This window comes from Candidatus Abyssobacteria bacterium SURF_5 (assembly GCA_003598085.1).
Classification (GTDB): domain Bacteria; phylum Abyssobacteria; class SURF-5; order SURF-5; family SURF-5; genus SURF-5.
Window position 1 is genome coordinate 1 of record QZKU01000068.1, and the last position, 57,671, is coordinate 57,671.

Here is a 57,671-nt window from a genome sequence, read left to right on the forward strand (position 1 = left end):
TTTATTTTACGAATCACGGATGTCATTCTTCGGCAAGCTCCAAATATCTCAAAAATTAAATGATCAATGTAAAATCGTATGCATCAACAAAATCTCTGCCTTCGCAGGAATGACGGGTTACTCTGAGTTGTCGATGCCGCTCTGTCATCGGCGCCAACCTCATAATAGGATAGTCTTTTTTAATAAGATTCAACGGTTATTTTTTTTATGCAGAAGACTGAGCCCACCTGCTGACTGGGGCGAACGGCCAGTCTCACCATGCGGGGGTGCGTCAAAGTGAGCCCGTTCTTGTAGAGCGGAATCTTATACGTGTGGAATTTGCCGTCCGCCTCCGCGAAGAATCCAATTGATTTGCCTCCGGAAATCTCTCGATCATCTTCCGAAATCCAGAAAAGTCTGCAGATGTCCATTCCCCCTCTCTTCCCGCTGAGCATCATTTCAAGGGTCACGTATTGGACCGGGCGAACGGGATTGACCGGAGACAGCCACAGAAGCGTCCACGGACCGTCGACCATGAAGAGCGGAAGCGAACCGGATTTTGTTTGAACCGGAATCAAGCCGTTTACCGGCCCAAGGAATTGGCGGTGAATGCCGCTGAAGTCCCATTCGTCGACGAACTTTTTATGAGCATGGGGGGTGATTTCGCGCGGATCAGTGGCCTGTTTTGTATCCCCTTCCCAAGCCATGTGGAAATAGCGCCACGGCTGCTGGTCGTCGTATTCTTCCCGCTCGAGAGCGAGTACCTTGTTCGCCGGAAGGAAAAATAACGCTCCCTGCAGGTATTCCCGATCGAAATATAAGCCGGCCGCCCCGGGAAAGGAATAGTCGATCCGGGGGATTTCTTTCTGGGACCAGGGAAGACCTTCCACATAGACCCGCGAGAATTGCGGAAGCGTACCGAGCTTGACCGCCACCCGTTCCACCACCCCTTTATTTTCCTGTTGGGCTTCTATCCACTGATGGTCATAGTACTTAGTGAGGATAATCACCGGCGCCAGTGCCGCCGCAATCATCGTGAAGCGTACGACCGGCCGTCTTGTCGTTTCGTCGATCCCGTGCAAAATCAGACTAAGTATGTAGCAGCCGCCTACGGAAGGCAAGTACAGGAATCTGATCCAGTGCGTGAGCGCGAGCACCCGAAAGGTGCCCAGAATCGGCAACGTCGTGATGGATATGAAGAGGAACGAAAAGAGCAGCGATGAAAATTGGATTTTTCGCTTCCAAAGAAGGACGCCGAGCGAAACGAGAGCGAGCAGCCAGACCAGCGAAATGAGATAACTTGAGAACGGGATTTCAGGCGAGACAGGGGCAACAAGATATTTCCAGGCTCGGGCCTCCATACGAATGAGATCCGATATGAGGGCGAAGACGTTAGAAAGATATAGAGATACCAAGTCCTCCCCCTCGACTGTCAGGTACCCGGCGCCGAGCTTCATTCGGACCCGCGTAAGAAGGATAACAATCAGCAATAATGCGCCGTAGACGGCATATATACCCGCCTGCCGGGGGAGCGGATACTCCAGCTTTCGCACTCGCGAAAAATAAAGATCGAAAATCACCATTATCGCCGGCAGTGTGAAGGCATCCTCTTTGGATAACATGCCGCCGAGGAAGAAAACCAGCGATAGGATCAAGAGGTAATATTTCCCGGACAATCTGAAATAGGCGAACAGATTCAGGCTCAGCAGGCAGCATAAGGCGGCCCAGGAAGTGAAAGTGATGGCGGGCCAGTTCACCACTTCTGCATGATTCGGAAACGCGACAAACAAAATTCCAAAGAGGGCGGCCACCCGCGTGTTTCGATGAAGAAGGTAAACCAGATTTGCGCCCGCTATCGCCGTTGCCGCATGCAAAAAAATAGAGAGGATGTGATACGGAGGCGGAGTATTGCCGAAAAGCTTGTACAGAACCCAGGTGAAGAACATGGGAAGCGGGCGGAAAAACTTGTGCTCGAGGACTGTATCGTGTCCCAGAAGGACGCCTGCCAGCTTGTTATATTTTGCCGAAAACAGGACTTCGAAATCGTCGAGCAGAAAGTACTGGTTGATTGTATTCGCGAAGAGGGCGAACGAAAAGACGAGCAGAACTACTATCAGTTTTATCGAGATGATATCCGGACGCGAGCTACTCAAGAGATCGGCCTCAGCGCCAGGTTGAGGGGAGACATCTTTTTTACATTTGAGACCGGCGGGGGTTGAAGAATTTTTCATGTAGCTCAGGGGTTGACGGGAATTGAATTTCCTTTTGTTTTTGCCCGAACAAAACATACCTGCGTTACTGTCGTTTTGTTATGAGTATCACATACGGGCCGGTTTTCTGTCAACCCGCGGCAACGGAATCGATCGGCGGCGGGATTTGAGTTTTATCAGCAAAAACGGATACAATTCTATGAGAGCTCAATTCAGACCCCGCTTTTTGAGAAAAGGATTTTTTCAGGATTTAATCCAGTAAACTGATGATATCTCGCCTTCAGTCTTCTGTGCTTGCAGCAAATTTAAAAGAATTTTTAGAACGGCATTACCGGGCGCTTGTGGTTCTGTTGCTCGCAGTGAATCTGCTTATCAGTATTACGAGCATCCGCGAGAAATCGCTGACGTACGATGAAGCCACCTATATAGCGCTCGGGAAATACATAGCGGAGACGCGAGACGTTCGTGCAGTTGCAGCTCCATTTCCGCATTTTCCCTCCCTGGTGAATGGATTATTCTGGTACTTCCTGAAATTCGATCCGGTATTCTGGGAGAGCCTTCCCCGCCTGTACGCAAATGGATACCAGAGTCTCCCGGTCATTTTTGAGTCAGGGTACGATCCGGATGTGCTGATATTTCTGGCCCGATTGCCAATCATTCTGATTTTTCCTTTCTTGGGGTTGCTGGTTTTCAGTTGGAGTCGTGAGATTTTCGGGTTGAAAGCTGCGTTCGTTGCATTAATACTCGCGCTGTTTTGTCCGAACCTGATCGCTCACGCTCGTCTCGCCACTACCGACTTCATAACCAGTGTCACCATTTTCGCCTCATTGTATTTCTTCCGGAAGTACCTGCAGGCTCGCTCGCCGGGCGGGCTAATTATCTGCGGAATCTTCACCGGCCTTGCCCTTATGTCGAAATTCACTTCGATCATTCTCTTACCGGTCTATCTTGTTCTGGTTCTGATCCACGCTGAAAAAGATGTTACACCTCTGTCTTCAGTTGCGAAGAACAAGTTTTCTGCCGCGCTTCTGCAAAGGAAAGGAAGCGTGGCCGGAATTTTTCGGGTCTTCCTGATTCTGTTTTTTGCTCTGCTCACGATTTGGGCGGGCTACCTCTTTGAGTACAGAGCCTTGTACATTCCGCAATACGTGGCCTCGCCCGAGCGAGGCTACGGTGGCCTGATGAAGCTGCTTTACGACCACCACGTGAGAATACCGGCGGTGAGCTATCTGATAACACTCTATAATCAAATGGGACATCAGCAGCTCGGCCATGAGAGTTTTCTTTTCGGGATCACGTCATCCGGCGGCAGATGGTTTTACTTCCCGCTCGCGTTCCTTATCAAGGTGCCGATTCCCACCATCATTCTTCTCATTATCTCGATATTGAGCTTCAGGAATTCCGCCCAAAAAAGGGAGCTGATGTTCCTGTTAATCCCTGTTGTCGTTCTCGCCGGCGCCGCCGCCATGTCGAATGTCAATATCGGCATCCGCCTCATTCTGCCGGTGTTCCCATTCATCTTTGTCTGGATCAGCCGGATTTCGACCATCCGCCCGTTCCGCTCTTATAAATATTTTCTGGCGGCCCTGCTTGTCTGGTACGTCGGCTCCAACTTCCATATCTATCCTCACTATCTCGAATATTTCAACGAGCTGATCGGCGGCCCCAAGAACGGTTATAAATATCTGGTGGACTCGAATCTCGATTGGGGACAGGATTTGAAGCTGCTGAACAAGTACGTGGAGCAAAACGATATTCGGCCGCTGAAGATCGCGTATTTCGGTACGCCCGGATTAGCCGAGCAGTACGGTTACTATAATTCGGGCGGAGATTGCAGTGAGCCGTCTGAGGGATACATGGCCATCAGCGCAACTTTTCTTCACAGTCTGTATGTGCAGCCCGGCTGCTATGACTGGCTGAAGAAGTACGAGCCGATCGATCGGATCGCCTATTCCATTTTCATTTACAAGTTTCCGGCGCGGCAGCCATGAATAACCAGACTTCGTTGGAGCAAACAGGAGATGAATGATTTCGAACTGAAAAAAGCTTTCCTGAAGAAAATTTACCATGGCTATGAACAAATCGTGAGCACGCTGGGCGATTGGAAATGCAAGCCGGGATGTTCCGATTGCTGCACTTCGCTCGCTGTGGTGACGACGTTGGAGGCTGCCTATCTCTGGGAGCGGATGCCGGAATCGCTCCGCGCAAACGGCTCGTTTATGGACAATGCGCCGCCCCTTGCTTTCACCACAAACGAGCAGGCGTCCCTGTGCCTTTCGAGAACGGATTTCGAAGAGGAAGAGTTGAAAGAAAGCGTTGCCCGCTGTCCGTTGCTGGTAGACGACCGATGCAGTTGTTACGATGCGCGGCCATTCATGTGCAGGCTGATGCTTTCGTCAATCGACTGCCGAGTGAGCGGTCACGCGGAGATTCCGTCGGCGCTGCTTTCTTTCAACACCGCCGTCCTGCAGATTCTGGAGGATCTCGACCGCGACGGCTGGTCTGGGTATCTGGTGCATCAGCTCGGACACTTTCAGCAAGACGATCTTTTGGAAAGGTATATATCCGGAGAAGCGTCACTGGATGACAGCCGTGTTCGTCGCAATCATGCAAACCCGGGGTTGCTGATTCCTCCAGAGCATCAAGAGCAAGTTGCCGACTGGCTCAGAAAAAGTGACATATGGCAATGCGGATACGCACGATGAGATGATTTATCGGATGCCGTAACGCTTCCACACCTGCGGTATTTGCCGCGGGTGAAGAACCGAGCGCTTCAACTGGCTGAAAACATAGGCGGGCCTCTTATAAAACTCCTTCTGAGCGCGGAGGCAAAAAGAGAGTATGTCGTCCGGAGTCAGCTCGTGGGTTGGAGCAATATAATTCTGGCCTTCGGAGAAGCACTCGCCATCCAAGCCCGGCTTCAGCAGGTTTAAATCAAGAAACCATTTGTATGCCGCGGTTCCGGGGTGCGGAATCAGCGGAACGAAACGAACCGTTGCCGGATTCAAACGTTTTGAGAAAGCCAGCGTTTCCTCCAGAGTTGCGCGTGTTTCGCCGGGAAGACCGGCGATAAAGCTTCCGTGCAACCGGATGCCGGTCTTGTTCGTGTTCGAGACGAATTTTTCCATTTTCTCGCGGGTCGTGTGTCTCTGAATCCGGTTGAGAATTTCCTGGCTCCCGCTCTCGAAGCCGACAGAGAGGGCCTGACATCCAGCGCCTTTCATGATCTTCAGAGTTTCCAGGTCCACGTCGGGCCGGCACCTTGTCGTCCACACTATCTTCATCTTGCGATCGATCAATGCCTCGCATAATTCGCGGCATCGCTGGCGATTCATTGTGAGGGTGTCGTCTTCAAAAAAAATGCCCGCCACCTCGGGAAAATATTCTTTGATGTAATCCAGTTCTTCGAGCACATTCTCAATCGAGCGATACCGGATTTTTCGGCCGGAAAAAGTCTGGGGGTAGACGCAGAACGTGCATCCATACGTGCAGCCGCGGCTCGTGGTGAGCGCCATCATCGGGTATGGCGTGTCCCTGCGCGAGTATGCCCGGATATCCAGAAAGCGCCGGTAAATGGAGCTTAAAAAAGGAATTTTATCGAGGCGATGCAGAGGCGGGACGTCAGGGTTCGACAAGACGGTCCCGGCAGCGCGATACGTGATACCCGCAACAGTTTCAATGCTCTCGCCGCGCTCCAGCCGTTCAGCCAGTGCAGGCAGAGTCGCATCATACTCGCGCCGAACGACTGCGCCGGCCGTAGGAATCAGCTTCAATGCTTCTTCAGGACATGCCGAGACGTAGGTGCCTGCGAGAACGACGAAAAGATCGCCGACGATAGTTTTCAGGGCCTCCGCCACTACCGCATCACTCTGTAATGAACACATGGTGGTATTCAGAACCAGCAGGTGCGGTCTGAAGTTCCGGGCTTTCTCTTCAACATCGCCGCAGGAAAGATGCGATGCTGGAGCATCGAGCAGGAGGATATCATGACCGTTGCTCTCGACGGAAGCCGCCCCAGAGGCGAGCCACGTGGGATAAGAGAAAAAGCCGTTGGTATGATTATGTTTGCCCTCACCAACGGAGGGCGGATTAAGCAATAAAACTTTCATGCTGCATTTTCGGTTTCTTGCCGGCGGTGAGGCAGATACAGCCCCAACCAGCCTTTATGATATCACAGTTTTGGTTTGTCGGTCAAAGCGGGCGGCGACTGGCCAAACGTTCATTCAAGGACCCGGATCGCGAGGGCTCCTGCCCATAAAGATTGCCATAAAAAGGATCTCTCGAAGGCGGGCAACACGTTCACTGAGAAGTCATGACACCACACGCACCTGTCGGACGATTAGTACTATTTGCTGGAGGCTGGGGCCGCAACGGGACGGGAGACGAGTTTGCGGAGCGGAGCGAGTTTCAATGCAGGATCCAGCACTCAAACTGTGACATTGGGATTGCCACGAAATAACCCGGTCGGTTTCATGAAGAAGACCGATTCAGAAGAAGAGTAACCGGTACAATCGGCCATACCAGTAGAAGAAATGCACGCCCGTCCCCCAGAGCATGATGATATAAAAGGCGACCAGCCCCAGGCCGATGGAGATAAGCGGAATAGGCGAGAACAGAGCGATCTTTTGCTCTTGGTTGTGGTTTTGCCGCCAGCGCATGATGATTTCCAACAACCCCATTTGCGCGAGCGACGCGAACACGGCCAAAAGAAAAACCTGATTCAAGCCGTAGTACAAGGTCTCGCCAAAGGTGAAAAACTCGCTGACGCGGATCATCTCCTTCACATTCCAGACGGCAGGGACTGCCAGTGAGGCAAGGATTCTTTCGGCCGGCCCCGCACCCGATTTTCGCAAGAATGGGTAAACGAAAGAGGCGCCGAACCCGATGCTGATAAAGAGAATGACAGCCGAGATTGATGCGACCAATTGCTGTGCTGCATCGCTCCCGATCTTCCACGAGTTGTGATAGGCAAGTGAGCTGAGAAGCATCACGATGAGCGCGGCTCCAGCGGAAAGAAAAAGCCGCTGAAGAAAAGGTTTCTTGTTCGTTTGCAGGACGTCTTGCTCAATGGCGGCGGCGCCGATCATAACATCTTTCCCCGTTTCAGGTCTTCAAGCATTCTTTTCAATTCTGGGAGTAATAGTTGCCCATCAGCGGTTCCGATCAGATTTCGTTTCTGATGAGGGTCTTTCACGATATCATATAGCTCGGGCTCATGCCTGCCGGCGTATTCGACATAGATATGGGTTTGCGTTCTGACGGCGAAGTGCTCGGGGACATTGTAGGGGAATTCCTTGAAATATTCGTACAGCCACGCCTTGCGGCCGGGAGCGGAGCGCTCGAGGAGAACGGGCTTCAGGCTGGCGCCTTCCATTTGTGCGGGGACGGGCACTCCTGCAAGGTCGAGCAGAGTCGGGGCAAGATCGATATTCAGCGCCATCTGGGAGGCGCGCCGGCCGGGATCGTGAATCAGTGCCGGATATCTGACGATAAACGGGATCCGGATCGATTCCTCATATGGCCATCGTTTGTCGACGAACCTGTGTTCTCCCCAGAAGTAGCCGTTATCGCCGGCGTATACGATCAGGGTGTTGTCGGAGATGCCAAGTTCATCGATTTTCTCGAGTACCCGCCCGACTTGCCGGTCAAGCGCGACAAGTGTTTCGCAATAATTGCGCACGTGCCTCTCGATGTTGCCGAAGACGCCGGTAAACATGTTCCCCCGGGTCATTCCGATCCAGGAGTCGGCCTCCTTGGGCAAGCCCAGCTCGACTTCGTCATACAGGTGATCCAGCTCCGGAGGAGGCAGGAACTGGTGGTGCACCGCCTTGTGCGACAGGTACAGGCAGAAGGGATTTTCCCGTTTTCGGCTGATGAACTCCAGCGCGTAATCGGTGAGTTCTTCCGTAATGTATTCCTTGCGGGAAGGCCGCCGGACCCCGTCGACAATCAAGGGACAATTGAAATATCTGCCCTGTCCGCCCTGAACGGTGAAGGTAATAAATCGGTCCACTCCCCGCAGGTTGGGCAGCCTTCCGGGCATATGCCATTTCCCGACGAAAAAGGTGTCATAGCCGGCTTGCTTGAGGAGTTCGAGGAACGTGATGTTTTCGTCGCGCCAGGCGGTAAGATTATTTTTCACTCCGTGCGTGTGCGCGTACTGGCCGGTCAGAAAGCTTGCCCGGCTCGGACTGCATAACGAAGTCGTCACAAAGGCGTTTTCAAACAGGATTCCCTCATTTGCCAAACGGTCTATATTCGGCGTCTGGAGGAAGGAATGCCCGCTGCAACTCATGTAGTCCCAGCGATGATCGTCGGTCAGGATGAAGATGATGTTAGGCTTTCTCTGCGAATGGGGCAGCGCCCATGCGAGATCATGCAAAAAGTACTCTGTCAGACCTGACGCGGTCAGCAGTCCGAGCGTTTTGACTGCGGCTCTGCGCGTAAGAGTGCGGCCGAAAAGATTGTCGCCTCCCGTGTTCCTGAAAGACAACTCGTCAGGAGAAGGAAAAGGGGGGCCTTTTTTGCGGTCTGGCGCAGGAACGCGCTTCATGCATTGCCTTTCCCTTTGTAAAATTGGAAGAGTGAGCGCGATGCGGTGCGCGCACTATCATAATTGATGACGGGGGGAAATTTCAAGAAATGCATGAACGTCCTTTGACCACTGTTTTGTTCCGGGAACCTTGCTTTTTCAAACTACGGTTTGTAGATCGTGCGAGTTTCTATGCTGGTGACCGCAGTTTTCGGGTCCCGACCGAGGTCCATTCCGCGCACTCGCCAGGAGATGGTGCGCCCGCTCGGAATCATGGCCCAGATCGATTCGGGCATCGTCCAGCTTGTCTGGTCGAGAACGAGTTTCAGGTCCTTATACGTGGAGTGCCAAGGCGAATTCCCGATCTTTATTTCGACTGCAAATACGTTGTTGGTCTCCCCGTCGGCTGTCCAGCAAAAGAACGGCGCTTCTGAGAGCGTTTCGCCTGCAGCGGGTAAAAGAAGCAATATCTCAGTCAATGGCGAATAATGGTATCCCATATCGACCATGCCGCCGTCCTGCTGATGATCGGTCCGTGTCGTATAGGCATCAAGTCCCAGCGCCTCAGCCGTATCGCTCCCGGCATCCACGCAGGGGCTGTCGGCGCTTTGGCCGGCGGCAAGCTGACTCAAGTAATAATCTCCGAGCGGCCCGTCCGCAAAGAGAGGGTCGGCATCCAAGTTACCGTCGGCCCATTCCAAAGTTGAGCCGATTTCGATTTTCGCAGCCGCCGCGCCCCCCATGACATCGCTGTATTCAACACTGACCGACGATTGCTCCCACAGGTAAATTTCGTCGCCCTCCCATGCTGAATCCTGCCAGAGAATGCAGTTGGAAAGAACTGCATTCGAATCGTAAAAAGCGACTCCCCCGCCGGCTTCCCAGGCGCTGTTGCCGCGAATTGTGCTGCTGGTCAAGGTGAGCGTCGAATGGCTCGCGTCGATGCCGCCGCCATAGGAATCGGTAAGATTCTCACCAATGATGCAATTGATAATATCGGATGAAGAAAAAAAGAACGTCATACCGCCGCCGCCGACAAGCGATTCATTCGCAATAATAGCGGAATTCTCTACAGTCACAGCAGCGTCGGCCGCATAAATGGCCCCGCCGTGGAAGAAGGCGACGTTGTCGCTGAACGTGCATCCGCTTATGATTGGAGACGCCCCGTCAACGTATAATGCACCTCCGAGGTAAGCTGCGTTCCCGATAAACCTGCAATTCCGGATAATGGCGCTGGAACCGGTATCGATATATGTTGCGCCGCCTCCATCCGCAGATCCATTCAGAACCGTAAACCCGTCCACAAGCTGATTCCCGCCGCCGGTAAAAGAGAAGCCTCTCCCCTCGCCTTCGCAGTCGATAACACAGGAGACAGGACCATTCTGAGAGCGCAGCGTGATTGATTTACCGCGAAAATCAAGGTCTTTGTTATTCGGGCCGTTATACGTGCCGTCGGCTACCAGCACGATGTCGTTGTTCGCGGCCGCATCCAGAGCGCTCTGGAGCGTGATGAAATCGGCGGGGACATGGATTATTCCGGCCGGCGCAGATGCAGCAAAAAACAAGAACCATGAAATTATCGCAAGTGGAGTCGCAACAAGATGTTTCATTAGCTTTGCCTCCATTGTTTCGCCTCCCGCCGGCGGTGCCCGATAAAATCAGCAAGTGGCGGTACCTGATGGCCAGGAGCCAGACAAGCCGTACCGCGAACGTCCCGTTTTTTGTACTGAGATACTGTAAACATTCCATCCTTCTTTAGCTAGATGCTGCGGGCGGTTTTTTGAGGATAAGGTTACTTTTCTACGAAAGCACAACTGCTTCATGAACGACAGAGAAATCAGCAAGCCCTCTTGACAAGTATACAAATGTATACTATACTATGGGCGGGAAGAGAAAGATGCCGCTGTTCAATAGCGTCGGGTGAAGGGAAAGCCAATGAAAACACAATTGACCGATCGCCAGGAGATGGTGCTGAATTTCATCAAGGCTTTTACGGATCGAAACGGGTATCCTCCCACGATCCGCGAGATATGCGCGCATTTTCATTTTTTGCCGCGGGCGGCGGCGAACCATGTGAATGCGCTCGTGAGAAAAGGGTATCTCTCGAAGGCGCCTCGCAAATCGCGTTCTCTTGAAGTGATTGGACGGAGCCGGCGCGATTTGAGGGAGATACCCATCGTGGGCCGGGTCGCCGCCGGCGAGCCGATCCTGGCGGTTGAGAACATTGAAGGAGCGATCATGCTGCCGGCTGAATGGGTTCACGGAGGAGAAAGCTTTCTGTTGCGGGTTGAGGGCGACAGCATGGTGAACGCGCACATCTGTTCCGGCGACTACGTAGTGGTGAAGCGGCAAGCGACGGCCGAGAGCGGCGATATCGTGGTCGCACTGCTTGAAGAGGAGGCGACGGTAAAACGATTTGTCAAGGAAAAGGATCGGATCGTTCTGAAGCCCGAGAACGAGCGGATGCAGCCAATAGTCGTCGAGAACGGCGCTCGATCGCTCCGGATAATAGGAAAGGTTGTGGGAGTATGGAGAACCATTTAGTTTCATCCGACGAGATGCTGGAGGCAATCCGCGCCGATTTGAAGACGGCTTCGCCGGCCAACCTCATCACCGTCTATGGGCGGAGCGCATCGTCGATCACATATCTTGCCCTGTATATGGCGTTTGCCGGAGTCGCCCATCGCGTGCCGGTCGTTTTTCTGGATGGCGGCAATTCCTTTAATCCATATCTCATTTCGAAGCTGGCGCGCCGGATTGGGGCGCGTCCCGAGGAACTGCTAAGCCGCGTTTATATTTCCCGCGCGTTTACCTGCCATCAGATGCAGGCGCTGGTGGTTGATCGACTTGAAGACGCTCTTCGAAAATATTCGACCCGGGTCGCAATCGTCTCGGGGTTGCTGGACACGTTTTATGATCAGGACGTCCCTTTTGGCGAGGCATATGCGCTGCTGAATTCGGCGGCAACCGAATTTGTGCGCCTGGCGGAAGGCAGCGCTCGCATCTTGCTCGCCTGTCCCGATACGCATCTCCCCCTTGCAGACCGGCAGAAGGTTTTTTTAAGCCTTTTGAAGAAGGTCTCTCAGAAGGTGCTTCATTGTGAGGACACCGAAACCGAGAACAAGTTCATCATGGAAAAGCCGTACCGAAAACTGTATAACCGTCCGAGGAGTGCAACTCCTTCCCAGAAATTATTGGAATGGAGGTGATGGGCAGTGGGAAGAACAGTTTTACCCATTGCACAGGTTATCCAACAGGAACGAGATGAATGGGCGAAATTCCGCCGCGTTCTCAGGCATGAGGATCAGCAGGCATTTGACGAATTGTTCGGCATCGCGAAGTACCACTCCCCCGCCTTCGCATATGCATCGCGACCCGTCCCTACGGAAGCAGTTTTCATGTCCATCCTGCTCGAACATCAGAAAACGATCGTGCGGCTGCAAAAGCGGCTCGAGGAACTGGAGCGCCCGCAGAAAGAGTAGCCCGTTATTTTTACGGCCCGGCGCGCGCAAACATTCTGCCGATTCCTGGTCACGAAGGAATGACCTTTATGAAATGCCCGTCCCTGCTTCTCGTTCGGCGAGGAAAGAAAAGGACAATTTCTTCATTAAGAGAACAGGCCATCAACCCGGAGCGTTTCGCTTGCATACCGGCTGGTTATTCGACATTTATTTCGATGAGCGCGGAATGACGTTGTGGATGATCGATGGCGAAGGCGAACGCATCCGTCTGACCATTCCGTACAAACCTTCATTTTTTGTCGATGGGTCGCCGCCTGTCGTGCGTCGGGTAAACGAGACCCTGAAAAAGAAGAGGAAACCGATATCGGTTTCCCCGGCAAAGCAAACCGACTTCTGGACCGGCAAGAGCAGATCGGTTCTTCGCATATCGACGGAACCATCTCATTTTCACGCGCTGGTAAATCAGGTCTCGCGGATCGGCGGCGTGGAATTGTTCAATTGCGATATTCCGCCGGAACAATTATTTTTCTATGAGACCGATCTGTTTCCTCTCGCTTTCTGCGAATTTGAATATTCGCATGACGGCGCAATCCGACACATCCGCAGCCTCACCATGCCATGGGATATGACGTACACGCTGCCGCCGCTGGTTATCATGAAGCTTACCGCCTCTCCGAACGGCGCAAATCCCAATTACGGCGGGAGAAATTGCCCGCTGCGAGTGGAAATCGAGGGAAACGAATATGTTCTGGAAAATGAAGAACTGCTTGAAACTCTTGAGAAAATGCTGCTTCGTCACGACCCGGACGTGATCTCGACCGAGTGGGGAGACTCATTCATTATCCCGCGGCTGCTCCAGATGACGCGAAGTTGGAGAAAACCGCTTTCATTCAACCGGGACAGGCATCGCGATGTCACGACGCGGCGGGGCGCGTCCTATTTCTCATACGGTCGAATTGTGTATCGCGCGCCCGCGCAAAACTTTTTCGGGCGCTGGCATATCGACATTGAGAATTCGTTTATCGCATCGGAGACGGGCCTTGACGGCCTGTTTGAACTGGCACGCCTTGCGAAAATTCCGATACAGCGCCTGGCGCGGACATCGCCCGGAACGGGCATCTCCTCCATGCAGTTGAATATGGCCGTGCGCGAAAACATTCTCATTCCCTGGCGGAAGCGCATGCCCGAAGACTTCAAATCGGGACTCGAGCTTCTTGTTACCGATAAGGGGGGGCTGGTATATCTGCCGAAGCCGGGCGTATATGATGCGGTGATGGAAATCGATTTTGCATCGATGTATCCTGCGATCATGGTGAATCACAATATCTCTCCCGAGACAATCAACTGTTCGTGCTGCGAGGGAGCGGCGGTGCCGGAAATCGGCTACCACGCCTGCACCCGGCGCCGGGGGCTGATTCCCAAGGTGCTCGAACCGATCCTGGAGAAGCGGCGGGTGTATAAGCAAATGGCCAAAGAGACGCGCGACGCCAAGATGAGGGCGGTGTACAAGCGGCGGCAAACGGCGTTAAAGTGGATGCTGGTCACCTGCTTCGGATATCTCGGGTATAAGAACGCGCGTTTCGGCAGAATCGAGGCGCACGAGGCGGTGACGGCGCTGGGACGCGAGAAACTTCTCCAGGCAAAGGAGATCGCCGAACGGAGGGGCTTTCAACTGGTGCATGCGATTGTCGATTCGCTGTGGGTTCGGAAGGACGGCATGACAGAAGTCGAGCAAAGCGAACTCCTGAAGGAGATCTCGGAAACCGTCGGCATAACGATCTCACTCGAGGGAAATTACCGGTGGATTGCATTCGCTCCCTCGAGAACGGCGTCCGAAGTTGCCGTCGCCAATCGCTATTTCGGCCTCTTCGAGAACGGCGAGATGAAACTGAGAGGCTTGGAGGTGAGGCGGTCCGATATGCCTCCCATCGTAAAGAGCATGCAGGCCGAGATGCTTTTGGTTCTTTCTCATGCGGCAAATGCGGAAGAATACCGACTGAAAGAACCGGAACTCATGGGCATCCTCAACAAGTATCTTGCAGAAGTAAGGAGCGGGAAAGTTTCCGCCGAGAACCTGGTGATCTCGCGGAAAATGTCGAAAAATCCGGCTGACTATAAAACCAATACCGCCATGGCCGCCGCCAGTAAAGCGCTGGCCGCGGCAGGAGTGAATCCGCAGCCGGGCGAGCGAGTGGACCTGGTCATCGTGGATTCGCAAGCACGGGATCAGATAATAAAGGCGATCCCTTATACTCCCGGTGTCGAGAAGGTGGACTCCTATGATGTTGAGCAGTATTCGGAGCTATTGATTCGAGCTGCAGAGGCTATTCTTTTGCGGAAGATTACAAAAGAAGACATAAGAAAGGGGCGGGCCGCCAAATAAAAAACATGATACTGCAAGCCTCCTAGAATTTCACGTTGATATTGGCTCCCACCAGATAGTAATCGAATCCGGCGGCCGAATCCACCGAGAAATTGCCGCCTTCCCCGAAGAGTTCGACGGCGCAATTATTGGTGATTCTATATCCGATGGAGCCATACCCTCCTCCGACCAGTTCATCCGCATTGTCGCCGGATCTGCGGAACGACTCGTGGCCGAAGAAAGGCTCCACGTACAGATAGAGTTTCTGGCGCTCATAATAAGCCGACGCAAATATCTGGTTCGAGATGAAATCGTTCGGATCGAAATAGCCGCCGCCGCTCTGTCGATTGAAGTTGAGATACCTCACCCGGTAGCCGATGTTGATCGCGGGATTCTTGGGATAGATGAGATATCGAGTGACCAACAGCACCTCGTCCGAGTCGTTATCGTCGGAAAAGTCGCTGTACGTGTAGCCCACGTGCGCAAACAGACGGTCCGTCAGATTCTGAAAGAGATACACATTCGTCCGGGTAACTCGGATGTCGTTCTCGATCAAATCCGCGACTTCTGCGAAAAAATCTCTTGTAACGACAACGCCGGCCTTTCCCTTCAGCACATCGACATCGGCGCGAGCGCTCCAGGTAAAGAACGTGTCGCTGTCGCCAGCATCAGATTGCGCTACGCCGACCCCCGCTCCCACTCCGACGTGCGCGGTCGGATTGGCGTAAACTGTCAGCGCCGCCTCATCTGCACTGTTTTCGAGCGAATGATTGCGGGCTTCTGTGTGCCTGTATTGCAGGTCGGCATTGAGGCCGTACACCCAGAATGTGGCGCCGGCGGAGTAGGTATCGACGAGATTGCCGTCTGAATCGTCATAATGGCTGTACTGAGCCTTGGCGCTCGGCCGGAATTGCGCGGATAGCGCCTGATCCAAACGATGTAATTCTCTTTCCTGATATGGAAACGTCGGCTCCAGCATATCCTTATTTTGAATGGCCGTCTCGCGCTCCCCCAGCGCCAGATAGGCGTGGGCCATGCCGAGACGCGCATCGAAGTTCTCCTCTTCGGCCAGCAGGACCTCGTAAAGAGGAATCGCCTCAGCGGGCTTTCCCTTCCAGTTCAGGGCGTTCGCCTTCACGAGGAGAGCATCCCGGTTTCCCGGAGCCAGTTGCAAAACTCTATCGGCCTCATGTATCGCCTCATCATAGCTGCCGGCCCATGACAACGTTCGCGCGAGGTGAACGCGCGCTTCAATAAAACCAGGATTCCTTCGCAGCATCGGCTGGAGTACGGCGATGGCATCATCATATCGATCGGCCCACGAGATGTAAACAGCCATTTGCAATCGCTCTTCGTCAGAGAAATTCTTGTTGAGCTCGAGAGCTTTCAGGTATTCGGCGGCCGCCTGCTGCAACTCGTCGCGTTGGACGTACAGGTCACCAAGTTCCTTGCGAAGAACCCCTTTCTCTTTATCGGTCTCTACGCGCGCGATCGCCTCTTGAAGAGCCTTCACTGCATCGCCCTCGTCGGCGGCAAAGACGCGACATCCCAGCAATAGAATGATTACGATTCCGCACGCGAGCGCGAAAACTTTTCTCCTTATGCCCATACTCCTCCTACGTACTGTCGGAACGACGCGAGGTCCAACTTGTTATTGATGTTGAGCCGGGGAATGCGGTCAAGCCCATGGCTGGGCGACAACATTCCCTCATCTGATGTAAAGAAGTATTTAACCCCCTGTTTTTTCGCAACTTCGATGGTTTTCTGATTATATGAGCCGAACGGCCACGCCAGGATTTCGGGATATACACCCAATTCGCTCGAAAAGATATCCGAAAAGGTTGCAAGATCCTGCCGCAACTGTTCAGGGGAAATCCCGGCGGCTCCCTTTCCCTTATGCAGAGCATGTGTATGGCAGCCGAACTCGACGAGGCCACTATTCGCGAGGAATCTGTACTCGTCCCAGCTCAAGAGCGGCCGATTGCCGCCGAAATGAAGATAGCGCCCAACGTACTCTCCGATGATGTTAATGACAGCCGTGAACTTGTACTGCTGCAGAATTGGAAAAACATATTCGGTAAAGCTGGCGTACCCGTCATCAAATGTCACTACGATATCCTTCTCCCGCCCGAATCCGGCAATGGGCAATGCTTTTGGGGAAACGGCTCTATATCCTTCCGAATACAGCCACTCCATGTGTGCGGCAAACAGTGATGGAGAAGTCGTGTAATCGTCCAGATACTGGTCCGAGATATCGTGGTACAGCAGCACCGGAATGCGGTTGCTTTCGGCAAAGACGCGGCGCGAGAGCGAGGAGGAAAGCAACATCGCCACCCCCGTGTGCTTCAGGAATTTTCTTCTGGTGATCTTGTTCATTCTGTTTCCGGAATCCCGGCCAATATTTTTTGATATGTGTAGTAGCTTGACTTGAGGTAAGAATGATATATGGGTGTGTTCCACTTCGTCCACGAGAAAACCGGCATCCCCTTCCTCGTCAACTGCCGCGGCAGATGGTCGGTCACGTTTGTATCCCGGCCGGTATTCACCGCCCCAAGGGCGCCCTCATCAGGTTTGTAAGAGACCGCGACGAAGCGAATCCCATCTGAGGGAACAGTCATTCCTTCTGCGGTTTTCCAGAGAATGCTCCCGGAGCTTGGGTCGGTGAAGTTGATGAGGCCCCAGGGAATCCGCATCTCGATCATATTCCCGTTCACGAAAAAATCGGCCAGAGAATCAAATTCGGGATGCTTCCGATCAAGCGAGCCAAACCTGAGATTGCTCATTGGAAAAACTCGTGCGGGGTAAAAGCGCGACCCGTCTTTGGCGGCGCGCCTGCTGTTGGTCTTGTTGAACATCATTACCCACTCGCCCTGATCCGACACGGCCGGCCAGACCTCCTGCTTCTCGCTGTTGAAATACTTGTCGTAGCGGCGGCATACCAGAATTCTGCTCTTATCCCTGCCGGCAAGATGGATGAGAAATTTCAGGCCGACCGGTGATTTGTAATTCGTGCGGAACGACAGCAGGAATTCCCCGTAGTCGGGTTTCCCCGTGTCGATTCCGATCAGGTAATGCGCTCCTGCAAAATCTATGGCATTGCGCGTTTCCAGAAGCAGGTAAAGGAATGCTTCGTCATGCTGTACGGCCAGCCTGCAGAGCGAGCGAGCGCCGTCGAAGCCGTCGCCGAATTCAACCAGAGGCGAAGCTGCATCCGCGGAGGCATATATCACCGCGTCTTGCCATTCTTCAGCACGCCCGGCCAGACTCACCTTTTTGTCGGGGTAACCGGGATACATCGCCAGCAGGCCGTAGTTTTGCTCGGCGTCCTGCAGGTTGAACCACAGCGGATTGCGTTCGGCAGGAAGTTCATACGGCAAAAAGAGCCAGTTCCTCTTGAACCACTCGTCGAACCAGCCAAACAGCGCTCCTCCCGCCAGACCCGCTTCATGAATGGTTTTCATGAGCACCCCATTGATGTGTCCCTGGTCGTTTTCTGAGTGGCCTCCATGATGCCAGCCGTCCCTGTGCCAGTGGCAAACTTCCCGACTGCTCGGGACCCCGAATTCGGCTATAAGGATGGCCTGAGCGGCATGATGATTTTTGAGCGCGCGCAGATATGCAAGATACGTATTCTCCTCTGTGAGATAATCGTTGTTCATGAAATCTGGATAGTAGGGGTATGCATGGTATGTCACGAAGAAGCCTGCACCGTCCTTCACGCTTACTTTTGCGAAATCCAGAGATTCGGCATCCTCGTTTTCGTTACAGGCCGTCGATCTCACCTTCAAACCCTGCAGCGCCAGCTCGTCCTCGTATTTCGACTCCGAACCATGAACGAGCGGATCAAGTGTCGGCCAGCTCGTGGCGGAAACGGGATGGATGTGGCCGTATTTTTCGGCCTCGTATGCTTGAAGGTAGTCGCACATCTCGATTGTCCATACCTCGAATGGGGTGCCTTCGCGCAGAAAAAGATGGCGGCCTACATAATCGCGCATCCGCCTATCATTCAGTTCATTGAATCCCTTCACCGCACAACTTTCCCATTCCCTGCCAAAGATGAAACCAATCGTGTACGCCGACACGTCGGAAGAGTATCTTCCGTGCGCCAGCCCGGGCCTTTCGGGCAGGCGCGCATTTCCGAAAACCGCATCGACCGCATCTCGCACGCTTCCCTGGATGTGCGACGCGTATGCGGCATCGAGAAAATTGTAGCCTTCTGGCAGCTCCGCCCACGTTCCCTGGAGCAGATAGAGCTTCTTCGGCGACCCGGTGTTAAATGCGCCCAACGCCTCATAGAACGACGGGGGGTGCACCGTGTAGAGGCGAATTGCGTTGACGCCGAGATCAGCCATCTGCCGCAGCCATTTCATATATGTGCCTTTGCGGATGGCGTATTCGCCGGGAAAATATCCCGGCAGTCCAAGACCCAGATTCATCCCCTTCACAAAAAAGGGGACCCACTGCTCCCGGTGAACCTCGATGCGCCCATTCACACATCTGAACGACGATTGACGGCGGGGGGGTGTTTCAGGATTTTGCTGATTAGCCGTCTTGTCAATATAGGAAACGATGTCCTGATTATCCGGCTGGAGTTCCAACGCCTTATAGAACGCCCAGCGTGCCGTTGGCAGTTCATGCAGATGGTAGAAAGCTTTTCCTAATCCGAAGTAGCCTTCAGCAGTTGCCCCCGATTCCAGCTCCCTATTAAAGATGTTGACTGCTTCCTGATAATCCTGGTTTCGAAGTGCGAGGAAACCCATCTCGAGATAGGATAAGGATGGTGCTCTCTTAACTCCTGCTCCCTCCCCTGACATATTCCCATTCCCTTCTCCCGATGATATAGTTGAAAAATGCTTGCATCCTCCAGACAGAATTTACTTGTCGATATCCGAAGTTCTCGAGAATCCCGAACAGCAGGAGCGTGAACAGGTGCCTCCACAGCGGGTATCTGCGATATGTCAGCTCCTCGAGAAAGATTGAAGCGGTGGATAAGAACGTTCCATAGAAAATCGCCAGGGTCAGGAACAGCAGGAAGAATTCAAGACTGATGACGTGAAGGAAATAGCAGCCTATGACGATAATATAGCCGAACACCTCTACGATCGGGCTCAGCATCTCGACGAAAAAGTAATACGGCATAACAAACAGGCCGAGAGCGCCGTACTTCGGGTTGAGGAGCATTATCTTGTGCTTCAAGACGCTCTGGATAAGCCCCAGGTGCCAGCGCCTTCTCTGCCGCCCCAGCAGGCTCAATTTCTCGGGGACTTCAGTCCAGCAAACAGGATCGGATATAAATTTGATTTGATATGGCCTCTCCTTTTCCACCTGCTTCCGGTGGAGCCGCACGATCAATTCCATGTCCTCCGTCACCGTGTCGGTACTGAAACCGTTCACTTCGATGACCGCCTGTTTATCAAACAGAGAAAACGTGCCCGAAAGGATCAGTGTGGCATTGAGAGCGTCCAATCCGACTCTGCCGAAAAGGAATGCCCGCAGGTACTCGACGATCTGCAGCAGCGCCAGTATGGTCCTTGGTAAATTGACCTTCTCGACCGCTCCATTGATTACCTCGCTCCCGTTCAAGGCTCTGACCACGCCCCCGCAGGCAATGATACGTTTTCCGCTTTCAAGGATCGGCATGATCAAGCGCAACAGGGCATCCCGCTCGAGGACCGAATCGGCGTCGACCGAGCAGAAATAGGGGCTGTGACAAATGTTGATGCCGCAGTTCAGGGCGTCGGCTTTCCCGCCCTTCTCCTTGCTTATGATCAGCAGGTTTGGAAGCTGCGGGTTGTAATAGAAAGTCTTTACCGGAGCCGTCTTTATCACATCACGGTAGATAAGATCGATTTTCTTCAGGTCAAATGCATTGATGAGGTTCTGCAAAGTGGAGTCGGTGGAACCGTCGTCGATGACGATGACTTCAAAGAATGGATAGTTGATCCCGAGGGCGGAACTGACGGAAGCGGTAATATTCTTCTCCTCGTTATTTGCCGGAATCAAGATGGAGATCGGCGGTGTCTGCGGCGAGAGGCTGAACTCCCTGAAGGAGGAATACTTGATTCGCTTGATGTGGCGGAGAATGATGATCAGCGCTATCGTAAGAAGACTCGTATATATGAGATTGGTCAGCCCGTAATAGATTCCAACGAGATAATTAATGACTACCGTCGCGGCAACTATCAGCGCCATGGTTCAATTATCCTCTTCAAAGATTCCCGTGATTGCCTGCTTGATTTTCAAGTTCTCTCCCTTTTCCAAGTATTCTTCAAAAGGGGTCCGGAAACCGGTTTGATACATCGCCCTCGCCAATTCCCTCGACTGACGAAAGATGTAGCCGTCTCCGTCATCGAGATTCGTGAACAACTTTTCGATGTACGTCCCCTTCAGGATCTCCTCGCAAATGCTATTCCTGACGTAAGCGTCGCCTGAACGGAGGGCTTCCAGGAATATGGGAAGAGCCTTGTCGCCCCTTTCGACCAGGGCGGCCGACGCTGAGCTGCGGACGTGCCAGCTCTCATCGAGCATCAGTTTTGCCAGGAGCGGAATCATATCATCGCCGGGGGCGAGCTTCAACGCCCGCGCCGCATGCATCCGTACAAACCAGGCCGGATCATCAATCAACCCGGCCACTTTCTCCCAAGCGGCAAATCCGGTGTCTTTCGCACTCGACTCGATAACCCTCAATGATTTTGCTCTTACTTCGGCGCTTGCAGAGGTAAGGTTTTCGGCTGCAACGACGGCCGCTGTACTGTCACGCATCTGAGAAAGCACCTCGAGCAGCAGGGCTTTGGTCAGATCGTCAGCTGTGCGAACACGCTCGATAAGGAAAGGCGCCGCAGAAGGGCCAAAATTCAGCAGGAACGCCTCGAGAGTTTTTCGCGCTGCAAGCGATTTCTGGATGAGCGCCGGAAGACGCTCAAGAATGGCAGTCAACCCTTCCGCCGCGCCTATTTTGCTGAGGGACCGCACAGCGACTGAAACTATTTCGGCATTTTCCTCATCGAGACACTGTATCAGGTTCTGAACGGACCCCAGACTATGCATCGCGCCCAGTTTGTTGATTGCGGATGCGCACGCGATCACATTTCTCGCGTGCAGTTTCACCTCGTAATAGGATGGATACGATAATTCCACGAGTATTTTCCGGGCCTTCTCCGCATATGATTCACCATTGGCAAAATTCAGCAACACCTCTTCCACGGCGTGCCATTTTGCGCTTCCCGGCTTTGCGACCAACTCTGAAAGATCGTAGGAGCCCTCGGATCGAAAAATGTTCTTCAATAACCCGTGATACTTGAGCCGCAATTCATCCAGCACAGCATATCTTCTTCCTTGGACGATACGGCGAATGATTCCGGCCAGCAGGAGGAGAAGAGTGAGACAGGACGTTATCCCGATAATAACAAGTATTATGAGCTTCAGAGTGTCTTGCATAATGATCGCTCATTTCCACGAGAGAATATACTTTTTGGAGATGGTATGGGGGTCCGAACGCGATGGGAGACGGCAGTCCCGCTCATACCGTGGATAACTCGATCTGCTATCACACAGAAAGAAACAGCGTCTTCAAGTGCCAGTCTTTGGGGCGGAATTATACCGGCGTCAGCGAGGGAAGTCAACAGGTTATAAACTATTACACTATGGTGAAACGCGTTCATATGGTCCGGGCTTCCTCCGCCGATTGCCGATATTGGCGCCAGAAAGGGTGGTCGGCGCCCCCACGAAGAGGCGCCGACCTTTACAGTTTCCCCATGGTTTAGGCCAGCTCAAACTGGCCTTTCAGCACCCGTGGATATCAACCACCGACCGGAGGATACAGACTACCAACCGCACGGAGAATCGGAGCGCCTGCGCCGGCGTCGGATCCGCGAACAACGCCCGATTCATCGACGTAGAAGGTACGGACGCCGCTCTGCGCATATGAGATGGGGTACGCGCATGCTTCCCACAGGACCTCGTCGGTGTTGGCAGGACCAACTTTTGTTACGACAAAGCCGTAACCCGACTTCACGCCGCTGCCCAGCACCTCATCGATGAACGGCGGAGCATAGTCGCTGTACAGGTTCTGCAGGGTGCCGTATTCGCCGGTTCCGTCGAGATCCGCATCGACCAGACCGGACGACTGCATTGAGCTTTGCGCACTGGAGAGGGTTCTCAACGAACCGATAGCGGACGATTCGTTCGAGGCCAACCGCGCGCGCAGCAGGTTCGGGATAGCGATTGCGGCGATGATGGCAATAATCGCCACCACGATCATCAGTTCGATAAGTGTGAAACCTTTATTGTTCTTCATGTTCTTCTCCTTGAGAAAAAGTGGTTATTATTGCTTCAGTCTCTTCTCGCCTCGGTCGCTGTTGCCTCACCTCCCGGGGTATTAGCTTTTTTTGGTTCTGCGAAGAAAGGAGCAAAGACCATACCAATTCCTTCCCGGTTCGACAGGATACCTGAAAACGCGCGAATTTTGCCCATAAATCGGGGGAATTACAGTCTTTTTCCGGAAACCCTTGGGCATCTTTTTTTCTCATTCTCTGCAGAAGCGGCAGGCGCCTGGTGACAATAATTGGTGGGGGGCGTCAATTTACGGCACTCAACTCAAAGGAAAATGAATTTACAAAAAGAGTGCGGCGCGAAATCAGGGATTGTTCTTGTGCTGGAGGGAATTGAAGAGGGGAAGCATCTTCTTGTCTTTTTCGACGAGGCTCGCGGTTTTCGCCGGGCCTAATGCAAGCGCCTTTTCAAGAGCCGATGCCGCCGCGGAGGATTTCCCGTTCATCATATGAAGGCATGCCAGATTGTACCAGTTTTCACAGTTGTTCGGATCGCTTTCGACCGCCTGCGACAGGTACTTTTCCGACTGCTGGAGATCGTGAAGGCGGAGATATAAGACACCCAGTGAAGAGAGCGCTTCCGCAGAGTCAGGTTTTAGCAGAAGCGCTTTTTGAAAACTTTTGCTTGCGCGCTTATTGTTCGCAAGAGAAGCATAGCAGAGACCAAGGCTGTAGTGATCCTCAAAATTGGACGGCGCAAATTTTATGGCCCGGCGAAAGAAAGGAATCGCCCGGCTTACCTCGTTTCGCAGGAGCAGCGCCTGCCCCACATTATGATTGGACACCGGGTCGTTCGGATCAATTCGAAAAGCCGAATGAAAACTTGTGAATCCTTCTTGTGCATTATTCTGTTCATATAATAGGGCGCCAACATTGTTCAGAGCGCGTGTATCGCGTGGATTTAATAAAAGGGCTTCCTGGTAATATCGAAGAGAATTCAGGATGTCATTGTGCCACTGATAGAAGACAGCATAATTAAAGAAATGGTTTCCGTATACTTCCCCCGCGGCGGCGTCTCCTTTAGTAATCTGCTTGACATTGTTGTAGTCCAAGAAGATGAATTGATTTCCCTCGACCGTCGGCCCCGGCGGAAGAATCTGAAAGACGAACTTGTATGGTACGAATCGCTCGATCAGAAAATGATTAGACTCGCTGCCCTCCCAGAAGAAGGGGAAACGCGAAACGTTGGCTTGATGAAATTCTTTCAAAAATGCGGCAGCAAACCATGGCATTTCGCCCGCTCCTGAAGTTTTCGCAGAAATCTCTGCCGGCCCCTCCTCATATTGAAATTCCAATGGAACTTCAAGTTCGGGATATTGGCTGCGAACCTGGTCAAGATATCCCGGCCTTGTCATACCATTACGCGTTATTATCTTGACGTCGGTCCTGAACCCTTCGCATATCTGCAGGTACCATGAGATGAACAGCGGATTCGCGGAGCCGGTGATCAATACGGCATCCTTTGGGAGCGAGGAAAGCAGCTTGCGCCCGTAATCCGCCGCATAGGAATAGTTCCGCTTGTTGGCCTCGCGATAATGAGTTACAGCCGAAAGCAGGATAAGAAACGCCGACGCCGAATAGAGTATCGCACTCCTTTTCGCGGACAGATACTGCGAAAGCATCCCGATACCGAACCCTACCCAGACCATCGCCAACAATATTGCGGGCACGAGATAGGCTGAAATGAAAGCGCTGTTCAAAGTTGTGAAAAACAGGACGGCGATAATAAGGAGCGTATAGAGAAAGGCCGCCCTTCGTTTCTTCCATAGGAAGAGAGTCCCTGCAAGGGCGAGAAAAACTCCGATGATTGTCAGATTGGAAGTAACAACACTTGTAAGATTTCGAAGTCCGTAAATGAGCCCTACCAGCGTTGGTATCTGCACCAGTTTTGCGCTGTATTGTTTTGCCGTGACCACCCACAGGAAGTTACGCAGATTCTCAGGATTCCCCCAATCGATTGCGGGATCGGCTGCCGAACGAATAGGAAGATATGCATACAGGCAAAGTGCCAAAAGGAACAGGGCGCACATAGCCAGCAGGCGAGCAGGACGGACAAGAACCCAACGGAGACGAGCGAAAAGCACGAGTGCCAGTGAAGGCGCGAAGAACAGGCCCGCAACATGATTGGTGAAACTCAGTCCATAGACAAAAGAGAGAACAAGAAGCCGCCGGGTCAGTTGCGGGTCGTTCGATTCGCCGGCATCTATGCGGAATGCCATGAGCGTTACAAGCATCATGAAAAATGTGTGGAGAGTCGTTGTCTCGGCGACAACAGACTGCTCCCACATGAGCAGCGAGAACGCGGCGCCCAGAGCCGAGATTGCAGCGGAAAAATCGGTCTGTCCGGCCGAGAGCTTCTCTTTTCGACCCAGTTCCCGAACTATTTGAAAGAGAACCACACAGGTCAGGGCGCCGAAGAAAGCCGACATCAGGTTGACCCGGTAAGCGGGAGAGCCGATCGGCAGCAACGTGAATAGCCTCCCCAAGAGCGCATACAGAGGATGCCCCGGCGGATGCGGGATTCCGAGCGTGTAGCAGGCCGCTATTAGTTCGCCGGCGTCGTCCCAAAAGACGGTCGGGCAGAGAGTATAGATGTACACCCCGAAAACAATCAGAAAAACGATCACCGGCGCAAGGTGTTCTCTTTTCAGATATCGCTGCATTGCAGTTCAGCTTCGGTCAATTCCAAATCTTTTACCGCCTTGTCTTGGAGAACCATGGCCCTTACACGCATTCCACCGAGTTCTATCGCTCTGCTAAATGATTCCATCGCCTTCGCCCGTTCAGTTCGCATTGCGTAAATCTTTCCCAGAAAATAATAGTTCTGCCACAGCTGCGGCTGGACCGCCATCCCTTCCTCCAGCAACCGCTCCGCTTCTTCAAGCTGTCCTTTCCGGAGTAGAATTTGGGCCATATTGGGATACGCGCCCGGCGTCGAGGGATTAAGTTTGAGTTCTGTTCGAAATTCCTCCTCGGCCTCTTCAAAGCTGTCATCCGCAAGATAGATCGAGCCAAGGTAATTATGAACGCCCGGAAAATCGAAATCATCATGCAACACTGCCCTGAACTCCTCGGCCGCTAGAGTATTTTGTGATGCCTCGTAATAAATTACGCCTCGCTGGAAATGCGCGCGCGGTCGGATTCGGCTGTCAAAACGACCTGCCTGATTCAAATATGCAAGAGCTTCTTCCTCCCTTCCCTGCGTCGCGAGCAATTCGCCGAACCCGAGGAGTACGGGCGCATACGCCGGATTTATTTGAAGGGCAAGATCAAAGGCCCATCTCGCGAGTTCGAGACGACCCCTCCGGCTGTAGTAGAGCGCCTGATGCCTCAGATGCTCCGGATAAACTTGTGAAGCGACGCGATCGCGCATGAGCGAGGGCTCCCCGCGGAAATTGGCGGTCGTTTCTTCCCAAAACACTCTATTCCGATAGACACTCCGCTCATCGAGAAGCGGTTCTGCACCTGGCGCATACTCATACACCAGCCCAACCGGCCTGAGTGCATCAAAGGCCGGCACAGATCCCCAATACACCGGCCGCACTTTCGAATTCTTCTCCAGAATTGCGCCCATTAGAGCGTTATCAAAGAGCCCGCCTTTCCCCGTCGAATCGCCGGCAGATATCCGCTCGGCTTCTTCCGGCAGCAGCAATTGAGGATAGCGCCGAAGGATTTCAGATCTCATCGGGGACGAATTGGAAAGCCACGTCGGCTCTATGACAAGGACGTCCCGCCGGAGATCTTCACAATATTGGAGATACCAGATGGTGAATATCGCGTTCACATCTATGGTAAAGAAAGCCGCATTCTCCGGAAGCGCCGCCAGAATCTTCTCGCCGTATTCCCTGGCAAGGTAGTAGCGGCTCCGGTCGTTCATCGGGTAATTCCGAAACAGAAGCAATAGCGGCAACATCAGAATGGCCACGCACGAGGACGTCGAGAAGATATGCTTCCATTTTGCATGGGGGAGGCGATCCACAATCACCTGAATTGAAGCGGCTGCCCCGGCTGCGAATACGATGGCTAAAAGCAATAAGGCAGGAATAAAATATGCCGGGATGAAAGCCGGATTCATTGTCACCGCTGCCAGCGTCCCAATCGCGACACCGCCAAAGAGCAGAAAAGGTTTCTGCCGGCGCGCGCACGCCCAACTCCCGATGATAATGAAGACGATCCCAATACCGAGGTAATTCCCGCGAATCTCATTCAGCTTGTGGAGACATCCCTCGATAACCTGCGCACGGGTCGGCCACTCGAAGACGTCGCTGCGAAATTGACCTGCAGTCACGACCCACCAGAAATTTGACAAAGTTTCCGGATTGCCCCAGTCAATGATCGGATCCTGTATTGATCGGAGGGGAAGATAAAGGTAAACGCCCAAGCCAATCAGAAAGAACACCAAGGAAAGGAGCAGCCGTTTCGGTTCGAGTACTTCTTTCCGCAGACTCACGGCCGCCCACAACGCGAAAGCCGGCATCAGGAAGACCCCGGCCACGTGATTAGTCAGGCTCAGACCATACACGAAGCTGAATAGATAGAAAGCCGGCAAAAAAGAGTCTGTGCTGCGCCCGCTCACCATCCGGAAAAACAGCAAAAGGAGGGTCATAAAGAAAAATGTGTGAAGACCGGAAGTTTCGGCGACTACCGACTGATCCCATAGCGTCGCCCCGAATGCCGCAAAGAGCGCGGCGGCTGCCGATGCGGCCACGGAAACGGTCTTTGATATGCCTGAGCCGTTCAAAGTCCGAAGCGAAGCGGGATAGACGAGGGCGGCGGCAAGTGCAGCGAAAACAGCGGACATAAGATTCACCCGCCATGCGATTGATCCGAGGGGTATCAGGCTGAACAGGTGCGCGATGATCGTGTACAACGGATGACCGGGCGGATGAGCGATACCGAGGACATGCGCAACAGTGATCAGTTCTCCGGCGTCTTCCCAGTAGACGGTGGGGCAAAGCGTTTTTACATAGACAGCGAGAACGATCCCAAAGAGAACCGCTGGGATCGTGATTTTACGCCACCACGCGGCGGAAATCATTTGGATACTTGCGCCTCTGGCATGCGAAGAACAACCATTTTCAGGTCTTCATCTGACGCGGCGTTTTCCAGGAAAGGATCGCCCCCGATTTCTATGGAACGCCTCAGGGCCTTCTCCGCGCCGTCGGTATCTCCGATACGCGCATCATATTTCGCGAGTGAGAACAGCGCTGGCGCGGAATTCGGCTCGAGCCGCAGTGACTTCTCCAGAACGTTCCGGGCCTCGACCATTTGGTCTGTGTCGAGGTAGGAAGATGCAAGTCCTCTCAAAGCGAAAGCGTATTCCGGCTCAATTTCAAGCGCTTCTTGAAAATACTCTACCGCCTTTTCATGCTGCTCGATCAGCGCATATAACTGGGCGAGCGCCGTCATCGCTTGATAATGAGAGTCATCAGCCCGAACGGCCTTCTGATAAGCAAGAAATGCTTCTTCGAGTCTCTGCAAGTGTTTTAAGGCATTGCCCAGGTTGTAGTACGCTACAGCCAATTTCGGGTCCTCTTTTAGCGCCAGATGATACTGGTCTACTGCCTCCTCATAGTTGCCGGCACGCGCTTCCAACCTGCCCAGGTTGTACCGACTCAAGGGGTACTTCGGATTGAAAACAAGCGACCGTTCTATGAACCATCGCGCCAGGTCATCCCGCCCATGTTCCTCAAAAATCAGCCCCTGATTATTCAGTTCCACCGGATAGATATCATTCAAGAGAGCGGTCCTCTCCATTTCGGGATGATGGCGGTACATCTCAAGTTCCCCGTCCCAATATGCTTTCGCCTCTTCAATCGATTCCTCGCTCACAGGGATTGGTGTCTCTGAATACGCGTAGACCAGCCCGCGACACTCCAGATGATCGAAGAAAGGCAATTGATTCAGAATCAGTCCCCAATAGACAGGGCGGACTTTTACGTTTTCATCAAGAATCCTCTGAACAGCCAATAGCTGGCGTTGGCCCACCGTCTCTCCTTGCGATGCGTTTGCCCGGATAACTTCAAGATCCGGCATTCGCACCGAAGGGTACTGCTCCAACACCTGGGAAGCAAGACAGGGGCCTCCCACCAACCAGGTCGGATTGACGATCATGATGTCCGGTCTCTCATTCTCACAGAACGTCAGATACCACAGAGTGAAGAGGGCATACCCATCGGCTGTGAAGAGGAGCGTATTCTGCGGCAGTTGGTTCAGAATCTGTGTGCCGTACCGATACGCATAGTAATCATCGCTCCGGTCCATTTCGCCATAATGCAGTTTCAGCGGCAGGACGAAACCCGCCGCTAGTAACGAGCAGACTGACTTCTGAAGGAGAGCGACGGAGGAGACCTTTTTCAGGCGCTCCGAGACCGCGCCGAGGATTTCGATCACCCATTGAATTCCCGCCGCGATGATAACGCCTATCAACGCGAGAGCAGGAACAAAATAGGCTGAAATGAACGCGCTGTTCAAGCCGATATAACAGAGGATCACGAGAACGATGCATGTGAATATCAGGAATCGCCTCTCACGCCGCAGAAGAGCGGGAATACCAGCCAACCCGAAAACGCAGCCCACTAAAGTATATTGCTGAAGAAGGTCTTGTACTCTCTTCCAGACATTTACAGGCAAGAACAGAATATCTACTTTCTTAACCAGATTATCGGAAAATTGACGCGCCGTAATAACCCACCAGAAATTGCTCCACGTTTCCGGATTTCCCCAATCAAGCGGAGGGTCCGAAAGCGACCGAATGGGTAAGTAGAGATAGACGAGTCCGCCGATGAAACAGGCGGCAATCATTTTCCCCAATAGCCGCGGCGCCAGAATCTTTTTTCCGTAACTTGACAGAAAGAGGTAAATGAACGCGGGAAGAAAAAAGACGCCCGCGACATGATTGGTCATGCTCAGTCCGTACAAGAAGCTGAACAAGCACAACGAGTATGTCTCGTTTCGCCAGATGATTTTTCCTGAAGTCAGCCGGAACGCGAGCAACGTAAGCAGCATCATGAAAGAAACATGCAACGTTGTGGTCTCGGCAACGGTAGACTGGTCCCACGCCGTCGTGGAAAATGCGAAGAAGAACGTGCCGCTCAGCGCAGCCGCAATTCTCCAGGGCGACGGCTCGAGGCGGTCGCATGCTATCCTGTAGAGCAGGTAGCAGCTTATCCCTCCGAAAAAGGCCGACATCAGATTTACGCGATACGCGATCGAGCCTAACGGGATAAGCGTGAAAAGCTTGCCCAGGATTGCATAGAGCGGGTGGCCGGGCGGATGAGGGATTCCCAGCGTATAGGCGGCGGTAATCAGTTCACCTGAATCACCCCAATGCACCGTCGGGCAGAGGGTGAGCACGTAAATGAGGAAAGGAAAAAGGAACGCAAGAGAACCCGCATCAGCGAATTTTTTCATCGCGCTTCCTTATTCGTTTCCGGTCTCAGATACACGGCCCTGCGCAGCGTTCGTTTCCACCAGAAGGAGAGCAGGTCCCAAACCGTGTTGCGAATGACCCGGTAATTGCCGCATGTGGCTTTGCCCGCTGTACGCGGGACATATGTAATATCAACCTGCTGCAGCCGATATCCCAGGTCTCTCGCCTTGATCATGATTTCCGCGGTGATGAAAACGCCGCGCGACTCGATATTGATGCGCTGCAGCATCGAACGGCGATACAGGTGAATGTAATTGAACTGCCGCTCCTTCATGCCGAACAGCAGCTTGATAAGCGTGATGTTCACGAGCGAAACGAATTTGCGAAACAGCGAATAGTCGCGCCGGTCGGATCGAATGCCCACAACCAGATCGCAGGTGCGGGACGCGTCGATATATTTATGGAGCTCATTGATGTCGAGCGCGAGATCCGCCGGAACAAAAATAACGAACTCTCCCCTGGCCGCCTCGATGCCGGTAAACACGCCGCTGCCGGGTCCCATGTTGCGAGGGTGATTGACAAGTCGAATCCTCTGATCGCCTGCGCAGAGGTCGCCGGCGATGGCAGCGGTTTGATCGGTGCTCCCATCGTTGATGATAATGATCTCGAACGTCGTCTTCAGTTCGTTCAGCCTCCGGGCAACGAGGGTGACCGTTGTGCGGAGATTGCTCTCTTCGTTATATGCGGGAATGACAACGGACAGATATGGCTCCATCTGCTAGCGCCTCCGGATAAGGCGTGCGGGCACGCCGCCGACCACGGTGTACGGCTCGACAGCTTGCGAAACCACTGCGCCCGCTCCCACCTGAGCCCCTCTGCCTATCGTGACGCCGGGAAGAATAACCGAACCGGTTCCGATGTCGGCGTCATCCTCGATAACTACGGGCGCGAACCTGATGGGTGTGTGAATGATCGGCTTTTCTTTGTCGTTGCCGTCGTGATAGGAGGTGATGATTTTCACCGCCGGCCCGATACCGACGTTCTTCCCGATCCGCAGTCCGCCGGCGCCGTGGAAAAAGCACTGCTGGCCGATCCACGTGCCGTCGCCGATCTCCATTTTGTTCTTGTAGTAGCCTTTCAACATCGTGCCGTGCCCGATGTAAACGTTGTCGCCGATTTCAATATTTTCGGCGTGAAAAATGAGGACGCCCGCCTCAAACACGACGTCTTTTCCGAGGCGGGCTAATTTCGAAAAGTCGGGCGCACCGCTGCCGTGTGACTTCGCCATGTTATGCCTGTTGTTGCGCTACCGGCCTGATCTCCTGTCTCTGCTCGTGGAGCACTCCCGATTCTTTTCCCATCTCCATCTGAGAGCGGTACCAGGCAATCGTCCGGCTGAGACCCTCGTTCAAATCGATTTTCGGCTCATAGTCGAGCAGCCTAATTGCCTTTTGGATACTTGGAATTCTCAACTCCACGTCGACATAGTCCTTCTTCACATATACGATTTTGGAACTCGAGCCTGAGATGTCCCTGATCTTTTCCGCGAGGGTGTTAATGGTCACAGTGCCCTTCGGGTTTCCGATATTGAAGACGTGCCCGGCGGCCTCCGGTCGCGTCAAAGTCCGCATGATGCCGTCGATCATATCATCAATATAGCACCATGCGCGTATCTGGTTGCCGTCGCCGTGAATCTCGAGCGGCAGGTTTTGCAGAGCGCGAATGACGAACGTGTGAATCGCTCCGACGCCAAGCTGGCGCGGGCCAAAGACGTTGAACGGCCGAATAGAGACAGTGGGAAGGCCGGTCTCCTTGCCGTAGTTGTGGACCAAGTGCTCGGCGGCCAGCTTGCTTACCGCATACGTCCAGCGCGCCTCACCCACGGTGCCCAGCGTTGTCGCGTTCATTTCCTCGGCGTGATAGACATGCGTTCCGAAGACCTCGCTGGTGGAAAAATCGACAAAGCGGGTGACATTCGGCGCATGCGCAACCGTGGCCTCAAGCACATTATACGTTCCGATGAAGTTGATCTTCATCGTTCTGGCCGGAATACGCAATACGGTGTCAACCCCCGCGATCGCGGCAAGGTGAAGAACGTAATCAGGCTTCGCTTCGCGTATTGCGGCCGACAGTTTGTCGTAATTCAGGACGTCTCCATGGATGAAGAACAGGTTTGGATGAGTCCAGGCCGATGTATCCTTCAACGCGTTGCGGTGCCCGTTGTCATACACCACGATTTTGTTCTGGCCGACCAGTTTATGGACCAGTGTGGACCCGATGAAACCCGCCCCGCCGGTGAGGAAGACGGTTTTCCCTTGAACTTCATCCATTTCTTCCAACTCCCTTTCTTAACCCACCAGTGTAGAAAGCTTGAAAATCGGCAGGAACAGGGCAAGCACCATGCCGCCCACAACGACACCAAGAAACAGAATGAGCATCGGTTCAATCATGGACGTCAAGCTGGCGATTGCAGCCTCCACCTGCTGGTCATAGAATTCAGATATCTTCGAGAGTAATTCGTCAAGAGCACCCGTCTTTTCGCCGACATCTATCATCCTCGTGACCATGAGCGGGAAAACGCCGCTCTTTGCAAGCGGATCGGCTATCGTGGCGCCGGCGCTGATGCTGCTCTGAGATTCCCGGACCGCCCGCGAGATCACGTCGTTCCCGATCGTTCGCTCCACGATCTCGAGGGCCGCCAGCACCGGGACACCGCTCCTCGTCAGCGTGGACATCGTTCGAGCGAATCGGGAGACTGCAACCTTCCTGAACAGCGATCCGAAAACCGGCAATCGGAGCTTGAACGAGTCGAATTGGTAGCGGCCGGTTGTCGTGGAAATATAATATCGCAAACCGACGATTAATGCAAAGCCCAATCCCAGAAATACGAGAGCGTAGCTGCGCATCGCGTTGCTTATCGCAATAAGCACTAAGGTCGGCATTGGCAACTGTCCGCCGAGACTGTCGAAAATCTCCTTGAACTTCGGAACAATGAAGATCAAGAGGCCGGCGGCGATAGCGACGACGATAACCAGAGCGATGACGGGATATGTCATTGCCGATTTTATCTCCCGCTTCAACTTTTCCGTCGCCTCCAGATACTCGGCGAGCTGTACCAGGATGCCGTCCAGATTTCCGCTTGCTTCACCGGCGCGCACCATGCTTGAATACAGTTCGGGGAAAGCCCGCGGATGCTTCTTCAGGGCGTCGGAAAAAGTCAACCCTGCCTCGATGTCCTGCCCGACCTGCGTCAGGACTTTCTTGAAATTCTGGCTTTCGGTCTGCTCGATCATGATGTCGATACCCTGAAGGAGCGGCAGCCCCGCATTCACCATGGTTGCGAGTGACCGCGTGAAGAGAACCATTTCGTCCGGTTTTACCTTCTTTCCCTTCACCGCGGCGCCTGCCGCCGCAACCGCCTTGCGCGATGCCGTGCGTGCTGCGGCAGGACCGCCCTCGTTTACAGAAGTGGGGACCAAACCCTTGCCCCGCAACTTCTGCAGGAGATCCTGTTTGTTATCGGCATCCAAAACGCCGTTCAGCACGTTGCCCGCTTTGTCACGGGCGGTGTATTGAAAAGTTGACATATTCTTTTCCCTCCCATCCTGAAGGAGCTTCGACTCAGTTCTCCCTGGCCTTCATGTTGAATTTTTCCAGTTTATATCTCAGCGACCGCGGCGAAAGCCTGAGCAAACCGGCAGCGCGCGTCTGTGAGTTTGATGCCTTGCGGAGCGCCTGCTTGATCAATGAGCGCTCAAACGCCTCCACCCTGGTCGTTAGGTCGATTCCCTCCGGCGGAAATTCGGCCACCTGAGGCTCCTCTTCTCCGGAACAGCAAACCTTTACCGGAAGATCGTCCGGCTCGATCCTGTTACCATCGCATAAGGCGGCGGCCCTTTCTATCACATTCTCAAGTTCTCTGACATTTCCGGGCCAATGATACTTCTCAAGTATCCGTTCGGCTTCATTGGAAAGTTGCAACATCTTTCCCGATCGCCTGAAGAAGCTGTCGAGAAAATACCGGGCCAGCAGCAGAATGTCTTCACGCCGTTCGCGCAGCAGCGGCACATAGATCGGGATCACATTGAGGCGATAGTAGAAATCCTCGCGGAAATTGCCCTCGGCCACCAGTTTTTCGAGATCCTTGTTGGTGGCGGATATGAGACGGACATCAACGGAAAAGTCAACCGAACTGCCTACCGGCCGGATCTTCATCTCGTCAAGCACCCGCAGCAGCTTCACCTGCAGAGCCATGCTCGTTTCGCCGATTTCATCGAGGAATAGAGTTCCGCCGTTGGCGACCTTGAAAAGGCCGTCTTTGTGGGATATGGCGCCGGTAAACGCACCCTTGACGTGGCCGAACAGCTCGCTCTCCAGCAGGCTCTCCGGGATGCCCCCGCAATTGATCGCCACAAATGGCCTTTCGTCTCTTGGACTGCAGTGGTGAATGGCTTTTGCCACCAATTCTTTTCCCGTCCCGCTTTCTCCAAGGATTAAGACAGTGCTCGATAATCCTGCAACTTTGCGGATCAGGTTCTTCATGTTGATCATGCCGGGGCTGTTTCCAACCAGGTCATCGAGCCGAGAATGTTTTTTCAACTCTGACTTGAGGATCGAGTTTTCTGCCCGCAGATGTTTGCTCTCCAGCGCCTTTTCGACGACCATGCGAAGCTCATCATTTTTGAACGGCTTAATCAGGTAATCATAGGCCCCCAGTTTCATCGCTTCGACCGCAGAATCGACCGAACTATGGGCGGTAATCACGATTGATGAAATAAACCCGTTCGCCTGCTGGGCTTCCTGGAGAACCTTGATGCCTCCCTGCCGGTCTTCATGAAGCCACAGGTCGGTAATCACCAGATCCCACGGCCCCTTCCGAAGTTTGGCGGCGGCCTCGTCATAACTCTCCACGCCTTCTACCTTGTATCCGTGACGCTCCAACATGATCGCGAGCAACTCCCGCATGCTCGCCTCGTCTTCAACGATAAGAATTCGGGCCTTTTCCATTTTTTTTCATCCTATCCGGGGCAAAATGATCTTGATGCGCGTCCCCTCGCCCACCCTGCTGTCTACATCAATGGAACCTTTATGGGAAGTTATAATTTTGTGAACGATTGCAAGTCCCAAACCGGTTCCCCTTGGCTTCGTGGTGAAGAAGGGATCGAAAACTCTGCGTAATTCTTCGGGTGAGATACCGGTGCCCTCGTCCTCTATCGTAATGCGCACCTCCGCTCCTGAACCGGCAGCATCGATTCGGAGACATCCTCCGGCAGGCATCGCTTCTCTCCCGTTTCGAACCACATTCAGCAACGCTTCCTGCATTTGAGCCCGGTTACCCTTGATTTCGCCAAGAGCCGGCGGAATAGTGGCATAGATTTGACCATCGCCGTTGAAGAAATTCCTTTGTGCGATTTCCACTACTTCATCTAACAAGGTGTTGATATTGAAATAGCCGTCCTCATGAATCCGGCCGCTGACGAATTCAAGGAAATCGGATACGATTTTTCCCAGTTGGTCGCATTCCCGGACGACGATCGAAAATAATTGCCTATTCGAATCTTCAAGTTTCAGATTCTCTGAAAGCTCTTGTACCGCGCCGCGGATGGAAGCGACAGGATTCCTTATTTCATGAGCAAGACCGGCCGATGTCTCCCCGATCGCCGCCAATCGGTCCGCCCGCCGCAGCCTGTCCTCCATCTGCTTGAGCTCTGTCAGATCGATAAAACTGCCGACCGCTCCCAGAAGCTTTTGGGTGCTGCTCTTTATTGGAGAGACGGTTACGCCGACAGGGATCGTTTTCCCATCGCCCCGCATAACCGCAATTTCCCGGCTGTTGGATTCCTTTTGTTTCGCTATGGCTTCAACAAGCGGATTCGGGACGTCGATTACGGGAAAGATGGTGGATACGTTCTTGCCGACCGCATCCATCCGCTCCCATTTCAGTAAACGCGAGCCCGCCGGATTCAGATACGTCACCATTTGGTCCCGGTTGATGCTGAGATATCCGCTGGACAGGCTATTGAGAATGCTCTCATGAAACGACTGCAGCAAGCCGACCCGGTGAGACAGCAACCCGCCCAAAAACGCGGTCAGGTAAAACGCGAAAATTTTCATCCCGGTATCGGCCCAGCGGTGTAAGCCGGACATATTCATCGCTTTCACCTGGAAGGGGGAGGCCGGTAATACATATCCATGCAATTCCAGCACCATTACAGCCAGGAAAAGAAGGGAACAAATGGTAGCGACGAAAGCGCTCCAATTGAGCGAAAGCAACAGGCTTGCCGAAAGGATCACGGCCACATTCAGAAAGACGAAGACGCTTGCACTCCCGCCGGTCATCAGCGTGATGGCGCTGATCAAGACCAGGTCGGCGCACAGAAGGAACAGGGACATCCGCATCGTCGGCGCATAGCCGGCGGCGATAATGCCCGCGACCAGAAAAGATTCGATAAGTGCAACCGCGAGTATGGCGAACAGGTACGCGGTGCTCAGATCGGTACGGGCACCCGTGCTCACCTGCAAAAACCCGCAGTAGACGGCGACAATCGTTACGATAAAAGCCCGCGCCAGCGCAAATCTTTTCAGGATGAGACTGCTCTGCTCCAAATCGGTTTTGAAAGGGTCGATCATCAAAATTTTCAGGGTCAGAATCCCTTCCCCATCAGCCTCAACAGGTCTTCCTGGTTCGAACTGGCTTCAAGCGCCTGTTCGTACGAGAGCTGGCCGTTCTTGTAGAGTTTATAGAGGGATTGATTCATGGTCTGCATTCCCAGGCCGCCTCCCGTGCTGATCGAAGAATAAATCTGGTGCAGTTTTTCTTCCCTGATCAGGCTCCGGATCGCGGTGGTTGCGACCATGATCTCCATCGCAAGGACTCTGCCGTTTCCATCCTTGCGCGGAAGAAGTTTTTGCACGATGATCCCTTCCAGAACGAAGGAAAGCTGCGTGCGTACCTGAACTTGCTGGTGCGGAGGAAACACGTCGACCATTCGGTTGATTGACTGGGTCGCATCATTCGAATGGAGCGTGGCAAAAACGAGATGACCCGTCTCGGCCACCGTCAGCGCCGCTTCAATCGTTTCCAGGTCGCGCATTTCTCCAATCATGATGACATCCGGGTCCTGTCGCAGAATGTGCTTCAAAGCGGCCGCGAATGAGTGCGTATCCGCGTATACTTCACGCTGATTGATGATGCTCATCTTGTGCGAATGCAAATATTCAATGGGATCCTCGATGGTCAGGATATGGCAACGCTGCTCGAGGTTGATCTTGTTGAGCAGAGCGGCCAGAGTCGTGCTCTTCCCGCTGCCGGTCGGACCGCAAACCAGCACCAGCCCCAGCGGCCGGTCCGCGAGATCTCGAACGCTTTTGGGAATCCCTAATTCCTCGAAACCCGGAACCTCGTACGGGATTGTCCGGATGGCGGCAGTGACGGAGCCGCGGTCAATAAACAAATTGACGCGGAACCGGCTCAATCCTTTGATCCCGAACGACATATCCAGTTCCTTTTCTTTCTCGAACTCCTTTATCTGGCGCTCAGTGAGAATGCTGTATGAGAGACTCTTCGTTATTTCCGGAGTAAGTGGCGGCAAGTCCATCGGGTAGAGTTCGCCGTCGATTCGAAGCTGTGGGGGAACTCCAACAACGAGATGAAGGTCGGAGGCATTATGTTCGATTAAATGCCGGCACAAGTCTTCCAATTGCAGCATGTTTTTTCCTTCCAGTTTTCAGGTGGAATCGCCCGCCGCCGAGACTGTTTAGGTCCGGTCGTCGGCAATTTTTGTACTCGCCTGATTGCAAAATCGTGAGAATGTATTCCAGAATTTTATCATTGCCCCTTTTGAGCAATTCCCATGCCAGTTTTTGTAACCGTGCCGAAAAGTGTCAGTTCGAGAGGAAGATACCGATGGCTGGTATTAATCGGGGGCCGTAACCCGTAACCCTTCTTCAAGCGTCGTGAGGCCGGCCTTCACCTTGTTCAGGGCGACCTGGCGGAGCGTCAGCATCTCGTTCTTGATTCCCGCCGCTTTGATCTCGCTCGAGGGCACGGACTGCATGATCAGATCTTGTATGTTCTCCCTCACCCGCAAAACTTCGAGAAGTGCAAGTCGTCCGCGATAGCCCGTTTCACCGCAGCGAGCACATCCTTTTCCGCGGGAAAGAACGACTTTTTCTCCCGGCTTGAATCGAAATTGGGCCCGCTCGAGCACGCGTTCGGGGACTTTGTAATTTTCCCTGCAATCGGGGCAGATTTTCCGGACCAGTCGCTGGGCGGCGGCCATGAGCAAAGAAGAGGCGATCAGGAACGGCTCCATTCCCATGTCGATGAGCCGCGTGATTGCGCCGGGGGCGTCATTCGTGTGCAACGTGCTGAGGACGAGGTGTCCGGTCAGAGCGGCTTTTATTGCGATATCGGCCGTTTCCTCATCGCGGATTTCGCCGACCATTACGATGTCGGGGTCCTGCCTGAGAATCGATCTGAGGCCGGAAGCGAACGTGAGGCCGATCTCCGGCTTTGCCTGAACTTGATTGATTCCGTGCAACTCATATTCAACCGGATCCTCAACGGTTACGATGTTGACATCCATGGTGTTCAGCATGTGAAGCGCCGAGTACAAGGTCGTGGTCTTCCCGCTGCCGGTAGGACCGGTGATGAGGATGATGCCGTTGGGCCTGCTCAGACTTTCCCGAAAATCCTGCAGCGGCTGCTCTTCGAAGCCGAGCTTGTCGAGATCGAGCTGCAAGGACCCCTTATCCAGAATACGCAGCACCACTTTCTCGCCGAAATACGTGGGAAGCGTTGAAACACGAAAGTCTATTTCACGCCCTTCGAATTTTATTCGGAAGCGGCCGTCCTGTGGCACGCGCCGCTCCGCGATATCCAGTTCCGAAAGGACCTTGATGCGCGAAACGACTGCCGCCTGCAGCGCCTTTGGGGGCGACTGGTTCTCGCGAAGCACGCCGTCTATGCGGTAGCGTACTCGCACCTGTCTCTCGAACGGCTCGATATGGATGTCGCTCGCTCCCTGTTTGATGGCATTTACCAGGGTGAGATTAACCAGCCGGATGACCGGAGCCTGCTCAACCTCCTTCTTCAGATGGCTGATATCGAGTTCCTGCTGCTCGTCGAGAACCGTGACCACGTCCGCCTGTGCATCGCGCAAAATATCTTCGAAGTCGTCCAGACTCTGCTGCTTGCCCCCGTAATACTTATCGATTGCGTTTTTCACTTCCGAATCCAGCGCGACAACGGTCTCAATCTCATATCCGGTAAGCATGCGGACATCGTCGATGGCAACGATGTTGAGCGGATCCGACATGGCGACCGTAAGCGATTTCCCGGTTTTAGCCACCGGTATCAAGTGATAGCGGCGGGCTATGCCCTCGGACACTTCTCCAATGACTTCGGGCGGGATCTCGTAGCTCTCCACGCGCAGGTGCGGGATGCCAAGCTGCTCGCTCAAGGTGATAACGATATCTTCCTCGCTTACCAGCCCCGCCTGAATCAGGATAACCACGAGCGGCTGGCCCGTCCGCCTCTGTTCATACAGTGCCTGAGCCAGTTGCTCTTGAGTTAACAACCGCTCTTCGATCAGGATGTCGCCCAGACGCTTCTTCAATGTCTCCACCATGCCGTAATTCTTCCTGCTCCTATGCTTCCACCGGGCGGAACAGGTGCTTCAGGATTTCCTGTGCAAGTTCCACTGAGATTTCATGACCCACGAGCGAAGAGTACGCAAGTAGCTTCTTGAGCGCCCCCTCGAGTTCCCGAATATTAGAGGGAATAGACTTCGCAAGCAGTTCCAGGACTTCCTCCGGCACCGCCACTCCGGCTGACTCGCTGCGTTGCTGGAGAATGGTGAGCCGGGTCTGAAAATCGGGCTCTTCCATGCATGCGACTACGCCTCCCTCGAAGCGCGAGATGAGGCGCGATTCCAGCCCCTTGAGCTTCTTGGGGGGAACGTCGCTGATCAGAATAATCTGCCTTTTCCTGTTATAGATGGCGTTGAAAATATTGAAAAATTCCTCCTGCGCTTTCGTTCGAGCGGAGAGAAACTGCACGTCGTCCACGATGAGGATATCGAGATTGCTGAACGTCTCGCGGAATTCCTTCATTCGTTCCTGTTCGATTGCCTCTAGCAATTCGTCGATGAATTGGCTCGTGGGAATGTAGAAAAGCGAGAGGCTGTTATCACGCCGTATTGCCTCATTTCCGATGGCATTCGAAAGATGCGTCTTGCCCAGCCCGCTGTTCCCGTAAATGAAAAGCGGGTTGTATTCCGCTCCCGGCGCTTCGGATACCGACTTCGCGAGAGCATAGGTGAAAGAGTTTGCCTCCGCCACCACAAAATTCTGGAAAATAAACCGCTCCACCAACCCGCGCCTGCACGGAGTCTTGGATTCCGCCGCCCCCTTTTTCTCCTCTGCCGGTTCCTCCTGCGGCTCGCGCCGAGTGCTTTTGTCTCGAGCGGCGGAGGCGGTGTCCTTTTTAGGCTCTTCGTCGTCCTCGTCCGCCTCTTCCTCCTCCCCCATCTCATCGTGCACCTGCTGATCCTTGTTCACCTCGGCCCCATAGATGCGCGCGTACAACTCGGAATAATCGGCCCATGAGCACAAGATGGGCTTTATTCGCAACTTCACCTGTTCTTTCACCGCATCGAGAGCCTCGGTGTCGAGCGGGTTGACCATCGCAACCGTGAGAAGGCTTCCCAATTTGTCGATCGGCAGCAACTTGTAGGTATGGCAGATCTCTGCCGGAATGAGTTCGGCCGCCTCGGTCCGAACCTGCAGATTAGAGAGCTTGAGGTGCGGAATGCGGCAATGGCGAACGAGGCAACCGATTAATTCCTCTTCCGTGACGTACCTGAGATCCAGCAAAATCTCACCCAGAAAATGATCTGCCGAGTTCTTCTGACGAATCGCCTCTTCGAGTTCCTGCCGCGTGATCATTTCCTCGCGAATCAATAATTCGGCAAGCTTTTTATTGGCGTCTTTCAGATGCTTTTTTTTCGGCGGTGCGCCCGGTTTAGCGGCCGGTTTATTTGATGATTTTTTCAATATTCCGTTTCCCTTTTCAGTTGAATTTCTTCTGTCGCCTGATTTGACTCAACTTTTTGGTTACGATATAATTACACCACAATTGATGAGGCCTGTCCTGGATTAGAAAACAACTTTTTACCGTCGGCTCATTTATGAGAAATTCCTTTGCCAAAGTCGTTCCATCGCGACTGATGGTCGTCGGTTTAGGCACGACTTTGGTTGTTTTGTGCCTGGCTGCAATCCTCATGCTGCTGCCCGGACTCATCGGCCGCGAACGCCTCGCCGACAGGCTCGTGGAGGGACTGCAATCCATGAGCACCTTGGAGGGCGATTTCCCGCTGGATAATCTGGACAGAATCTTATACTCCATCTATCAGTCCAACAAGGCGAACCGTAATTTGTCGTACCTGCGCTTTGTCGATGTGGGCGACGGTTCCATTTTTACATATGACGATAAAGGTGTCCGAAAACCGGCGGGACGCGTGCAACCTGAAGTCTGGGCCGATCTCATCAATAAAGGCAAAGCAGCCAATATTGAGAGCGGCCAGCTTGATATATTCAGATTGGTTTCTCCAGAGCATTCCATTGGTATAAATTTGGGAATCGGCCCCGATGTCGCCCAGGAGATCGAGTCCCAGCGCCGCCTTTCCCTCGTAGTGGGAAGCATAATCCTTGCCACAGGGATAGGAATCCTCATCATGATCTGGCAGACCAGGCAAATAGAGGCGGCAAAAGGTGAACTTGAGCTCGTATTGGCAAACACCCTGGAACCCATCCTGATGGTGGACAATTCTTGCCGCCTCGTGTTCGCGAACGAACCCGCGCGAACGCTGTTAGGGCACCCAAAGGGAAAGAAATTCCGCAATCGCCCCCTGCTCTCCCTGATACAAAACGCCGAGAACCGAGAATTTTTCTCCAGGATGCTTTCAGGGGAAGATAAAGATACAGATATGGACGAGCTAATTACAAATTTTCCCGGTTTCCCTGATAAAGTTACGTTTCGGGCGGGCATGTTAAATGTTCGAACGGAAGTGGGACGCACCCTCGGAAAACTGCTCGTACTGCGGGATGTGACCCTGGAGAAACGGCTTGAGGACAAGAAGGTCTCTCAAACGATTCATGAATTGAAAGGGATGCTGGGGGAAATCAAGGGATATATCCGCCAGGTTCTGGAAACAATGGACGGCGATGCCGATCGAAAACAACGAGCTTTCCTCAACATCTGCCTCGAAAAGATCGAACGGTGCTACAGTACGGTGGCAACGATGGTCAAATCCATCGTGAGCGCGTTTAAACCGCAGTCGCTGGAGCTGAGGTTACGCCATTGCGATCTGGTCGACTTGATCCAAACAAATGTCAACGACATTCGCTCTTCTGTGGAAAAGGAAAAAGGGCGCGGGCCGAAAGTGACGCTGTCAACATCCGACAAGCTCCCCATGGTGTGCTGCGATTCGAATGCCATTTCGAGGGTTCTCATGAATCTTCTGCTGAACGCTGTGCAACATTGCCCCAATGGCACCGTAAATGTGTGTGTGGAGGATAAGGGCGAGGTGTTGCAGGTGCTGGTGAAAGACGAAGGCAGCGGAATTCAAAAAGAGGATCTCGAGCGAATTTTTGAGCCTCATGTCAGCTTCAGGAAAGGCGGCTCGGGCATGGGCCTCTCGATCTGCCGGGATTTCATCAGGGCTCACGGCGGAGAAATTTGGGCCGATTCCCGAGGCAAAGACAAAGGAAGCACGTTCAGCTTCTTTATACCAAAGTCAAAGCCCGCCGTTTTATCGTCAGACCGCCAGTTCGCGCACAAACTCGAATCCGCTTGCTGGCGTAAAGGGTATTATCCCGTCATTCTGGAGGATTTTCTCGCGGCCACGCGCAGAATCATTGAGTTAAACCCGAATGCCATCCTCCTGGACCTCGACATGGAGGATACGATTTCCGGCATGTCGCTGGCCTACCGATTGAGAAAGACCGGCGACACCGCCAAAATTCCCATTATCGCGTTTTCGGCAAACATCCCGGAGGCACGATTAGAATTGAGCAGATATGAAGAGCTATCGCTCGAATCGATCTTACCTCGTGACTTCAAGGAAGAAGAGCTCGATTCTGCAGTCGGCACTATCGAAGCTTTCTGGTACCTTGCACAGACTTTGTAATCCACCGGCTGGCGGTTACGAGATGCCCCACCCAGGGAGAGAGTGACGTGGCGGCAAAAGGAAATAGAATTCTCATAATCGATGACGAGCCCGATACCGTTCAGAAGATAGTGAATTATCTGAAGAACGAGGATTTTGATGTTACCGTGGCATACGACCGGCTCGAGGCGACTCGGTTGCTCCGGAAGATGCTGTACGACATCGTTTTCCTGGACTGGGTGTTGGAGAGAGAGATCGGACTCGAAGTCTTGAACGCGCTCCGCCAGGAGTTCCCGGGACTCGACATCGTGGTCCTGAGCGAGGCCGCCTCCCTCGAAATGGCGGTGCAAGCGGTGAGCCACGGCGCCTATGACATCGTGAAAAAGGCGCACGAAGATGGCAGCAATGAATGGAAGGTCCCCCCTCGCCTTCCCATCGTCCTGCATAATCTGCTGGCGCGTCGCCAGGAGCGTGAGCTTGTCAATCAGCAAATGGACGAACAATTCCGCATGATCGGCGAAAGCAACGCCATGCAGAGACTCCGCGAGGAAATCCGCCTCGTCGGTCCCAGCGATTACACTGTTCTCATCTGCGGAGAAAGCGGAACGGGCAAAGAACTGGTGGCCCGAAATATTTACCGGAACAGCTCCCGCCGCGACGCTCCTTTCGTCCCGGTAAACTGCAGCGCCCTGACCTCGACTTTGCTGGAATCGGAACTGTTTGGAATCGAAAAACGCGTGGCCACCCAGGTCGATCAGCGAAAGGGTAAGTTCGAGCTCGCGCATGGAGGCACTCTTTTTCTGGATGAGATCGGCGACCTCAGCTATGAGGCACAGGCAAAGCTTCTGCGCGTTTTAGAAGACAAGACGATAACCCGCGTCGGCGGCCAAAAAGAAATCAAAGTCGATGTTCGTATCCTTGCAGCAACAAACCGCGACATGGACGCCATGATCGCCGCCGGCAACTTTCGAGAGGACCTGCGATACCGCCTCTCCTACCGGATCAACTCCCCCCCACTGCGGGAACACAAAGAGGATATCCAACCCATAGCGGAGTACCTGCTGGAGCAAGCCTGCCGGGAACTGCACAAAAAACTTCTCACCATCGACGAAAAAGCTGTGGAACTTCTGAAAAACCATTCATGGCCGGGTAACGTGCGCCAGTTGAAAAACGTCCTGCAGTGGGCGGCAGTGCGGGTTGAGGATGTCATCACCGCCGACCTGCTCCAAAGAAACGAAGATTTGCAGTCAGCCCCCGCTGCAATGCCGAATTATGCGAGAATGACTCTGAAGGAGGCGCAACGGGCATTTGAACGCGACCTGATACTGAAGGTGTTGAATGAAAGTTCGTCCAATCGGGAGGCGGCCCAGAAACTGGGGCTGGATGAAGGCAATTTCTCCAAAAAATTGAAGGACCTCAATCTCAGGTGATGCGCACCCCCATTGAAAAGCTCCCTCTTCACCTGAATGAGAAATTCGGAGCCCAATTGTCCCGATCACAAGCTTCTTGTTGAAAGCACAATCGCGCTGCCTATTTTCAAGTAGAAACGCTTCTTTTCTTCCTTTCCTAAAGCCATGCTGTCCCCGATCTTTTTTCCGTCGTAATTGCTTGATTTGATTAATGTTATGAGTTAGGCATTTCGCCGCCGAAAGGCGCTTCCAGCCAATTTTATCCTTGAGGTCTTTTTGGCATACTCCTTGCCCAATCTATAAGTGCCTTACAAATAAGGGGGAAGAAATGACCGGGAAAAAAGCTGTTTCACCAGGATCCGAAGTAAAAAAGGTGCTTCTGATAGATGACGAGATCGAGAGCCTGAGAGAGATAATCCGATTTTTCGAAAACAACAACTGGAAAGTTTCAACCGCAATCGACGAGAAGGAAGCGATTTTGGAGTTGGAACGCGTGGATCCGTCTCTGGTTCTTCTCGATCTGGTTTTGGAGAAGGAAAGCGGATTTGAGGTGCTCACGCAGATCAAGAAAATGCATCCGGAAACCAGAGTGATAATACTCAGCAAATATTTCGATTATGAACTGGTAAAGCAGGCGATGAAGGCGGGCGCCATCGGTTTCGTGCAAAAGGGGGAATCAAACAGGTTGCCCTCCGCTTTCAGGAGTTTTCTAAGAGGACAACCACTTGAAAAAAGTCTTCAGCAGAGGCAATAAATGACATGCTAAGAAGTAAGAACATCGATTTCATGAATGATGATAATTTTGAAGACGCCTATCGGCGCGTCCTCAGGAAACACGGTTATCAATTCTTGCAGATCATCGGGCGGGGCGGAATGTCCCGTGTCGACGAAGCGCGTCATCTCGCGACGGGAAAATTGAGGGCCATCAAACATCTCGGTCCGAATCCCCCCATTGAAAAGATCGACCGCTTCAAAAGGATCCTGCGCCGGGAGACTGAGTACGCCTTTGATCACCCAAACGTGATGAAAGGCCTGGATCTCTTCGAGGAAAACGGCGACATTTTTTACGTTATGCCCCGAATGCAGCACAACCTCGAACATCTGTTGCTTGATGATGAGAAGTACAGCCTCGCGTTCCTCATGGACATAATCATTCAGGTTGTGGCCGGATTGAACTATCTCCATCAGAACCACATTATTCATCGCGACCTGAAGCCGTCCAACATCCTGTACGACGCGAACGGCAGCAACTCGATGTCGATCGTTATCTGTGACTTTGGATTGAGCCAGGACAAGGCCGCCAAACTGAAAACCGACCTGTCGCGCTTTTTCGGGAGAGGACGCCGCGCCGGCACAATGAACTATGCGGCCCCCGAACAGTTGCGCAAGGGCGGAAGATACGACAAACGGTGCGACATATACGCGCTCGGCCGCCTCTTGGACGAGTTAATCGCAAAGAAAATGAATGGCGCAAGCAAATTCATCAATACCTTCCAGCAGGACCGCCAGGTTCATGCGTTGTCCAAGAAGGTATACCTCTACAAGATGGACCGGCCTTATATCCTCGACGCGAGCAGTCGCAACCAATTGCCCTACTCGCTCAGCAGCCTCATCCTGAGATGCTTGCAGAAGAATCCGGATCGCAGACCTGCGGATGTCGTTCAAATTTTCTATGAGTTGACAAAAATCCAACAGGAAGTCCGTTCCGCGGCGGGAACCGAATTTTTGCAGAGGGAAGTGATGACGTACCGCCCGCGCCAGTAAGGGGGCAACGCAAGAGTAGTAGCCGCACCGTCCACCTAACCGGAAAAACCGTCCTCAATAAGGTTGCCCGCTACTACTAAGCGCTACAGACGGAGTCACCGAAAACATTCCATTCATTTTACATATCCGGAGTCCACGCCGGGGGCTTCCCGCGACGCCAGCCATGGTTTGACCTTTTACCCGCTTCCATGATAGCCTATTAACCTATTCGGTCGCAGTCGAAAGTTTTTTGACCGCCGGCGCCAGGTCCACATGGCAGGGGAAACAGGAGGAAAAAAGTTGGAGCAGGACAGCATCTCAAAGAAGGGCGAATCAACCATTGCAGTTCATGGCGGCGAGATCAGGTGGCGGGGATCGATCACAACTCCTCTCGTCCAGACCTCCACGTTCATCTTCAAAAATATGAACGAGGTCGCGCAGTACACGTCCGGCAAGAAAGCCCATTACGAGTACGGGAGATATGGGAATCCGACACAGGAGGCCGCCGAGACAAAGCTGGCGATGCTCGAGGGGGCTGAAACCTGCCTGCTGTTCGATTGCGGCATGAGCGCCATCAGCGCCACCCTGCTCGCTCTTTTGAAAACAGGCGATCACATCATTCTTACCGATGACGCGTACAAGCAGACGCTCAATTTCGCGGAGAATTTCCTTCCTCGCTACGGCGTCGAAGTAACAGTCATTCCGATGGGCGATTATGAAATGATGGAATCGGCCATCAAGAAGAATACCGCGCTTATCTTTTCTGAATCCCCAACCAACCCGTACCTAAACATCGCCGACATGGCCAAAGTTGTCGAACTGGGGCGAAAATATAAAGCAGTAACCGCCATCGACAGCACCTTCGGCGCCCCCTACAATCAGAAGCCGCTCGAATGGGGCATCGATATCGTCATCCACAGCGGCACCAAGTTCCTCGGCGGCCATAATGACGTGCTCTCCGGAGCCGTGATGACCAGTCGTAAATTCTACGAGAAAATAAAGCTGTTCCAAAAAATGGCGGGTGGCATTACCGACCCGAACTCCTGTTATCTCTTGTTGCGCGGGCTCAAGACGTTCTCGCTCAGGATGGAGCGTGCGAATACGACTGCAATGACCGTCGCAACATACCTTGAGGCGCATCCCAAAGTGAAGCGGGTATATTACCCGGGTCTACCGAGCCACCGCCATCATGAGTTGGCGAAAAAGCAAATGAAAGGCTTTGGCGGTGTGGTCACGTTTGAAGTGAACGGCAACCTGGAACAGACGCTGCATTTCCTCGACTCTCTCAAGCTGTGCCTGATCGCTCCAAGCCTCGGAGGGCCCGAATCGCTGATCACGCATCCCGCCACGATAACCTATTACTCGCTGACGCGCGAGGAACGTCTGGATATCGGGGTGCTTGACGAGTTGGTGCGACTGGCGGTCGGTTTTGAGGATCCGGAAGATATCATGGCCGATCTGGACCAGGCGCTCAACTCAATGTAGAATTTTCAGTCGCTGCCGCGCCCTTTTTGTTGCCAATAACAGCTCTGCCTCTCGCAAGGAGAAAGCAGATGTCCACCCCGGAACACCGCGCAGACAGGCTCGATGAAGCTGTCAAGCTAATCGGCGATTGGACCGAGAAGAACCGCACCCACCCAAAATCCGCAGAACTTCGAGAATGGCTCAAGCAGAAAGAAAATGGCATCGAGCCCCAGCCGTTCATGGAGCTGTTCACCTGGATCGGTCTCCAGCAAGAGCTTCGCCCGCTGGGTTTGGCTCTCCTGGACTGTTTGCGCGAAATGCGATTGGTCGATCTCATCCAGATCGCAGGCCGGCGCATGATTTTCCTGCTTGTGGGCATCGTGATGGCAAAACTGAACAGGACCAGTCTCAGGGGCAATATTCTGGACCCTGAGATCGCCGTTCAGTCTCTTGCCCACACCGCAAAGACACTCAAAACCGAAGTCACGTTTTCCTGCGTCCCCGATATTTCAGCTTTTGCCGAAAGCTACGGCTGCGACATCAAGATACCGGAAAACAGCATCGCAATGGTCACGCGTCATTCCGTAAGAACACGGGATGATTTGAAGCGGCTGGAGGATGCGGGCCCGCAATGGCATGATCGGCTCTTAAATAACTTCAAGGTGCTTGGCGGAATGGCGGAACGTTTCACCACATTCAAATTAGCTTTAGGAGGCGGTCCCTTCTCGATGGCCGCCGTTCTTGCCGGCGTCGAGGATCTCGCCAGAAAAACGATCAGGGATCCGGAATTCGTGGAGCGGCTGATTGATTTCTGCACGGAGATTTCCATTCTCGCCTGCAGGGGACTGGTGGCAGCCGGCGCCGATATCATTTATCTTGGTGATCCTACCAGCGGGCTTTTATCCAGAAAACAATATGAACGATTCGCGGCGCCTTATATAAAAAGAGTCGTCGACGCAGTCGATTGCCGGTTCGTCCTGCACATCTGCGGCAAGAGCAGCCACATCATTACCCCCATGTGCGCGACCGGAGTGCAGGGAATCAGTCTTGATAACGTCGTGGATATGCCCTCTATCGCGCCGCTCGTTCCTCCCGATGTCGCCATTCTCGGCAACCTGGATCCGGTCGGTCCGCTTCTGACTGGGTCGCCGGCGGAAGCCGCGCGAGTAACCAGAGATGTTCTCGAAAGCATGCGCCACGTGCCGAATTACATGTTTTCCGCCGGCTGTGAGGTAGCGCTGGAGACACCGCTGGAAAACATTCAGGCGATGATCGAGACGGTCAAGAGTTTCCGGTAAGAGGAAAGAGGGCGCTTGAATCTATCCGGTGTTCCGAGTCAACCCTGTTCCGATGTTCGAAAATCAGCTCGATGGTATTCGACATCCCGAGCTGAGCGAAGATTGCGTCCAGTTCATCGGGATTGGCAGGATCGCCAGCCGGTATCCCTCGTCTTCGGGATTCACATCCACGTCAAGGACAAACGGGCGACCGCACTGAATCGCTGATTTCAACGCCGGCCTCAAATCTGCCGGTTTCCCCACTTTCTTGCCTTCGATGCCTATCGATTCCGCCAGCTTCACATAATCCGGACACCACGGCTCGCCGGTTTGCTCGATGCGGGAATCACAAAATGAAGCGCGCCCGTAAATGGCCTCCATCGCTTCTCGCTCAATCCCGATCGTCCGATTGTTCAGGATCACCCAGACCGCCGCAATACCGTGTTCGCGCGCAGTGGCAAGAGCGAGTCCGGTCATCATGAATGAGCCGTCACCGACAAAGGCGACGGCGGGATGTTTCGGATTGGCAAGCTTCGCGCCCAGAATCCCTCCGCAACTCCAGCCCATGCGCGCAAAATGGCCGTTGTTGGTGGCAACATTCGGAGATGAAGCCGCAAAAAAGGCGGGCGCGAAAAGCAGCAGGTTGCCGGTGTCGAAAAGGACGGACGTCTGCGGGTCCACCTCGCGGATCACGTCGCCGCAGTCCCGGAGGACTCTTATATTTGACAGCGGACCCTCCTCTTCCCTCCCCTTCTCCTTTACCTCAGCAGCCCAGACGCCGCGCCATGTGTCGATCTGCCGTTTCCATTCATCGAAACCGCCGGCTTTCATTGACGCCTCAGAAAGCGCATGCTGCAGCGCCTCCAGTCCGAGACGCGCATCGGCCGTGAGCGCGACCTCGGCCGGATAGTTCCGGCACAACTCGCCAGGGTCGATGTCAATGTGAACGAGTTTCGTCTTCTCGGGAATCTGATACAGACACCATGCCAGCGTATTGAAATCATGAAATCGCGCTCCGACGGCCACTAAAACATCGCACTCCCGCGCAGCCTGATACCCGTGGCCGGTGCCGGAAGGATCAATCGTTCCCACACTCAACTCGTGATCTTCGGGAAACGCTCCCTTGCCGGAGAATGTTGTGCCGACAGGGATACCGAATGCCTCAGCAAGGTTGCGCAGCGCCTCAGACGCCCTCGCATTCAATACACCGCTCCCGGCCAGCAGCAGCGGCCGGCTGGCGCGCTTGATTAATTGTGCGGCTCGCCGGACTCCGGCGGGATCGGGCGCCGGATGATGTATCCGCGTCCATGTCTCCGGGTCCGGCATCGAATCCACCTCGATCTCGGTGTGCTGAATATCAAAGGGAACCTGCACGAGGACCGGACCGGGGCGTCCTGACAGCGCTTCCTTATAAGCGCGTGCGACTATTTCGAGTGCGGTGTCCGGCCGTGTCACCAAAGCCGCCTTTTTGCAAATCGGCTTGATGACTTGAATGAATTCTTCGGGGCCAAATCGATAACATTCTTCAAAGCAGCCCTTATCCATCCATTGCGTCGGCCCTGCTCCCGCAAGAATAAGCATCGCTGATGACTCGTAAAACGCATTGGCCAGAGCAGCGCATATATTCATGTTTCCCGGCCCGACCGTGGTCAGCACAACCGGCAACTGTCCGCGTCGGCGCATGCGCCAGTAGCAATCCGCCATGTGGACTGCCGTGTCCTCGGCGTTCGTTTTTATCCCGCGAATGGCGGATTCATGCTCGATGGCATCAAGCATTGCCCAGTTGCCGTGTCCGTTATAGCCGAATGCAACCTCCACTCCGGCCTTCTCCAGAAAACTGACGACGGCCTTGGCGACGGTGGTTTTCATATCAATTCCCCCGGGGATTAAACTGCATAACCTTCCTTGCGCAACATCCGTTCTTTCTCGGCGCGCACCTTGTCGTTGTAGCATTCCACGGGCAATTCGGCCGCGCGCGCATAACAGGCGTTGCAAAAATCGCAAGTGGGCCCCTGTATGCCCTCTTGCATGTGACGGTATAAAAAGGGATCGGCAATGAGAGCGCGTGCAGCGGAGACTATGTCGCAATCGCCGTCAGATATCGCTTTCTCCATCGCGGCCTGATGCAAGAATCCGCCGACACAGATGACGGGGATTTCGAGCGCCTCATTGAAGCGCCTTGAATATCGCAGATTAAAGCCTTCGCTGTAGGCGGCGACACGTCCCAGCCACCACTCCAGAAGCGGCGCCAGTGCGCGGACAGTTTGCCGTTGCAGCCATGGCTGGTGTTGCCCAATACCGACCGATGTTACCGTCCTGAAGAAACCATTCCAATTTCCGCGCTCGAATGTGAGCCCGGATTCGTAATGGCCTGCGGTGATTTCAACGGCGTCAATCCCCTCAGTTTCCATTCGCCGCGCGACCTCGACCAGTTCTTCCGTTTTCAAGCCCTTGCGAAGAGGCAGATCGTCCGAGCCGTTGAGCTTCAAAATTACCGGATAGTCCGTGCCCACTTGTGCTCGAACAGCCCGGTAGACCTCGACCAGGTAGCGCATCCGGTTCTCGAACGAGCCGCCGTACTCGTCCGTGCGGCGGTTCGTGTGCGGCGTCAGAAATTGGTTGATCAAATATCCATGGGCGGCGTGAATTTGAATTCCATCGAATCCGGCCGCGCGGCAGCGAACGGCGGCATCGGCAAAGCCTCTGACTGAGGTTTGAATTTCTTCGCGCGTCATCGGCCGTGGGCGCACATTGAGCGTTGGCTCAAAAACGGCGGAAGGCGCCAGAGCCTCCTTACGCCCGACTCGCCGGGGAACAGCCTGCCGGCCAACATGATAAATCTGCAAAATAATTTTCGAGTCGTGCTGGTGGACCGCCTTGACCAGGCGGCTGAGTCCGGGGATTTTATCGTCGCCGTCGGCGGCGAGCTGCCAGGGCACGGCTTTTGAGAAGATATCAAAATAGGCATTGCCGGTGATCAGGAGCGGTGTTCCACCCCGCGCGATCTGCTCGTAGTATTCGATGAGTGAATCGGTGACAGAGCCGTCATCCGCGCAACGGGCTTCGAGCGTTGCGGATTTCGCGAATCGACCGGTGATCTGCAAATTCCCGATCTTTACAGGTGCGAAAAGAACGTGCTGCGACATGAAAAAATCTCCCTCTTCCCCGTCTATTTCCGCCCGCCTATGCGGTGATCCTTAAACCCGCGGCATGTTTCGATGACGGCTCTCTCGATCGGGGTCCGCTCGACTGCAGAAGCACCGACAAATCCTTGCGCATCGGTCCTCTCGTAGATAACTGCGGTGCTTTGCGGATCGGCGAAAGGACCGCCGTGCATCAGGCAGATCACATCGGAGCGCTCGCGCCTCGCCGCCTCGATAGTCTCCTGCGCTTTCCCCAACAGCGCATCCAGGTCCTCGATCTCTTTGAATCCGGCGAGACCTCCCATCGTCGGCCCGACGTGAACGCAGATCACGTCGACCCCGGCCCGAGCCATATCCGCGGCATCGGATGGGATAAAAACATAAGCCATTGTGAATACGTCCCGCGAGCGCAGCAGCCGTATCATCTCCACCTCTCTCGGCCAGCCCCACTGCTCAACGCCGTATCCCGGAGCCATGTATTCGGTGAACTTCCTGAGCGCCATTCCGCCCTCGATCAGGTTTTCGTACAGGCCGACGGTCGGAAAATTGATTACACCGCTGAATCCCTTGTTCAAGAATCGCTCCACAGACTTTTCGAGGTCGAGACAGTAAATGTCATTCGCCTCCACGCCGGCGATAATGGGAACGTTCTTCACCACGTTCATGAGTTCGTCCGCCATTTCGAGGGTGATAGAATTGGATGGTCCAATGATGGTGGTGGGCAAACCCATCATACGAGTCTTGCCGGTGCTGTATACTATGATCAGATCCGCTTGCCCGACTTCGGCGCATTTGGCGATAATTCCGGCGCTGCAGCCGGCGCCGAAGATGGGCTTTTTAGCGCCGATCTCGTGATTCAGCCTGTTAAGTATCTCCTGACGCGATATCCGTGCCGCCACAGCTCACCCCTTTCCACTGACGAGTCTGTCAAATACCTGTATCATTCGGTCGGCGAACTCGCCGTCGTTAATATGACAGTCTATCTCCTCGACTTCAATTCGCCTGTCCACATTTGCCTTCAAGGCCGAAATGAATGCTTCATCGGCCTCCGGATCAAACAAAGGAGCGCCTCTCCTGCTCGCCTCCGAAAAGCCGGCCCGCGGAATCAAAACAGCCACCGGACCTTTGGCCCTGTTCACGCGGTCCGCGATACTCTTTGCGATCAGTTCCATTTCCGCCTTGTTCGTTCTGAAAAGCACGATGTATTCGCCATGCATGGTCCAGGCCCGATCCTGATATTGCGCCGGGATCGACTCCTTTCCGGTTCCGGGCAGGATGTGCATGTCGAGGCCGCCCGGCGCTATTATCTGCGGCAGTCGCTTGTCGCTGGCGCTGTCCAGTCGCGTTCTGCGAATTTCCGGCGAACCCGCCAGCAGAGAAACCATCTCATCCGAATACAGAACCATCGGAACGGTCTCAAAGGAGGTCAGATCAATTACCGCCGTGACGGAGCCCTGGTTAATGAGTTCGTCCAACTCGGTCGTTTTGGCGTGAAAAACAATGCTTTCTATCCCTCGCTTCTCAAGATGGGCTATGACATTCTGGACAGCCGGCGTCGTGACCCCAAGAGCGGTTATGCCGACCACCATTTTTTTCTCTGTATCCGCCAGTTCCTGCTCGACCATTCCAACCATCGCACCGGCAGCGTTGGATAAGGTCTTCTTCACAATCCTGTTCAGGCCGACGAGATCGATTGGCGACTGCATTACGGTTATATCGGCTTCGCCAATGGGAGCCAGAGCTGCATAGGTCGTTACTATCAACTTCGGGACACCAATCGGCAGTTTTTTCATGGCCGCGGCGCCCAACATCGCCCCGGTGCTGCCGCCAAGGCTCATGATGCCGTCCAACTCCCCCGTCGCATGCAGATGTTCTGCTATCTTCGCCACGCCCTCCGCCATCACCTTGGTCGCTTCATATCTGTCGGCTCCCCTCTTGGCGGCGGCAATCAATTCCTCCAGCTTCTTGCCGCCCTCCTCAGCAATCATTTCGCGTGGAATATCCGATCGGCATCGGGGGCTTCCAACAACACCGGCATCGGCAATCAGCGTCCTATGTCCTTTCTTTACAATGAGTTCCCTCAGAAATTCAACCTCATCTCCCCTCGTATCGAGAGTGGCAACAATGAGTATGGTTTTCCCCACTACGCTTCCTCCCAATTCCGGCATCACTGCATGCACCACATGATCTTATATTTCCCAAAGAATTCGGCCAAAGTATATACCATTCCCTCTCCCAACTCCAAATCAAGTGCGTGCAGGATGAAATCTGGAAACCTGAGCAATCGGCGATTCTTGGAAGTAAACAGTCGCTGATGGCTTGAGATGAAGAAAAGAAAAGGGGCAAGGATCGCTCCCTGCCCTTGATTCATATGGAAGAGGCTTCCTCTATACCCGCTCGAAAATTGACGCGGGTGCCTGTGCGCCACCGGTGCACAGGGTAACCAGTGCATACTTCGCCTTTCGGCGGATAAGCTCATTGATAGCTGTAACGGTAAGGCGGCAACCGGAATTTCCTACCGGGTGGCCAAGGGCCATTGCACCCCCATTCACGTTCAGCTTTTCCATCGGGGCTTTCAGATGCTTGGCCCACGCCAGCGGAACGGGCGCGAACGCCTCATTCACTTCAAAAATGTCGATGTCACTCATTTTCATTCCGGCTTTTTCAAGAACTTTGGGCGTGGCTGAAAGCGGGCCCGTCAGCATCAGCACCGGATCGGAGCCGACGACGGCATTCGCGACCACCCGCGCCATTGGAGTCAGACCCAAGTCGTTCACTTTTTGTTCGCTCATCAGCACGACTGCCGACGCTCCGTCAGTAACAGGACTTGAAATTCCGGCCGTGATCCAGTCCGTCCCGAGTACCGGCTTGAGAGCCGCCAGCTTGTCCAGATTGGTGTCCGGACGGATGGTTTCGTCCGTATCGCGGATAATCTCGGCCCCCTCACCGTCAAGCCCTTTCGTCGGCATAATTTCATTTTTGAAATGCCCGTTAAGAGTCGCGGTATGCGCCTTGGTGTGACTTGCAACGGCGAATTCGTCGCACATTTTCTTCGTTATACCAAATGTTTCCGCTATAGCCTGAGCCGCCTGCGCCTGGTTGTAGAGCTTGCCTTTCACTCGTTCGAACAGGTATGGGCCGTAGGGGTCGCCCTGCGGCCGTCCATCGGGCAAGGTGCCGCCAACGTCGGAGCCGATGGGATACTTGCTCATCAATTCGATGCCGCTCGCGATCCCGACATCGATCATACCGGTCGCGATCATCGAGGAGCAGATCTGCAGAGCGGAAAGACTGCTGCCGCACTGCCTGTTGACAGAAATTCCCGGCACGTGCTCGGGAAATTTCGAGGCAAAGACCCCCGTGCGGGCGATAGTGAACCCCTGCTCGCCCACCTGATAGACCGTTCCGGTCACAACTTCCTCTACAAGGGCGGGATCGAGATGTATCCGCCCAACGACCTCATCCAGCATCGCCCCCAGCAATTCCGGAGCTTTCCATTCACGAAGGTATCCGTTTCTGCGACCGACAGGGGTACGCGCCGCACTGACCATAAAGACGTTATGCATTCTGAGTTCTCCTTGCTTGCCTTGCCACAAATATCCCAAAAATAGTACAATTACGGGCGTAATCCAACCTCTTCGAGGACATTGATTATAATCAATGATTTCTGGCGAATCAAGGAGAACCCCCCCGCGGCTTAAATTTACAATTGACTCTTTTCATCTTTTTTTGATATCCTAATACATATGGTATTGACGCCTGATCAAAAAAGAAGAATCGCGGAGCTTGACTCTCAAGTACCGCCTGAAGAAGAAAAGCAAGAACCTCATCTCCAGCCCCTACTCGGCAGATTCAAGGAATTAACCCTGAAACTCCGCGCAAGGGCTGGCAGTCCCACTTTTTTTAAAGCTTTAATAATCATAGTTGCTGTTGCGGTAGCCGGTTATTTCTTTAGAGAATATCAACTGCACAGGCTAAACTTCAAGAAAATCATAGAGAGTCAGAATCCTGTTCAAGGGTTCATTTCTGCGATCGAGGAGCAGAAGAGAAAGAACGACCTCGTTGATCAGGCGCGAGCCGAGTTTTTGGGAGGCGATTACGCGCAAGCGCTCGCTACCGCCGCTTCGGTGACTGATATAGATAATAAGGATTCACGGGCGCAGAATCTGCTTGATATCGCATCGGATGCAGCGGTTCAAAGAGCAAACCGTGAATTCGATACGGGAGAAGTCGAGGCGGCACTCGCGGACGTGCGGCTCGCCATGAAGTATCGCCCCCAACATGAGGGAGCTCAGCAACTTTCGCTGAGAATCGCCGAGCGCCTGTACCGCGAGGCCCAGGCCCATTATAGCAAGAACGAGTACGCCCCCCTGATCAAAAAAGCCAAGGAAGTGATCAAGATCAATCCTTCCGATATCGGGGCCTCCACGCTATTGCTGCGGACGAATAACGAATTGCTGACACAGGCGGATGAACTTTTATACAAGAAACGGTTTTTTGAGGCTTTGGAGAAAGTGCGGCTTTCCCTCCAGATCGAGCCAACGAATAGCCGCGCGCTTCGGCTGTTGAACCAGATATCACTATATGTCGAGACTCCCGACATCAAACTCCGCGGGATAACCAGATTCGGCAAAACTCCGTACGCCATCGTCCAACTGCCGAACTCCAATCAGCCGACCTATGTCAAGAAAGGAGAAACCGTCCGAAACTTCAAACTGCTTGATATCGACCCCGACTCGAAAACCGCCAAATTCCTTCAAATCTACACGAAAGCGGAATTCGATATCAGCCTCTCAAAACCTGAATAGCTCTCCCAATTCGCGCGGGTTTCTTCTTCTTGATCACCGCGTTAATCGTTCTTCCTCAATCCCGATATGCCAAACATGATTCGGCTCATGAAGCCTATGATTGACAGGAAAGCCTGTCTGTTGTAGAATCCGGTAAGATGTTGAACGGCAATGTGATGCTGAATCAGATTTCACGATGCTGTTGCCGGTGAACAGCGTATTTTTAAAAAATCAGGTCGCATACGAGGAGGACGCGCCGGTGAAGCCGAGACTAAAGCTGACTCTGATCGCCTTTTCGATAGTGTTGATATTTCTTTTACCGGTCAGAAATTCGGATGCCGAGAACGAGTTGGAAAATGAACAAACCGCCGCTCCGCTTCCTGAGGAAAGCGAGCAGGTCTTCCCCAAACGCGAACTGCTTTTTTTTGAA

Annotated in this window: 44 protein-coding genes (1 of these 44 running past the window's edge); 15 read left to right on the forward strand and 29 right to left on the reverse strand. The window is 53.6% G+C overall.

The features are described from left to right. Nucleotides 1–179: 179 nt before the first annotated feature. Nucleotides 180–2,210, reverse strand: a complete 2,031-nt coding sequence (locus tag C4520_09770) for a hypothetical protein (GenBank protein RJP21292.1) — start codon at nucleotides 2,208–2,210, stop codon at nucleotides 180–182. Nucleotides 2,211–2,232: 22 nt separating this feature from the next. Between C4520_09770 and C4520_09775 the strand changes: the two genes are divergently transcribed. The 3 genes from C4520_09775 to C4520_09785 are packed head-to-tail and all read left to right on the forward strand — an operon-like array spanning nucleotide 2,233 to nucleotide 4,894. Beyond that, nucleotides 2,233–2,451, forward strand: a complete 219-nt coding sequence (locus tag C4520_09775) for a hypothetical protein (GenBank protein ID RJP21293.1) — start codon at nucleotides 2,233–2,235, stop codon at nucleotides 2,449–2,451. 4 nt (nucleotides 2,452–2,455) lie between these two features. Further along, nucleotides 2,456–4,180: a hypothetical protein gene (locus C4520_09780; protein ID RJP21294.1), complete on the forward strand. Its 1,725-nt coding sequence runs from the start codon at nucleotides 2,456–2,458 to the stop codon at nucleotides 4,178–4,180. 30 nt (nucleotides 4,181–4,210) lie between these two features. Further along, complete coding sequence (locus C4520_09785) at nucleotides 4,211–4,894, forward strand: hypothetical protein (protein ID RJP21295.1); 684 nt, start codon at nucleotides 4,211–4,213, stop codon at nucleotides 4,892–4,894. Between the two features lie 6 nt (nucleotides 4,895–4,900). On the opposite strand, the gene C4520_09790 is transcribed toward C4520_09785, so the two are convergent. The 4 genes from C4520_09790 to C4520_09805 all read right to left on the reverse strand — a co-directional run bounded on the left by C4520_09790 (nucleotide 4,901) and on the right by C4520_09805 (nucleotide 10,346). After that, nucleotides 4,901–6,298, reverse strand: coding sequence for a radical SAM protein (locus C4520_09790; GenBank protein RJP21296.1), 1,398 nt, complete (start codon nucleotides 6,296–6,298; stop codon nucleotides 4,901–4,903). Nucleotides 6,299–6,676: 378 nt separating this feature from the next. Continuing rightward, nucleotides 6,677–7,276, reverse strand: coding sequence for a hypothetical protein (locus C4520_09795; protein RJP21297.1), 600 nt, complete (start codon nucleotides 7,274–7,276; stop codon nucleotides 6,677–6,679). Then, nucleotides 7,273–8,742 (reverse strand): DUF4976 domain-containing protein, encoded by a 1,470-nt coding sequence (locus C4520_09800; GenBank protein ID RJP21298.1) that lies wholly within the window; start codon nucleotides 8,740–8,742, stop codon nucleotides 7,273–7,275. The genes C4520_09795 and C4520_09800 overlap by 4 nt, the downstream gene beginning before the upstream one ends. Before the next feature lie 143 nt (nucleotides 8,743–8,885). Beyond that, nucleotides 8,886–10,346, reverse strand: coding sequence for a hypothetical protein (locus C4520_09805; GenBank protein RJP21299.1), 1,461 nt, complete (start codon nucleotides 10,344–10,346; stop codon nucleotides 8,886–8,888). A 310-nt stretch (nucleotides 10,347–10,656) separates the two neighbouring features. Between C4520_09805 and lexA the strand changes: the two genes are divergently transcribed. Genes lexA through C4520_09825 form a run of 4 tightly spaced genes read left to right on the forward strand, consistent with a single transcriptional unit; the run spans nucleotide 10,657 to nucleotide 14,565 of the window. Then, complete coding sequence (lexA, locus tag C4520_09810; protein RJP21300.1) at nucleotides 10,657–11,265, forward strand: transcriptional repressor LexA; 609 nt, start codon at nucleotides 10,657–10,659, stop codon at nucleotides 11,263–11,265. Then, entirely contained in the window at nucleotides 11,250–11,930 is a 681-nt protein-coding gene (locus tag C4520_09815) for a hypothetical protein (GenBank protein RJP21301.1), read from the forward strand. The genes lexA and C4520_09815 overlap by 16 nt, the downstream gene beginning before the upstream one ends. 6 nt (nucleotides 11,931–11,936) lie before the next feature. Continuing rightward, nucleotides 11,937–12,203, forward strand: coding sequence for a hypothetical protein (locus C4520_09820; GenBank protein ID RJP21302.1), 267 nt, complete (start codon nucleotides 11,937–11,939; stop codon nucleotides 12,201–12,203). Further along, nucleotides 12,085–14,565: a hypothetical protein gene (locus C4520_09825; protein RJP21303.1), complete on the forward strand. Its 2,481-nt coding sequence runs from the start codon at nucleotides 12,085–12,087 to the stop codon at nucleotides 14,563–14,565. Before C4520_09820 ends, C4520_09825 begins: the two co-directional genes overlap by 119 nt. Before the next feature lie 22 nt (nucleotides 14,566–14,587). Here the strand turns inward: C4520_09825 and C4520_09830 are convergent, their stop codons facing one another. The 18 genes from C4520_09830 to C4520_09915 all read right to left on the reverse strand — a co-directional run bounded on the left by C4520_09830 (nucleotide 14,588) and on the right by C4520_09915 (nucleotide 41,304). Continuing rightward, complete coding sequence (locus C4520_09830) at nucleotides 14,588–16,153, reverse strand: hypothetical protein (GenBank protein ID RJP21304.1); 1,566 nt, start codon at nucleotides 16,151–16,153, stop codon at nucleotides 14,588–14,590. Continuing rightward, nucleotides 16,144–16,920, reverse strand: a complete 777-nt coding sequence (locus C4520_09835) for a polysaccharide deacetylase (protein RJP21305.1) — start codon at nucleotides 16,918–16,920, stop codon at nucleotides 16,144–16,146. Before C4520_09835 ends, C4520_09830 begins: the two co-directional genes overlap by 10 nt. After that, nucleotides 16,917–19,358, reverse strand: a complete 2,442-nt coding sequence (locus C4520_09840) for a tetratricopeptide repeat protein (protein RJP21306.1) — start codon at nucleotides 19,356–19,358, stop codon at nucleotides 16,917–16,919. Before C4520_09840 ends, C4520_09835 begins: the two co-directional genes overlap by 4 nt. Further along, nucleotides 19,333–20,736 (reverse strand): glycosyltransferase, encoded by a 1,404-nt coding sequence (locus tag C4520_09845; GenBank protein RJP21307.1) that lies wholly within the window; start codon nucleotides 20,734–20,736, stop codon nucleotides 19,333–19,335. The genes C4520_09840 and C4520_09845 overlap by 26 nt, the downstream gene beginning before the upstream one ends. A 3-nt stretch (nucleotides 20,737–20,739) precedes the next feature. Then, nucleotides 20,740–21,981: a HEAT repeat domain-containing protein gene (locus C4520_09850; protein RJP21308.1), complete on the reverse strand. Its 1,242-nt coding sequence runs from the start codon at nucleotides 21,979–21,981 to the stop codon at nucleotides 20,740–20,742. A 361-nt stretch (nucleotides 21,982–22,342) separates the two neighbouring features. Continuing rightward, nucleotides 22,343–22,840 carry a prepilin-type N-terminal cleavage/methylation domain-containing protein gene (locus tag C4520_09855; GenBank protein ID RJP21309.1) on the reverse strand — a complete coding sequence of 166 codons (498 nt, stop codon included), beginning with the start codon at nucleotides 22,838–22,840 and terminating at the stop codon, nucleotides 22,343–22,345. Nucleotides 22,841–23,179: 339 nt separating this feature from the next. Further along, nucleotides 23,180–25,537 (reverse strand): DUF2723 domain-containing protein, encoded by a 2,358-nt coding sequence (locus C4520_09860; protein ID RJP21310.1) that lies wholly within the window; start codon nucleotides 25,535–25,537, stop codon nucleotides 23,180–23,182. Beyond that, the gene (locus C4520_09865; GenBank protein ID RJP21311.1) at nucleotides 25,522–27,912 is read right to left on the reverse strand and encodes a DUF2723 domain-containing protein; all 2,391 of its coding nucleotides are present in this window, start codon (nucleotides 27,910–27,912) and stop codon (nucleotides 25,522–25,524) included. Before C4520_09865 ends, C4520_09860 begins: the two co-directional genes overlap by 16 nt. Continuing rightward, entirely contained in the window at nucleotides 27,909–30,287 is a 2,379-nt protein-coding gene (locus C4520_09870; GenBank protein RJP21312.1) for a DUF2723 domain-containing protein, read from the reverse strand. Before C4520_09870 ends, C4520_09865 begins: the two co-directional genes overlap by 4 nt. After that, the gene (locus tag C4520_09875; GenBank protein RJP21313.1) at nucleotides 30,284–31,021 is read right to left on the reverse strand and encodes a glycosyltransferase family 2 protein; all 738 of its coding nucleotides are present in this window, start codon (nucleotides 31,019–31,021) and stop codon (nucleotides 30,284–30,286) included. Before C4520_09875 ends, C4520_09870 begins: the two co-directional genes overlap by 4 nt. Nucleotides 31,022–31,024: 3 nt before the next feature. Further along, nucleotides 31,025–31,534: an acyltransferase gene (locus C4520_09880; protein RJP21314.1), complete on the reverse strand. Its 510-nt coding sequence runs from the start codon at nucleotides 31,532–31,534 to the stop codon at nucleotides 31,025–31,027. A 1-nt stretch (nucleotide 31,535) separates the two neighbouring features. Then, nucleotides 31,536–32,576, reverse strand: a complete 1,041-nt coding sequence (locus C4520_09885) for an NAD-dependent epimerase/dehydratase family protein (GenBank protein RJP21315.1) — start codon at nucleotides 32,574–32,576, stop codon at nucleotides 31,536–31,538. 18 nt (nucleotides 32,577–32,594) lie between these two features. After that, the gene (locus C4520_09890; GenBank protein RJP21316.1) at nucleotides 32,595–33,833 is read right to left on the reverse strand and encodes a type II secretion system F family protein; all 1,239 of its coding nucleotides are present in this window, start codon (nucleotides 33,831–33,833) and stop codon (nucleotides 32,595–32,597) included. Nucleotides 33,834–33,867: 34 nt separating this feature from the next. Next, nucleotides 33,868–35,253 carry a sigma-54-dependent Fis family transcriptional regulator gene (locus C4520_09895; protein RJP21317.1) on the reverse strand — a complete coding sequence of 462 codons (1,386 nt, stop codon included), beginning with the start codon at nucleotides 35,251–35,253 and terminating at the stop codon, nucleotides 33,868–33,870. Between the two features lie 6 nt (nucleotides 35,254–35,259). After that, nucleotides 35,260–36,876 carry a PAS domain S-box protein gene (locus C4520_09900; GenBank protein RJP21318.1) on the reverse strand — a complete coding sequence of 539 codons (1,617 nt, stop codon included), beginning with the start codon at nucleotides 36,874–36,876 and terminating at the stop codon, nucleotides 35,260–35,262. Between the two features lie 14 nt (nucleotides 36,877–36,890). Beyond that, nucleotides 36,891–37,955 (reverse strand): type IV pilus twitching motility protein PilT, encoded by a 1,065-nt coding sequence (locus C4520_09905; GenBank protein ID RJP21319.1) that lies wholly within the window; start codon nucleotides 37,953–37,955, stop codon nucleotides 36,891–36,893. Between the two features lie 207 nt (nucleotides 37,956–38,162). Next, nucleotides 38,163–39,878 (reverse strand): type IV-A pilus assembly ATPase PilB, encoded by a 1,716-nt coding sequence (gene pilB, locus C4520_09910; protein RJP21320.1) that lies wholly within the window; start codon nucleotides 39,876–39,878, stop codon nucleotides 38,163–38,165. Nucleotides 39,879–39,897: 19 nt separating this feature from the next. After that, entirely contained in the window at nucleotides 39,898–41,304 is a 1,407-nt protein-coding gene (locus tag C4520_09915; protein RJP21321.1) for an AAA family ATPase, read from the reverse strand. Nucleotides 41,305–41,438: 134 nt separating this feature from the next. Between C4520_09915 and C4520_09920 the strand changes: the two genes are divergently transcribed. The 6 genes from C4520_09920 (at nucleotide 41,439) to C4520_09945 (ending at nucleotide 49,332) form a co-directional block, all read left to right on the forward strand. Then, entirely contained in the window at nucleotides 41,439–43,439 is a 2,001-nt protein-coding gene (locus tag C4520_09920) for a response regulator (GenBank protein ID RJP21322.1), read from the forward strand. A gap of 47 nt (nucleotides 43,440–43,486) precedes the next feature. After that, nucleotides 43,487–44,848, forward strand: coding sequence for a sigma-54-dependent Fis family transcriptional regulator (locus C4520_09925; protein RJP21323.1), 1,362 nt, complete (start codon nucleotides 43,487–43,489; stop codon nucleotides 44,846–44,848). Nucleotides 44,849–45,155: 307 nt separating this feature from the next. Next, nucleotides 45,156–45,581, forward strand: a complete 426-nt coding sequence (locus C4520_09930) for a response regulator (protein RJP21324.1) — start codon at nucleotides 45,156–45,158, stop codon at nucleotides 45,579–45,581. 5 nt (nucleotides 45,582–45,586) lie between these two features. Next, nucleotides 45,587–46,591, forward strand: coding sequence for a serine/threonine protein kinase (locus C4520_09935; GenBank protein ID RJP21325.1), 1,005 nt, complete (start codon nucleotides 45,587–45,589; stop codon nucleotides 46,589–46,591). Between the two features lie 252 nt (nucleotides 46,592–46,843). After that, entirely contained in the window at nucleotides 46,844–48,055 is a 1,212-nt protein-coding gene (locus tag C4520_09940; GenBank protein RJP21326.1) for an aminotransferase class I/II-fold pyridoxal phosphate-dependent enzyme, read from the forward strand. A 68-nt stretch (nucleotides 48,056–48,123) separates the two neighbouring features. Further along, the gene (locus tag C4520_09945; protein ID RJP21327.1) at nucleotides 48,124–49,332 is read left to right on the forward strand and encodes a hypothetical protein; all 1,209 of its coding nucleotides are present in this window, start codon (nucleotides 48,124–48,126) and stop codon (nucleotides 49,330–49,332) included. Nucleotides 49,333–49,395: 63 nt separating this feature from the next. Here C4520_09945 and C4520_09950 read toward each other — a convergent pair whose 3' ends face one another. The 6 genes from C4520_09950 to C4520_09975 are packed head-to-tail and all read right to left on the reverse strand — an operon-like array spanning nucleotide 49,396 to nucleotide 56,020. Then, a complete protein-coding gene (locus C4520_09950) occupies nucleotides 49,396–51,264 on the reverse strand; it encodes a thiamine pyrophosphate-binding protein (protein ID RJP21328.1) in 1,869 nt (622 codons plus the stop codon). Further along, nucleotides 51,198–52,457 carry an NADH:flavin oxidoreductase gene (locus C4520_09955; protein ID RJP21329.1) on the reverse strand — a complete coding sequence of 420 codons (1,260 nt, stop codon included), beginning with the start codon at nucleotides 52,455–52,457 and terminating at the stop codon, nucleotides 51,198–51,200. Before C4520_09955 ends, C4520_09950 begins: the two co-directional genes overlap by 67 nt. Before the next feature lie 23 nt (nucleotides 52,458–52,480). Further along, nucleotides 52,481–53,341, reverse strand: a complete 861-nt coding sequence (locus C4520_09960) for a phosphoenolpyruvate hydrolase family protein (protein ID RJP21391.1) — start codon at nucleotides 53,339–53,341, stop codon at nucleotides 52,481–52,483. A 15-nt stretch (nucleotides 53,342–53,356) separates the two neighbouring features. Further along, a complete protein-coding gene (locus C4520_09965) occupies nucleotides 53,357–54,622 on the reverse strand; it encodes a UPF0261 family protein (protein RJP21330.1) in 1,266 nt (421 codons plus the stop codon). Then, the gene (locus tag C4520_09970; protein RJP21331.1) at nucleotides 54,622–54,825 is read right to left on the reverse strand and encodes a hypothetical protein; all 204 of its coding nucleotides are present in this window, start codon (nucleotides 54,823–54,825) and stop codon (nucleotides 54,622–54,624) included. Before C4520_09970 ends, C4520_09965 begins: the two co-directional genes overlap by 1 nt. A gap of 16 nt (nucleotides 54,826–54,841) precedes the next feature. Beyond that, nucleotides 54,842–56,020, reverse strand: a complete 1,179-nt coding sequence (locus tag C4520_09975; protein RJP21332.1) for a thiolase family protein — start codon at nucleotides 56,018–56,020, stop codon at nucleotides 54,842–54,844. A gap of 180 nt (nucleotides 56,021–56,200) precedes the next feature. On the opposite strand from C4520_09975, the gene C4520_09980 reads away from it, so the two are divergent. Together C4520_09980 and C4520_09985 are read left to right on the forward strand one after the other, a co-directional pair. Next, complete coding sequence (locus tag C4520_09980) at nucleotides 56,201–57,262, forward strand: hypothetical protein (GenBank protein RJP21333.1); 1,062 nt, start codon at nucleotides 56,201–56,203, stop codon at nucleotides 57,260–57,262. A gap of 175 nt (nucleotides 57,263–57,437) precedes the next feature. After that, nucleotides 57,438–57,671 carry the 5' portion of a TonB-dependent receptor gene (locus C4520_09985; GenBank protein ID RJP21334.1) on the forward strand. The gene runs 1,821 nt beyond the window's last position, so 234 of the gene's 2,055 nt are visible here — the first part of the coding sequence; it begins with the start codon at nucleotides 57,438–57,440; the stop codon falls past the right edge of the window.

Excerpts from the sequence above, each read along its gene's own strand:
- C4520_09770 (RJP21292.1), bottom strand. The coding sequence starts at position 2,210 with ATGAAAAATTCTTCAACCCCCGCCGGTCTCAAATGTAAAAAAGATGTC.
- C4520_09780 (RJP21294.1), top strand. The coding sequence starts at position 2,456 with ATGATATCTCGCCTTCAGTCTTCTGTGCTTGCAGCAAATTTAAAAGAA.
- C4520_09785 (RJP21295.1), top strand. The coding sequence starts at position 4,211 with ATGAATGATTTCGAACTGAAAAAAGCTTTCCTGAAGAAAATTTACCAT.
- C4520_09790 (RJP21296.1), bottom strand. The coding sequence starts at position 6,298 with ATGAAAGTTTTATTGCTTAATCCGCCCTCCGTTGGTGAGGGCAAACAT.
- C4520_09795 (RJP21297.1), bottom strand. The coding sequence starts at position 7,276 with ATGATCGGCGCCGCCGCCATTGAGCAAGACGTCCTGCAAACGAACAAG.
- C4520_09800 (RJP21298.1), bottom strand. The coding sequence starts at position 8,742 with ATGAAGCGCGTTCCTGCGCCAGACCGCAAAAAAGGCCCCCCTTTTCCT.
- C4520_09805 (RJP21299.1), bottom strand. The coding sequence starts at position 10,346 with ATGGAGGCAAAGCTAATGAAACATCTTGTTGCGACTCCACTTGCGATA.
- lexA (RJP21300.1), top strand. The coding sequence starts at position 10,657 with ATGAAAACACAATTGACCGATCGCCAGGAGATGGTGCTGAATTTCATC.
- C4520_09815 (RJP21301.1), top strand. The coding sequence starts at position 11,250 with ATGGAGAACCATTTAGTTTCATCCGACGAGATGCTGGAGGCAATCCGC.
- C4520_09825 (RJP21303.1), top strand. The coding sequence starts at position 12,085 with ATGCATCGCGACCCGTCCCTACGGAAGCAGTTTTCATGTCCATCCTGC.
- C4520_09830 (RJP21304.1), bottom strand. The coding sequence starts at position 16,153 with ATGGGCATAAGGAGAAAAGTTTTCGCGCTCGCGTGCGGAATCGTAATC.
- C4520_09835 (RJP21305.1), bottom strand. The coding sequence starts at position 16,920 with ATGAACAAGATCACCAGAAGAAAATTCCTGAAGCACACGGGGGTGGCG.
- C4520_09840 (RJP21306.1), bottom strand. The coding sequence starts at position 19,358 with ATGTCAGGGGAGGGAGCAGGAGTTAAGAGAGCACCATCCTTATCCTAT.
- C4520_09845 (RJP21307.1), bottom strand. The coding sequence starts at position 20,736 with ATGGCGCTGATAGTTGCCGCGACGGTAGTCATTAATTATCTCGTTGGA.
- C4520_09850 (RJP21308.1), bottom strand. The coding sequence starts at position 21,981 with ATGCAAGACACTCTGAAGCTCATAATACTTGTTATTATCGGGATAACG.
- C4520_09855 (RJP21309.1), bottom strand. The coding sequence starts at position 22,840 with ATGAAGAACAATAAAGGTTTCACACTTATCGAACTGATGATCGTGGTG.
- C4520_09860 (RJP21310.1), bottom strand. The coding sequence starts at position 25,537 with ATGCAGCGATATCTGAAAAGAGAACACCTTGCGCCGGTGATCGTTTTT.
- C4520_09865 (RJP21311.1), bottom strand. The coding sequence starts at position 27,912 with ATGATTTCCGCCGCGTGGTGGCGTAAAATCACGATCCCAGCGGTTCTC.
- C4520_09870 (RJP21312.1), bottom strand. The coding sequence starts at position 30,287 with ATGAAAAAATTCGCTGATGCGGGTTCTCTTGCGTTCCTTTTTCCTTTC.
- C4520_09875 (RJP21313.1), bottom strand. The coding sequence starts at position 31,021 with ATGGAGCCATATCTGTCCGTTGTCATTCCCGCATATAACGAAGAGAGC.
- C4520_09880 (RJP21314.1), bottom strand. The coding sequence starts at position 31,534 with ATGGCGAAGTCACACGGCAGCGGTGCGCCCGACTTTTCGAAATTAGCC.
- C4520_09885 (RJP21315.1), bottom strand. The coding sequence starts at position 32,576 with ATGGATGAAGTTCAAGGGAAAACCGTCTTCCTCACCGGCGGGGCGGGT.
- C4520_09890 (RJP21316.1), bottom strand. The coding sequence starts at position 33,833 with ATGTCAACTTTTCAATACACCGCCCGTGACAAAGCGGGCAACGTGCTG.
- C4520_09895 (RJP21317.1), bottom strand. The coding sequence starts at position 35,253 with ATGGAAAAGGCCCGAATTCTTATCGTTGAAGACGAGGCGAGCATGCGG.
- C4520_09900 (RJP21318.1), bottom strand. The coding sequence starts at position 36,876 with ATGATCGACCCTTTCAAAACCGATTTGGAGCAGAGCAGTCTCATCCTG.
- C4520_09905 (RJP21319.1), bottom strand. The coding sequence starts at position 37,955 with ATGCTGCAATTGGAAGACTTGTGCCGGCATTTAATCGAACATAATGCC.
- pilB (RJP21320.1), bottom strand. The coding sequence starts at position 39,878 with ATGGTGGAGACATTGAAGAAGCGTCTGGGCGACATCCTGATCGAAGAG.
- C4520_09920 (RJP21322.1), top strand. The coding sequence starts at position 41,439 with ATGAGAAATTCCTTTGCCAAAGTCGTTCCATCGCGACTGATGGTCGTC.
- C4520_09930 (RJP21324.1), top strand. The coding sequence starts at position 45,156 with ATGACCGGGAAAAAAGCTGTTTCACCAGGATCCGAAGTAAAAAAGGTG.
- C4520_09935 (RJP21325.1), top strand. The coding sequence starts at position 45,587 with ATGCTAAGAAGTAAGAACATCGATTTCATGAATGATGATAATTTTGAA.
- C4520_09940 (RJP21326.1), top strand. The coding sequence starts at position 46,844 with ATGGCAGGGGAAACAGGAGGAAAAAAGTTGGAGCAGGACAGCATCTCA.
- C4520_09945 (RJP21327.1), top strand. The coding sequence starts at position 48,124 with ATGTCCACCCCGGAACACCGCGCAGACAGGCTCGATGAAGCTGTCAAG.
- C4520_09950 (RJP21328.1), bottom strand. The coding sequence starts at position 51,264 with ATGCTACAACGACAAGGTGCGCGCCGAGAAAGAACGGATGTTGCGCAA.
- C4520_09955 (RJP21329.1), bottom strand. The coding sequence starts at position 52,457 with ATGTCGCAGCACGTTCTTTTCGCACCTGTAAAGATCGGGAATTTGCAG.
- C4520_09965 (RJP21330.1), bottom strand. The coding sequence starts at position 54,622 with ATGCCGGAATTGGGAGGAAGCGTAGTGGGGAAAACCATACTCATTGTT.
- C4520_09970 (RJP21331.1), bottom strand. The coding sequence starts at position 54,825 with ATGAATCAAGGGCAGGGAGCGATCCTTGCCCCTTTTCTTTTCTTCATC.
- C4520_09975 (RJP21332.1), bottom strand. The coding sequence starts at position 56,020 with ATGCATAACGTCTTTATGGTCAGTGCGGCGCGTACCCCTGTCGGTCGC.
- C4520_09980 (RJP21333.1), top strand. The coding sequence starts at position 56,201 with ATGGTATTGACGCCTGATCAAAAAAGAAGAATCGCGGAGCTTGACTCT.